This is a genomic window from Pseudomonas sp. 58(2021), assembly GCF_017491585.1.
GTDB lineage: Bacteria > Pseudomonadota > Gammaproteobacteria > Pseudomonadales > Pseudomonadaceae > Aquipseudomonas > Aquipseudomonas fluorescens_BT.
Genome location: NZ_JAFGYZ010000013.1, coordinates 165735 through 212789 on the forward strand (window position 1 = coordinate 165735; position 47055 = coordinate 212789).

At 61.7% G+C, this 47055-nt stretch carries 44 protein-coding genes (1 of these 44 cut by a window edge); 17 read left to right on the forward strand and 27 right to left on the reverse strand.

The window, feature by feature from the left end:
- Positions 1–541 carry the 5' end (the start) of a bifunctional 3,4-dihydroxy-2-butanone-4-phosphate synthase/GTP cyclohydrolase II gene (gene ribBA, locus J5M72_RS17170; protein ID WP_207866576.1) on the reverse strand. It extends 569 nt beyond the left edge of the window, so 541 of the gene's 1110 nt are visible here — the first part of the coding sequence; it begins with the start codon at positions 539–541; the stop codon falls past the left edge of the window.
- A 64-nt stretch (positions 542–605) separates the two neighbouring features.
- Here ribBA and J5M72_RS17175 point away from each other — a divergent pair, with 64 nt between their 5' ends.
- Positions 606–902 carry a DUF1330 domain-containing protein gene (locus tag J5M72_RS17175; protein ID WP_207866578.1) on the forward strand — a complete coding sequence of 99 codons (297 nt, stop codon included), beginning with the start codon at positions 606–608 and terminating at the stop codon, positions 900–902.
- Positions 903–1028: 126 nt separating this feature from the next.
- Here the strand turns inward: J5M72_RS17175 and J5M72_RS17180 are convergent, their stop codons facing one another.
- The 7 genes from J5M72_RS17180 to J5M72_RS17210 form a co-directional block, all read right to left on the reverse strand.
- The gene (locus J5M72_RS17180) at positions 1029–1592 is read right to left on the reverse strand and encodes an NUDIX hydrolase (protein ID WP_169430698.1); all 564 of its coding nucleotides are present in this window, start codon (positions 1590–1592) and stop codon (positions 1029–1031) included.
- A 1-nt stretch (position 1593) separates the two neighbouring features.
- The gene (locus tag J5M72_RS17185; protein WP_169430697.1) at positions 1594–2346 is read right to left on the reverse strand and encodes a GntR family transcriptional regulator; all 753 of its coding nucleotides are present in this window, start codon (positions 2344–2346) and stop codon (positions 1594–1596) included.
- A 58-nt stretch (positions 2347–2404) separates the two neighbouring features.
- Complete coding sequence (locus J5M72_RS17190) at positions 2405–2794, reverse strand: carboxymuconolactone decarboxylase family protein (protein ID WP_207866580.1); 390 nt, start codon at positions 2792–2794, stop codon at positions 2405–2407.
- 136 nt (positions 2795–2930) lie between these two features.
- On the reverse strand, positions 2931–3416 hold the full coding sequence (locus J5M72_RS17195; RefSeq protein WP_207866582.1) for a flavin reductase family protein: 486 nt from the start codon (positions 3414–3416) through the stop codon (positions 2931–2933).
- A gap of 12 nt (positions 3417–3428) precedes the next feature.
- The gene (locus J5M72_RS17200) at positions 3429–4910 is read right to left on the reverse strand and encodes an aldehyde dehydrogenase (protein ID WP_085603065.1); all 1482 of its coding nucleotides are present in this window, start codon (positions 4908–4910) and stop codon (positions 3429–3431) included.
- Complete coding sequence (locus J5M72_RS17205) at positions 4907–5740, reverse strand: alpha/beta fold hydrolase (protein WP_169430695.1); 834 nt, start codon at positions 5738–5740, stop codon at positions 4907–4909. The genes J5M72_RS17200 and J5M72_RS17205 overlap by 4 nt, the downstream gene beginning before the upstream one ends.
- Positions 5741–5773: 33 nt before the next feature.
- Entirely contained in the window at positions 5774–6364 is a 591-nt protein-coding gene (locus J5M72_RS17210) for an amino acid synthesis family protein (RefSeq protein ID WP_007957412.1), read from the reverse strand.
- A gap of 326 nt (positions 6365–6690) precedes the next feature.
- Between J5M72_RS17210 and J5M72_RS17215 the strand changes: the two genes are divergently transcribed.
- Together J5M72_RS17215 and J5M72_RS17220 are read left to right on the forward strand one after the other, a co-directional pair.
- Positions 6691–7719 carry a YCF48-related protein gene (locus J5M72_RS17215; RefSeq protein WP_207866584.1) on the forward strand — a complete coding sequence of 343 codons (1029 nt, stop codon included), beginning with the start codon at positions 6691–6693 and terminating at the stop codon, positions 7717–7719.
- Between the two features lie 28 nt (positions 7720–7747).
- Positions 7748–10132 carry an RND family transporter gene (locus J5M72_RS17220; protein WP_207866586.1) on the forward strand — a complete coding sequence of 795 codons (2385 nt, stop codon included), beginning with the start codon at positions 7748–7750 and terminating at the stop codon, positions 10130–10132.
- A 282-nt stretch (positions 10133–10414) separates the two neighbouring features.
- Here the strand turns inward: J5M72_RS17220 and J5M72_RS17225 are convergent, their stop codons facing one another.
- Positions 10415–11134, reverse strand: coding sequence for a FadR/GntR family transcriptional regulator (locus tag J5M72_RS17225; protein ID WP_169430692.1), 720 nt, complete (start codon positions 11132–11134; stop codon positions 10415–10417).
- A 185-nt stretch (positions 11135–11319) separates the two neighbouring features.
- Positions 11320–13056 carry an IlvD/Edd family dehydratase gene (locus J5M72_RS17230; protein ID WP_207866588.1) on the reverse strand — a complete coding sequence of 579 codons (1737 nt, stop codon included), beginning with the start codon at positions 13054–13056 and terminating at the stop codon, positions 11320–11322.
- A gap of 193 nt (positions 13057–13249) precedes the next feature.
- Between J5M72_RS17230 and J5M72_RS17235 the strand changes: the two genes are divergently transcribed.
- The 8 genes from J5M72_RS17235 to J5M72_RS17270 all read left to right on the forward strand — a co-directional run bounded on the left by J5M72_RS17235 (position 13250) and on the right by J5M72_RS17270 (position 19826).
- Positions 13250–14572 (forward strand): MFS transporter, encoded by a 1323-nt coding sequence (locus J5M72_RS17235; protein ID WP_169430690.1) that lies wholly within the window; start codon positions 13250–13252, stop codon positions 14570–14572.
- A gap of 35 nt (positions 14573–14607) precedes the next feature.
- Positions 14608–15600, forward strand: coding sequence for an AraD1 family protein (gene araD1 / locus J5M72_RS17240; protein ID WP_207866590.1), 993 nt, complete (start codon positions 14608–14610; stop codon positions 15598–15600).
- A 9-nt stretch (positions 15601–15609) separates the two neighbouring features.
- Complete coding sequence (locus tag J5M72_RS17245; RefSeq protein WP_207866591.1) at positions 15610–17190, forward strand: aldehyde dehydrogenase (NADP(+)); 1581 nt, start codon at positions 15610–15612, stop codon at positions 17188–17190.
- 98 nt (positions 17191–17288) lie between these two features.
- Positions 17289–17597 carry a DUF5629 family protein gene (locus J5M72_RS17250; protein WP_207866593.1) on the forward strand — a complete coding sequence of 103 codons (309 nt, stop codon included), beginning with the start codon at positions 17289–17291 and terminating at the stop codon, positions 17595–17597.
- Complete coding sequence (locus tag J5M72_RS17255; RefSeq protein WP_207866595.1) at positions 17594–18769, forward strand: lactonase family protein; 1176 nt, start codon at positions 17594–17596, stop codon at positions 18767–18769. The genes J5M72_RS17250 and J5M72_RS17255 overlap by 4 nt, the downstream gene beginning before the upstream one ends.
- Positions 18770–18925: 156 nt before the next feature.
- Positions 18926–19105, forward strand: a complete 180-nt coding sequence (locus J5M72_RS17260) for a hypothetical protein (protein ID WP_011334602.1) — start codon at positions 18926–18928, stop codon at positions 19103–19105.
- A 254-nt stretch (positions 19106–19359) separates the two neighbouring features.
- Entirely contained in the window at positions 19360–19572 is a 213-nt protein-coding gene (locus J5M72_RS17265; protein WP_207866597.1) for a hypothetical protein, read from the forward strand.
- The gene (locus J5M72_RS17270) at positions 19569–19826 is read left to right on the forward strand and encodes a hypothetical protein (protein WP_169430684.1); all 258 of its coding nucleotides are present in this window, start codon (positions 19569–19571) and stop codon (positions 19824–19826) included. The genes J5M72_RS17265 and J5M72_RS17270 overlap by 4 nt, the downstream gene beginning before the upstream one ends.
- A gap of 5 nt (positions 19827–19831) precedes the next feature.
- On the opposite strand, the gene J5M72_RS17275 is transcribed toward J5M72_RS17270, so the two are convergent.
- The 10 genes from J5M72_RS17275 to J5M72_RS17320 form a co-directional block, all read right to left on the reverse strand.
- The gene (locus J5M72_RS17275) at positions 19832–20416 is read right to left on the reverse strand and encodes a glutathione S-transferase (RefSeq protein ID WP_207866599.1); all 585 of its coding nucleotides are present in this window, start codon (positions 20414–20416) and stop codon (positions 19832–19834) included.
- Complete coding sequence (locus J5M72_RS17280) at positions 20413–24054, reverse strand: AAA family ATPase (RefSeq protein ID WP_207866601.1); 3642 nt, start codon at positions 24052–24054, stop codon at positions 20413–20415. Before J5M72_RS17280 ends, J5M72_RS17275 begins: the two co-directional genes overlap by 4 nt.
- Positions 24051–25295, reverse strand: a complete 1245-nt coding sequence (locus J5M72_RS17285) for an exonuclease SbcCD subunit D C-terminal domain-containing protein (RefSeq protein ID WP_169430681.1) — start codon at positions 25293–25295, stop codon at positions 24051–24053. The genes J5M72_RS17280 and J5M72_RS17285 overlap by 4 nt, the downstream gene beginning before the upstream one ends.
- Positions 25296–25390: 95 nt before the next feature.
- The gene (locus tag J5M72_RS17290; protein ID WP_207866603.1) at positions 25391–27031 is read right to left on the reverse strand and encodes a BatD family protein; all 1641 of its coding nucleotides are present in this window, start codon (positions 27029–27031) and stop codon (positions 25391–25393) included.
- A complete protein-coding gene (locus J5M72_RS17295) occupies positions 27028–28764 on the reverse strand; it encodes a tetratricopeptide repeat protein (protein ID WP_207866605.1) in 1737 nt (578 codons plus the stop codon). The genes J5M72_RS17290 and J5M72_RS17295 overlap by 4 nt, the downstream gene beginning before the upstream one ends.
- The gene (locus tag J5M72_RS17300) at positions 28761–29840 is read right to left on the reverse strand and encodes a VWA domain-containing protein (protein WP_207866607.1); all 1080 of its coding nucleotides are present in this window, start codon (positions 29838–29840) and stop codon (positions 28761–28763) included. Before J5M72_RS17300 ends, J5M72_RS17295 begins: the two co-directional genes overlap by 4 nt.
- Positions 29833–30330: a DUF4381 domain-containing protein gene (locus J5M72_RS17305; RefSeq protein WP_169430677.1), complete on the reverse strand. Its 498-nt coding sequence runs from the start codon at positions 30328–30330 to the stop codon at positions 29833–29835. Before J5M72_RS17305 ends, J5M72_RS17300 begins: the two co-directional genes overlap by 8 nt.
- Complete coding sequence (locus J5M72_RS17310) at positions 30327–31271, reverse strand: DUF58 domain-containing protein (protein ID WP_134826462.1); 945 nt, start codon at positions 31269–31271, stop codon at positions 30327–30329. The genes J5M72_RS17305 and J5M72_RS17310 overlap by 4 nt, the downstream gene beginning before the upstream one ends.
- A gap of 5 nt (positions 31272–31276) precedes the next feature.
- Positions 31277–32236, reverse strand: a complete 960-nt coding sequence (locus J5M72_RS17315) for a MoxR family ATPase (RefSeq protein WP_007913915.1) — start codon at positions 32234–32236, stop codon at positions 31277–31279.
- 280 nt (positions 32237–32516) lie between these two features.
- On the reverse strand, positions 32517–32870 hold the full coding sequence (locus tag J5M72_RS17320; RefSeq protein ID WP_169430676.1) for a hypothetical protein: 354 nt from the start codon (positions 32868–32870) through the stop codon (positions 32517–32519).
- A gap of 516 nt (positions 32871–33386) precedes the next feature.
- Here J5M72_RS17320 and J5M72_RS17325 point away from each other — a divergent pair.
- Entirely contained in the window at positions 33387–38279 is a 4893-nt protein-coding gene (locus J5M72_RS17325) for an NAD-glutamate dehydrogenase (RefSeq protein ID WP_207866609.1), read from the forward strand.
- A 285-nt stretch (positions 38280–38564) separates the two neighbouring features.
- Here J5M72_RS17325 and J5M72_RS17330 read toward each other — a convergent pair whose 3' ends face one another.
- From J5M72_RS17330 to J5M72_RS17345, 4 genes are all read right to left on the reverse strand, one after another.
- A complete protein-coding gene (locus J5M72_RS17330) occupies positions 38565–39278 on the reverse strand; it encodes an ATPase (protein WP_207866611.1) in 714 nt (237 codons plus the stop codon).
- A gap of 241 nt (positions 39279–39519) precedes the next feature.
- The gene (locus J5M72_RS17335) at positions 39520–39921 is read right to left on the reverse strand and encodes a cupin domain-containing protein (RefSeq protein WP_207866613.1); all 402 of its coding nucleotides are present in this window, start codon (positions 39919–39921) and stop codon (positions 39520–39522) included.
- A gap of 185 nt (positions 39922–40106) precedes the next feature.
- Positions 40107–40400 (reverse strand): putative quinol monooxygenase, encoded by a 294-nt coding sequence (locus J5M72_RS17340; RefSeq protein WP_169430672.1) that lies wholly within the window; start codon positions 40398–40400, stop codon positions 40107–40109.
- Positions 40401–40520: 120 nt separating this feature from the next.
- Positions 40521–41957 carry a PLP-dependent aminotransferase family protein gene (locus tag J5M72_RS17345; RefSeq protein ID WP_207866615.1) on the reverse strand — a complete coding sequence of 479 codons (1437 nt, stop codon included), beginning with the start codon at positions 41955–41957 and terminating at the stop codon, positions 40521–40523.
- Positions 41958–42267: 310 nt separating this feature from the next.
- On the opposite strand from J5M72_RS17345, the gene J5M72_RS17350 reads away from it, so the two are divergent.
- Positions 42268–42708, forward strand: a complete 441-nt coding sequence (locus tag J5M72_RS17350; protein WP_169430670.1) for a carboxymuconolactone decarboxylase family protein — start codon at positions 42268–42270, stop codon at positions 42706–42708.
- 9 nt (positions 42709–42717) lie between these two features.
- On the opposite strand, the gene J5M72_RS17355 is transcribed toward J5M72_RS17350, so the two are convergent.
- Entirely contained in the window at positions 42718–43032 is a 315-nt protein-coding gene (locus J5M72_RS17355; RefSeq protein WP_207866617.1) for a hypothetical protein, read from the reverse strand.
- Between the two features lie 195 nt (positions 43033–43227).
- Between J5M72_RS17355 and J5M72_RS17360 the strand changes: the two genes are divergently transcribed.
- The 3 genes from J5M72_RS17360 to J5M72_RS17370 are packed head-to-tail and all read left to right on the forward strand — an operon-like array spanning position 43228 to position 45434.
- Positions 43228–43902, forward strand: coding sequence for an STN domain-containing protein (locus J5M72_RS17360; protein ID WP_207866619.1), 675 nt, complete (start codon positions 43228–43230; stop codon positions 43900–43902).
- Positions 43899–44450 (forward strand): RNA polymerase sigma factor, encoded by a 552-nt coding sequence (locus J5M72_RS17365; RefSeq protein ID WP_169430667.1) that lies wholly within the window; start codon positions 43899–43901, stop codon positions 44448–44450. Before J5M72_RS17360 ends, J5M72_RS17365 begins: the two co-directional genes overlap by 4 nt.
- A gap of 45 nt (positions 44451–44495) precedes the next feature.
- Positions 44496–45434 carry a DUF4880 domain-containing protein gene (locus J5M72_RS17370; RefSeq protein ID WP_207866628.1) on the forward strand — a complete coding sequence of 313 codons (939 nt, stop codon included), beginning with the start codon at positions 44496–44498 and terminating at the stop codon, positions 45432–45434.
- 141 nt (positions 45435–45575) lie between these two features.
- On the opposite strand, the gene J5M72_RS17375 is transcribed toward J5M72_RS17370, so the two are convergent.
- Together J5M72_RS17375 and gspH are read right to left on the reverse strand one after the other, a co-directional pair.
- Positions 45576–46184: a prepilin-type N-terminal cleavage/methylation domain-containing protein gene (locus J5M72_RS17375; RefSeq protein WP_207866621.1), complete on the reverse strand. Its 609-nt coding sequence runs from the start codon at positions 46182–46184 to the stop codon at positions 45576–45578.
- Positions 46181–46633 carry a type II secretion system minor pseudopilin GspH gene (gene gspH / locus J5M72_RS17380; protein WP_108562333.1) on the reverse strand — a complete coding sequence of 151 codons (453 nt, stop codon included), beginning with the start codon at positions 46631–46633 and terminating at the stop codon, positions 46181–46183. Before gspH ends, J5M72_RS17375 begins: the two co-directional genes overlap by 4 nt.
- Positions 46634–46766: 133 nt before the next feature.
- On the opposite strand from gspH, the gene J5M72_RS17385 reads away from it, so the two are divergent.
- A partial coding sequence (locus tag J5M72_RS17385; protein WP_207866623.1) for a general secretion pathway protein GspC occupies positions 46767–47055 on the forward strand: 289 nt, incomplete at its 3' end.

Sequence of the window (47055 nt, forward strand, 5' to 3'; positions counted from 1 at the left end):
AGAGTTCCAGATCCGGGCGGCGGGCCATGGTGCCGTCGTCGTTCATTATTTCGACGATCACCGAAGCGGGCGTGAAACCCGCCAGCCGAGCCAGGTCGCAACCAGCCTCGGTGTGACCGGCGCGGGTCAGCACCCCACCTTCCTTGGCGCGCAGCGGGAAGATGTGACCGGGCTGCACCAGATCTTCTGCGCGAGCATTTGGCGCCACCGCAGCGGCCACCGTACAAGCGCGGTCGGCAGCAGAAATGCCGGTAGTCACACCGACCGCCGCTTCGATGGAAACCGTGAATGCGGTGCTGAACACGCTGCCATTGCTCGGCACCATCTGCTCAAGCCCCAGGCGCTGGCAATGATCGTCAGTCAACGTCAGACAAATCAGCCCCCGAGCCTCACGGGCCATGAAACTGATCGCCTCGGGCGTGCAACGGTCGGCGGCCAGCAGCAGGTCACCTTCGTTTTCCCGGTCTTCGTCATCGACCAGCAACACCATTTTGCCGAGGCGATAATCTTCGATGATTTCTTCGATGCTGTTGAAGGCCATGCTGGACTCTCGATAGGGATGAATTCGTGGTATACCATAATACAAAATCAACCGAGAGGTCACTATGAAGGCGTACTGGATTGCTCACGTGGACATCACCGATCCCGATCACTACAGCCAATACACCCAACGCGCACCGAAAGCGTTCGCCGAGTTCGGCGCGAAGTTCTTGGCCAGAGGAGGGCGCAGCGAAGCGATGGAAGGACGGGCGACGCCACAGCGCAGCGTGGTGATTGAATTCGACAGCTACGAGCAGGCGGTGGCGTGCTACCGCTCGGCGGCGTATCAGGAAGCGAAGAGCTATCGCGAGGAGTGGGCGAGGGCGGAGATCATTATTGTTGAGGGCGTGCCGCCACTTTAAGAGGGACACCACCACACCCCTGTGGGAGCGAGCCTGCTCGCGAAGGCGTCGTATCAGTCGATGCAAATGTTGAATGAACGACCGCTTTCGCGAGCAGGCTCGCTCCCACAAGTGGGCATGGGGTCTTCAGCGCATGAAATGAATCTTGCCGCTGTCGTCATTGCCCATGTACATGCCATACACCCCGGCCTGGCGTTCCTCGATGTAGCGTTCGAGGATCTGCCGGATCGCCGGGTAGTAGATCTGCTCCCACGGAATGTCTTCGGGGGCGAAGAATTTGCAGGCGAGGGTTTCCGGGCCGTACTGGCCGGTGATCTCCAGCGCGAGGGCGCGGAAGATGATGTAGACCTCGCTGATCTTCGGCACGCTGAAGATCGAATAAGGCGAGATGATTTCCGCGCGTACGCCGCTTTCTTCCCAGACTTCGCGCAGGGCCGCCTGTTCGGTGGTTTCGCCGCTTTCCATAAAACCGGCGGGCAGGGTCCAGGTGCCGGGGCGCGGGGGAATCGCCCGTTGGCACAAGAGGTATTTGCCGTCCTGCTCGATGATGCAGCCGGCGATGATTTTAGGGTTTACGTAGTGGATGTAGCCGCAGCCGCGGCACATCAGGCGCTCGTGCGTATCGCCCGGCGGCACTTGCTGACCGAGGTCGGCGCCACCGCATTTCGGGCAAAAGCTCGGGCTGAACATGTCAGTGACCTATGCGCGGTTCTTTCAGCGCGATGGGCAGGGTGATTGGCGGTGTGTCGCCGGTCTCTTCCTGTTTGCGCTTGAGGTAATCGAGAGCGACGGCAGCCGCAGCGCGCACGTGATCGACACATGCCTGATGCGCCGCCAGCGGATCGCCGCTCTTGATCGCCTCGACCATTTTTTCCATTTCCTGGTTGCTCGCGCCGCGACGGTTTTCCTGGGACACCGATGTCGCCCGCAGGTAGCTGATACGCGCCTGCAACTGACGCAGTTGAGTGGCCGCGACATGGTTGCCCGAGCCTTCCAGCAGCACGTCGTAGAAGCCCTGCACCGAGTCGATCACCTGTTGCAGCTCGCCGTCCTTGAGCGCCTTGCGGTTCTCGTCGAGGGCTTTTTCCAGAGCCTTGATGTCCTTGGCCTTGGCGCGCAGGGTGAACAGCTGGACGATCAGGCCTTCGAGTACGCAGCGCAGTTCATAGATGTCGACCGCATCGGCGAGGGTGATGATGGCGACACGGGGGCCCTTGGCATCGGCGAATTCCACCAGGCCTTCGGATTCCAGGTGACGCAAGGCTTCACGCACCGACGTACGGCTCACGCCCAGGCGATCGCACAGATCGCGCTCCACCAGGCGATCGCCCGGCAGCAGCTGGAAGTTCATGATGGCGCTTCGCAGTTTATCCAGCACGATTTCGCGCAGGGTGACGGGGTTGCGATTGACCTTGAAGCTGTCGTCGAGTGGCAGGCGTTTCATGGGGTCCGCTCTTTAAGTTGGCTGTCCATGCCAGACGGGCATTCAAACAGCCGAGGGGTTAACTGGAGGCCTCGGCGTCGGCTTCGGCGAAGGCTTCACGGGCGAGCCGGAAACTGTCCACGGCTGCCGGGACGCCGCAATAAATACCGACCTGAAGCAGAATTTCGCGTATTTGCTCACGACTCAGGCCGTTACGCAAGGCACCGCGCACATGCAGCTTGAGTTCGTGCGGGCGGTTCAGCGCGGAGATCATCGCCAGGTTGATCACGCTGCGTTCCTTGAGCGACAGGCCGTCACGTCCCCAGACGTGGCCCCAGCAGTATTCGGTGACCATTTCCTGCAACGGGCGGGTGAAGTCGTCGGCGTTCTCGATCGAGCGCTGCACATAGGCTTCGCCCAGCACCTGGGTGCGGATCTTTAAACCCTTTTCATACTTCTCGTTATTCATCATTTCCCCTCACACCACAAATCCCCTTGTGGGAGCTAGCCTGCTAGCGATAGCACCAGTTCAGTCAACACTGATGTTGAATCAACAACCGCAATCGCCAGCAGGCTGGCTCCCACAGAGGCGTTGTGTGAATTCGTCAGGCCAGTGTCGGCAACGCGCCGAGCTTGCCCTTGTGATAAATCATCGGCGTCACCGGTTGCGCCGGCAGGATCAGGTTCTTCACCGCGCCGACGATGATCGCGTGATCGCCGCCGTCGTATTCGCGCCATAGCTCGCACTCGATGATCGCCGTGGCCTTGGCGAGGATCGGGTTACCCAGTTCGCTCAAATGCCACTCGATGCCGTTGGCCTTGTCCTTGCCCTTGCCGGCAAAGGCGTAGGCCTCGGCGGTCTGGTCGGCGGACAGCAAATGGATCGCGAAACGCTTGCTGTCGCGCAGCACCGGGTAGGTGTCGGAGGCGTAGTTGGGGCAGAACAGCACAAGCGCCGGATCAATCGACAGCGCACTGAAGGCGCTGGCGGTGATCCCGACAATGCCGCCATCCGGGTCGAGGGTGGTGACCACCGTGACCCCGGACGGAAACGAGCTCATGACGTCTTTGTAAATGCCGGGTTCGATCATGTCACGGGACTCCTAACGCATCACAAACGGATCAGGCATCGGTGCCTGAGAGAGGTTGATCCACACCGTTTTCAGTTCGGTGTAGGCCAGCACCGAATCGATGCCGCTTTCGCGTCCATAGCCACTGTTCTTGAAGCCGCCGATCGGTGCCATCGCCGACACTGCGCGGTAGGTGTTGACCCAGATGATCCCCGAACGCACGTCCCGGGCCAGACGATGGGCGCGGCCCAGGTCGCGGGTCCAGATGCCAGCGGCGAGGCCGAACTGCGAGTCGTTGGCAATCGCCAGCGCTTCGGCTTCGTCCTTGAAGCGGATCACCGAGGCGACCGGACCAAAGACTTCTTCCTGCATGATCTTCATCGAGTTGCGGTCGCATTCGAACAACGTCGGCTCGTAGAACCAGCCGTCACCCACGCCGCTCGGCCGCTTGCCACCCAGGCGCAGGCGCGCACCTTCAGCGATGGCATCAGCCACCAGACCTTCAACCACTGCCAGCTGCTGCGCGGTGGCCATCGGGCCCATTTCGCTGCTGTCGTCCTGCGGGTTGCCGATGCGGATGCGCTGGGCGCGCTCCACCAGTCGGCTGACGAATTCGTCGTAGATTTCATCCTGCACCAGCAGTCGCGAACCGGATACGCAGCTCTGGCCGGACGCCGCGTAGATCCCGGCGATGGCGCCGTTGATCGCACTGTCGAGATCGGCGTCGGCGAAGATGATGTTCGGAGACTTGCCGCCCAGCTCCAGCGACAACTTGGCGAAGTTCTCGGCGCTGCTGCGCACCACATGCCGGGCCGTGGCTGCGCCGCCGGTGAAGGCGATCTTGCGGATCAGCGGATGGCGGGTGAGGGCGGCACCGGTGCTCGGGCCGTAGCCGGTGACCACGTTGACCACCCCCGGTGGAATGCCGGCTTCGAGGGCCAGCCGCGCCAGCTCCAGAATGGTCGCCGAGGCGTGTTCGGACGGTTTGATCACGATGGTGTTGCCCGCTGCAAGCGCCGGCGCCAGTTTGATCGCAGTCAGGTACAGCGGGCTGTTCCACGGAATGATCGCGGCGACCACGCCCATGGCTTCGTGCACGGTGTAGGCGAACAGATCGGGTTTATCCAGCGGCAGGGTGCCGCCTTCGAGCTTGTCGGCAAGGCCGGCGGTGTAGTGGAAAAACTCCGGCAGATAACCGACCTGACCCCGGGTTTCGCGGATCAGTTTGCCGTTGTCGCGGCTTTCCAGTTGCGCCAGTTGTTCCTTGTTTTCGGCGATCAGGTCACCGAGACGACGCAGCAGTTTGCCGCGTGCGGTGGCGGTCAAACCACGCCAGGCCGGGCTGTCGAAGGCGGTCTGCGCGGCTTGCACGGCGCGTTCGACGTCGGCCTCGTCAGCGTCGGGCAGTTCGGCCCAGGGTTCGGCCAGCGCCGGGTTGAGGCTTTCGAAAGTCTTGCCGGAGAGGGCGTCGACCCATTCTCCGCCGATGCACATCTGGAAGCGTGCGAGCGTCATGCAACGATCCCCTTTATATGGTTTTGTCGGGCGTGTGCGGTGTCGAGAAACTCCAGCAGCGTCTGGTTGACCAGCCGTGGCGACTCTACCGGCATCATATGCCGTTGCTCGGGCAGCACGGCAACCATCGCACCGGGAATGCGCGCGGCCAGTTGCTCGGCCATTTGCGGGGTCGATCCGGGGTCCAGCTCGCCGGTGGCGATCAGCGTCGGCGCCTGGATGCTGCCCAGGTCGTCGGCGCGGTACATGTCCTGGGTGGCGAACAGTTCGTAAGTGGTCAGGTAGCCCTGCGGATCATTGCCGGCCAGGGTCTGGCGGATCGCGGCGATCTGCGCGGGGTTGGCCGCCTGATATTCACGGCTGAACCAACGCGACAGCGCCGCTTCGGCATTCGCGTCCGGTCCGTGTTCGGCGGCCTGCGCGGTGCGGGCGATGACGCCGGCGCGCTGCTCTTCGCTGCGGTTGAACACGCTGTTGAGCACCACCAGGCTTTTCAGGCGCTCCGGGTAATGCAGGGCAAACGCCCGCGCCACCAGACCGCCCATGGAAAAACCGATCACCGATGCCTGGGGCAATTGCAGGTGGTCGAGCAGCTCCAGCAACTGATCGGCATAGCCGAGCAGGGCGGTGCCGCTGGCCGGGCGCGGGCTGGCGCCGTGGCCGAGCATGTCGTAGGCGATCACCCGGTATTGCGTGGCCAGGCCAACGATCTGGCCGCCCCACATTTCTTTGTTCAGGCCCACGCCGTGGATCAACACCACGGGTTGGCCAACGCCTGTCGCCAGATAACTGGTGCCGGCCGGGGTGAGTTCAGCGGTGAGCCGAATCATGGAGCGCTCCTGCAATGCCTTTTTTTATTGTGATTACTGGGCTTTTTCGGCGGCCAGTTCTTCCAGATCGATGTAGCGGTTGCCGATGCGCGGGTGCAGGCGACCACCGTCGGCGCAACCTAGTACCACAACGATTTCATCGGCGCGGGGGGCATCTTCGATCTGCATTTCCAGGGTGATGTAGTGCGAGCGCAGGCCTTCGTCGTCCTTGTGCATCATCGGGATCTGAATCGAAGTCCCCGGACCGCCACGCTTGTTGGTGAAGCTCAGGTAGCTCTTGGCCTTGACCGCTTCGCGATAGTGGTTGCCGAAGCGCAAGGTGTGGATCACCGCCGACGCGTGTTCGATCTCGCCATCGGCGCCGACAACCGCAGCCTTGCCATAAGCCTCGATCTTCTCGGCGCCGCCGATGATGCCCACCAGACGCTCGACCATCATCGCGCCGAGGTCGGAGCAATTGGCGCGGATCTGCGGCTTGAGGTCTTCGACAAAGCCATTGCCGACCCAAGGGTTCTTCATCACGACGGCCAGGCCGACCATGGTCACCGGGGTGTCGGAAGCCTTGCCGCCTTCAATGAAGGTCTCTTCGACATAGCTGACGATCTTGCGAATTTCGAAACTCATGAGCTGCTCCGTAGGGGGATAAAGAGTGTCTGTGCGTCTGATGGTATACCATAATACCGATCGTGCAAGTCCCCTTCGCAAGAATCCCTGCCATCAGTCGGACGAATGCCCGTGCATTCAGCCGCTGCTGTAATCCCTTTCGGTTAACAAAAGATAACGTTGCGCCGATTGTCAGACGTTTCGAATGCCCGATAGGATGAGCCAGCTTCCGAAGTGGCTCTGGATTGCGGGTTTCAGGACTATGCTTCTGACCAACCGTCGCTGGAGCACACTTGCGGCGCCCTTGAAGGCCGAATGGCCTAACAATAATAAATAGGGGAAGGTCTATGAGTCGTTGCCGCCCGCCGGCGTTTCGCAACACCGCGTTGCTGGCCACAGCACTCTCTCTGCTGGGCTTTGCCACCTTGTCGGCGCCCGTACTGGCCGCCGAAGCGCCCGCCGACGTGGTCTACGCCATCGAATCGGCCAAGGCCCCGAAAAGCCTGATGCTTGATGTCGTCCACGCCGGCGCCCGATTGGTGGCGGTCGGGGATCGCGGGCACATTCTCTACTCTGATGACCAGGGCAAGACCTGGACCCAGGCCAAGGTGCCGAGTCGTCAGTTGCTGACGGCCGTGTATTTCGTCGATGACAAGCACGGCTGGGCCGTCGGCCATGACGCGCAGATCCTCGCCAGTGAAGACGGCGGCCAGACCTGGACCAAACAGTTCGAAGACCTCAAGCGCGAATCGCCGCTGCTCGACCTCTGGTTCAAGGACGTCAACAACGGCCTGGCCGTGGGGGCCTACGGTGCCTTGCTGGAAACCACCGACGGTGGGAAGCACTGGCAAGACGTCAGCGATCGCCTCGACAACCAGGATCAGTTCCACCTCAATGCCATCGCCGCCGTCAAGGACGCCGGGCTGTTCATCGTGGGCGAGCAGGGCGCGATGTTCCGCTCCGCCGATTGGGGCCAGACCTGGGAAAAAATCGAAGGCCCGTATCAAGGCTCGCTGTTCGGTGTGATCGGCACGGCCCAGCCTTCCACGCTGCTGGCCTACGGGTTGCGTGGCAACCTCTACCGCTCCACTGATTTCGGCAGCACCTGGCAGCAGGTCGAACTCAAGGCTGCGCGTGGTGCGCTGGAGTTCGGCCTGTCCGGCGCCACGCGGCTCGACGACGGCTCCATCGTCATCGTCGGCAACGGCGGCACGGTGATCAGCAGCAGCGACAACGGTGAAACCTTCAGCGTGTTCAACCGCCCGGATCGTATCTCGCTGTCGTCGGTCACCGCCGCCGGCAACGGCAATCTGATCCTGAGCGGGCAGGGTGGCGTTCGGGTCACTTCGCCGAACGGCGCCGAGCTGGGCAAATGAGCCGAATCAATAATAAGAAGGCGGGGCTATGACTTCCTTGAGCACTCATCATCAGGACAAGGCGACGTTCCTCGAACGCCTGATCTTCAATAACCGCCCGGCAGTGATCGTGATCTGCCTGCTGGTCAGCATTTTCCTGTTCTGGCAGGCCACGCTGATCCGGCCGTCTACCAGCTTCGAAAAAATGATCCCGCTCAAGCATCCGTTCATCGAGAAGATGATGGAGCACCGCAACGATCTGACGAACCTGGGCAACACCGTGCGCATATCGGTGGAGGCCAGGGACGGTGACATCTTCTCCAGGGAGTACATGGAGACCCTGCGCCAGATCAACGACGAGGTGTTCTACATCTCCGGCGTCGACCGTTCCGGCCTGAAGTCGCTGTGGAGCCCGAGCGTGCGCTGGACCGAAGTGACCGAGGAAGGCTTTGCCGGCGGTGAAGTGATCCCGCAGAGCTACGACGGCTCCCAGGACAGCCTCGACATGCTGCGCAACAACGTGCTCAAGTCGGGTCAGGTCGGGCGTCTGGTGGCCAACGACTTCAAATCGAGCATCGTCGACATCCCGCTGCTGGAGTCCTACCCGGACCCGCAGGACCAGGGCAAGCTGCTGGCGCTGGACTACCGCCAGTTCTCCCATGAACTGGAAGACAAGATCCGCAACAAGTTCGAAGCGCAGAACCCCAACGTCAAGATCCACATCGTTGGTTTCGCCAAGAAGGTCGGTGACCTGATCGACGGCCTGGTGATGGTGGTGATGTTCTTCGGCATCGCCTTCGTCATCACCCTGATCCTGCTGTTGTGGTTCACCAACTGCCTGCGCAGCACCGTGGCGGTGTTGAGCACCACGCTGGTGGCGGTGGTCTGGCAACTGGGGTTGATGCACTTCTTCGGGTTCGGCCTCGATCCGTATTCGATGCTGGTGCCGTTCCTGATTTTCGCCATCGGCATTTCCCATGGCGTACAGAAGATCAACGGTATCGCCCTGCAATCGAGCGAGGCAGACAACGCTCTGACCGCGGCGCGGCGCACGTTCCGGCAACTGTTCCTGCCGGGGATGATCGCGATTCTCGCCGATGCCGTGGGCTTCATCACGCTGCTGATCATCGACATTGGCGTAATCCGTGAACTGGCCATCGGCGCGTCCATCGGCGTGGCGGTGATCGTGTTCACCAACCTGATCCTGCTGCCGGTGGCGATTTCCTATGTCGGCATCAGCAAGCGCGCCATCGCCAAGAGCAAAAAGGATGCAAACCGCGAGCACCCGTTCTGGCGCCTGCTGTCGAATTTCGCCAGCCCGAAAGTCGCACCGGTGTCCATCGCGTTGGCCCTGATCGCCTTCGGTGGCGGCCTCTGGTACAGCCAGAACCTGAAGATCGGCGACCTCGACCAGGGCGCGCCGGAACTGCGTCCGGATTCGCGCTACAACAAGGACAACAACTTCATCATCAACAACTACTCGACCAGTTCCGATGTATTGGTGGTGATGGTCAAGACCAAGTCCGAAGGCTGCTCGCGCTACGAAGCCATGGCGCCGATCGACGAGCTGATGTGGAAGATGCAGAACACCGAGGGCGTGCAATCGGCGATCTCGCTGGTGACCGTGTCCAAGCAGATGATCAAGGGCATGAACGAGGGCAACCTCAAATGGGAAACCCTGTCGCGCAACCCGGACGTGCTGAACAACTCCATCGCCCGTGCCGATGGTCTGTACAACAACAGCTGCTCGCTGGCGCCGGTGCTGGTGTTCCTCAACGATCACAAGGCTGAAACCCTGGATCGTGCGGTGAAAGCCGTGCAGGAGTTTGCCAAGGACAACAACAAGGACGGTCTGGAGTTCATCCTCGCGGCCGGTAACGCCGGGATCGAAGCGGCCACCAACGAAGTCATCAAACAGGCTGAGCTGACCATCCTGATTCTGGTGTACATCTGCGTGGCGGTGATGTGCATGATCACCTTCCGTTCCTGGGCGGCGACCCTGTGCATCGTGCTGCCGCTGGTACTGACGTCGGTGCTGGGCAACGCGCTGATGGCGTTCATGGGCATCGGCGTCAAGGTGGCGACCCTGCCGGTGGTGGCGCTGGGCGTGGGGATCGGCGTCGACTACGGCATTTACATCTACAGCCGTCTGGAAAGTTTCCTGCGTGCCGGCCTGCCGTTGCAGGAAGCCTATTACCAGACCCTGAAGTCCACCGGTAAAGCGGTGCTGTTCACCGGTCTGTGCCTGGCCATCGGCGTGTGCACCTGGATCTTCTCGGCGATCAAGTTCCAGGCCGACATGGGCCTGATGCTGACCTTCATGCTGCTGTGGAACATGTTCGGTGCGCTGTGGCTGCTGCCGGCACTGGCCAAGTTCCTGATCAAGCCGGAGAAACTGGCGGGGCAGAAGGGCAATTCCTTGTTTGCTCACTGATCCATTTGGCTGAAACGAAAAAGCCGCAACCTTGAAGGGTTGCGGCTTTTTTTATGGGGCAAGATCGAAAGCTTGCCCTCACCCTAGCCCTCCCGAAACGTCGGACCGCCCGTAGGGAGAGGGAACCGAATGGGGGATATTGGATAGATACACCGACGTGAAAGATTAGCTTTGAATCCATAATCGACTCGGTTTTTCAGGTCGATGTATTACGCAAGACATCGCGGTCAGTTCCCTCTCCCTCCGGGAGAGGGCTAGGGTGAGGGCCAGCGGTCTCAAGGCTTAGGAAAGTTCAGTGCCTAGCACGACGCTAAGCGCACTGCGCGCATCATCCAGCTGCACCAGCGTCGCATGCCGAGCCCCCAACGCATCACGATTCTCGATCGCCGTCAGAATCGCCTTGTGCCGAGGCAACGCCAGTTCATGCAGATTCGGCCGCTGATTCGAATGTTTCAGCGCCTCGGCAATCGCCACCGACAGCATGTTGCACAGGTTGGCCAGCAAATCGTTATGGGTCGCGTCGGCAATCCGGCTGTGGAAGTCCAGATCCGGTTGCAGCAGGGCCTCCGGCGTCGGTGCGGCTTCCATGCGTTGGTAGGCTTCGCCGATGGCTGCAATGTCGGCATCCGTGGCGTGTTGGGCGGCGAGGGCGGCGGCGGCCGGTTCGATGATGCTGCGCACGCTGGTCAGCACATTGAAGAATTCATTCTGCGGGCTGCTTTGCATCAACCAGTGCAGCACGTCCGGATCGAGCATGTGCCATTCGCGGCGCGGTTTGACCACGGTGCCGACCCGGGGCTTGGAGTACACCAGCCCCTTGGCCACCAACACCCGTGTGGCTTCGCGCAACACCGGCCGACTGACCGCGTACTCCTCGCAGAGCAAGGCTTCGGCGGGCAGTTTGTCACAGGGCAAAAAGCGTCCGGAAACAATCTGCATGCCCAGTTCCTGAACGATGCGCGAGTGCATGCTTTTGCGGTCTGAAGGTTTGCGGTAATCCATGGGGCGCGGCGCGATCCTGAGCGATGGAGATGCCGCGCATCATAGCAGGCACCACACAATCTTGAGGCAGATACAGAGCAAATGTGGGAGCGGGCTTGCTCGCGAAAGCAGCGTGTCAGACAAACACAGGTTGCTGACACTCCACTTTCGCGAGCAAGCCCGCTCCCACAGGAGGCATGGTGGTGTCAGTGCGAGTGGCGAGGGACCTCAGCACCTCGACAGCCGACAAGGAAATCAAAGTCGCAACCTTGATCCGCCTGCAGCACATGGTCGACATACAACTGACGATACCCACCCGCCAACAACTGCTGCGGCGGTTGCAGATCCGCCATGCGTGCCGCCAGTTCGGCGTCCGGAATATCCAGGTGCAGACGCCCGCTGGCGCAGTCCAGTTCGATCCAGTCGCCTTCCTTGACCACCGCCAAAGGCCCGCCGGCCGCCGCTTCCGGGGCGACGTGCAACACAACGGTGCCGTACGCCGTGCCGCTCATGCGCGCATCGGAAATGCGCACCATGTCGGTCACGCCCTGGGCCAGCAGTTTGGCCGGCAAACCCATGTTGCCGACTTCGGCCATGCCCGGATAACCCTTCGGCCCGCAGTTCTTCATCACCAGAATCGAGTTGGCATCGACGTCCAGTTCCGGGTCGTTGATGCGCGCCTTGTACAGGTCGAAGTTCTCGAACACCACGGCTCGGCCACGGTGCTGCATCAGTTCCGGCGTGGCGGCTGAGGGTTTGAGCACCGCGCCCAGCGGCGCCAGGTTGCCGCGCAATACACAGATGCCACCGTCAGCGCGGATCGGGTTGTCGAGGGTGCGGATCACTTCGTCTTCACCGTAGATCGGTGCGTCCTTGGTGTTCTCGCCGATGGATTTGCCATTGACGGTCAATGCGTTCGGATTGGGGATCAGATTGGCTTCGCCGAGTCGACGCAGCACCGCAGGCAAGCCGCCCGCGTAATAGAACTCTTCCATCAGGAAACGCCCGGACGGTTGCAGGTCGACGATGGTCGGCATGCCGCGACCGATACGGGTCCAGTCGTCCAGATCCAGTTCGACACCGATGCGCCCGGCGATGGCTTTGAGATGGATCACCGCGTTGGTCGAACCGCCAATCGCCGCGTTGACCCGGATCGCATTCTCGAAGGCTTCCTTGGTCAGGATCTTCGACAGTTTAAGGTCTTCACGTACCATCTCGACCGCACGCATGCCGGACATGTGCGCCAGCACATATCGCCGCGCATCCACTGCCGGAATCGCCGCGTTGTGGGGCAGGGATGTGCCCAGCGCTTCGGCCATGCAGGCCATGGTCGACGCGGTGCCCATGGTGTTGCAGGTGCCGGCCGAGCGGGACATGCCGCCCTCGGCCGCCAGGAAGTCGTCGATGGTGATAGTGCCGGCCTTGACCTGCTCGCTGAGCTGCCAGACCACGGTGCCGGAGCCGATGTCCTTGCCCTTGTGCTTGCCATTGAGCATCGGCCCGCCGGTGACGACGATGGCCGGCACGTCGCAACTGGCCGCGCCCATCAGCAGGGCCGGGGTGGTCTTGTCGCAACCGGTCAACAGCACCACGCCGTCAATCGGGTTGCCGCGAATCGCTTCCTCGACGTCCATGCTCGCCAGATTGCGGGTGAGCATGGCGGTCGGGCGCAGGTTCGATTCGCCGTTGGAGAACACCGGGAATTCCACCGGAAAACCACCAGCCTCGATCACACCGCGTTTGACGTGCTCCGCGATCTGGCGGAAATGCGCGTTGCACGGCGTCAGTTCCGACCAGGTGTTGCAGATGCCGATGATCGGCTTGCCATGGAACTGATGGTCGGCGATGCCCTGATTCTTCATCCAGCTGCGGTACATGAAGCCGTTCTTGTCGGCCGTGCCAAACCATTGGGCGGAGCGCAGGGTGGGTTTCTTATCAGACATGATCGATTCTCTTATTGTAAGACTATTGTTTGCGAGCCTCGGCTAAACATAAGCGCAAAATCGACGTTTTGGAAGTGTTGTTGGTTAATTAGTATTACTATATAGTTCTTTTCGACGGAGGGATGGCCCTGGCGGTTTTCCGCGAGAGGCGTCCCCCGAGGTTCCATAAAAACAACAATCGGAGACCGATCCCATGAGCCAGGAACTGCGGCTTGTCCGGCGCATCACGCTGAAACTGATTCCCTTTCTGATCCTGCTGTACCTGATCGCCTATGTGGATCGCTCCGCCGTCGGCTTCGCCAAGCTGCACATGGGCGCCGACATTGGCATCGGCGATGCTGCTTACGGCCTCGGTGCCGGGCTGTTTTTCATTGGCTATTTTCTGCTGGAGATCCCCAGCAACCTGATGCTCGAACGCTTCGGTGCGCGGCGCTGGTTCGCGCGGATCATGATCACCTGGGGCGCGATCACCATCGGCATGGCCTTCGTCCAGGGCCCGCACAGTTTTTACGTGATGCGCTTTCTGCTCGGCGCGGCGGAGGCGGGATTCTTTCCCGGCGTTCTGTACTACATCACCCAATGGTTTCCGGTGCGCCATCGCGGCAAGATCCTCGGGCTGTTCATTCTTTCCCAACCCATCGCAATGATGATCACCGGCCCCGTGTCCGGTGGCCTGCTAGGCATGGACGGCATTCTTGGTCTGCACGGCTGGCAGTGGCTGTTCATCGTCATCGGTACTCCTGCGATTCTGCTGACCTGGCCGGTATTGCGCTGGCTGCCGGACGGCCCGCAGCAAGTGACATGGATGGATCAGGCCGAGAAAGACTGGCTGACCGGCGAACTGAAAAAGGATCTGCAGGAATACGGCCAGACCCGCCACGGCAATCCGTTGCATGCGCTGAAAGACAAACGGGTGTTGCTGCTGGCGCTGTTCTATCTGCCGGTGACCCTGAGCATCTATGGACTTGGCCTGTGGCTGCCGACCCTGATCAAACAGTTCGGCGGCAGCGATCTGGTGACCGGTTTCGTGTCATCGGTGCCCTACATCTTCGGGATCATCGGGTTGCTGATCGTGCCGCGCAGTTCCGACCGCATGAATGATCGCTACGGTCATCTGGCGGTGCTCTATGTGCTGGGCGCCATCGGCCTGTTTCTCAGTGCCTGGCTGTCGTTGCCGGTGGCGCAACTGGCGGCATTGTGTCTGGTGGCGTTTGCGCTGTTTTCCTGCACGGCGGTGTTCTGGACCTTGCCGGGACGTTTCTTTGCCGGCGCCAGCGCGGCGGCGGGCATTGCCTTGATCAACTCGGTGGGCAACCTCGGCGGCTACATCGGGCCGTTCGTGATCGGCGCCTTGAAGGAATACACCGGCAACCTCGCTTCGGGCCTGTACTTCCTGTCCGGGGTGATGGTGTTCGGGCTGGTTCTGACGGGCGTCGTCTATCGCTTGCTGGAGCGCAAGCATGTGCTGCCAGTCGAGCAATTTGCAGCGAGCGCACGCGGTGCGACACGCACCTGATTTCGATCCGGGATTTGTTTCAACAGGAGAACATCATGCATCTGGTTCAATTCGAATTAAGTAGCGGCGAGCGCCGTGTCGGGGTGGTCGAGGGCGGTCTGGTGCGTGAAGTGCAGGATGCTCACACCGTACGTGATCTGGCACTGGCGGCAATCGAGGCCGGCAGTACGTTGGCGCAACAAGTGCAATCCCTCGGCCTCGGTATCAGTCACGATTACGCGCAGTTGCTCAAAGACCTGCGCATCCTGCCGCCGCTGGACCATCCGGACCCGGCGCACCTGCTGGTCAGCGGCACCGGCCTCACGCACCTGGGCAGCGCATCGGCCCGGGACAAGATGCACCAGCAGGCCGGCGACGAAGCAGCGATGACCGACACCATGCGCATCTTCAAGTGGGGCGTGGAGGGTGGAAAACCGGCGGCGGGACAGGCCGGGGTGCAACCGGAATGGTTCTACAAGGGCGATGGCAGCATTGTCGTGCGTCCCGGTCAGCCGTTCCCGCTGCCGCCGTTTGCCGAAGACGCCGGCGAGGAGCCGGAGATGGCCGGCCTCTACATCATCGGCCACGACGGCAAGCCGTATCGCCTCGGTTTCGCGGTGGGCAACGAGTTCTCCGATCACGTCATGGAACGCAAGAATTACCTGTACCTGGCCCACTCCAAACTGCGCAGTTGCAGCTACGGCCCGGAACTGCGCGTAGGCGAGTTGCCGCAACACCTGGCCGGTACCAGCCGCATCCTGCGCGACGACGAAGTGCTGTGGCAAAACGAGTTCCTCAGCGGCGAGGCCAACATGTGCCACAGCCTGGCGAACCTCGAATACCACCACTTCAAGTACAGCCAGTTCCTGCGTCCCGGTGACGTACACATTCACTTCTTCGGCACCGCGACCCTGTCGTTCGCCGATGGCATTCGCACTCGACCCGGCGACGTGTTCGAGATCAGCCAGGCCGAATTTGGCGCGCCGCTGGTCAACGGCATCGCCCCGGTCGCAGCGGCATTCGAACCGGACAGCATCGGCACCCTTTAAGGAGATCCCATGACTCAGATTCTCGGTCACAACTACATCGGCGGGCGTCGCAGCGCCGCCGGTAGCGTCAAACTGCACAGCATCGACGCCACGACGGGCGAGGCATTGCCCCACGATTTCATTCAGGCGACGCAGGAGGAGGTGGACGCCGCCGCCAAAGCTGCCGCCTCTGCCTACCCGACGTATCGCAGTTTGAGCGCCGAACGACGCGCACAATTTCTTGATGCCATCGCCGATGAGCTGGATGCGCTCGGTGATGATTTCGTCGCGGTGGTCTGCCGTGAAACCGCGCTGCCTGCCGGACGGATTCAGGGGGAGCGCGGTCGCACCAGCGGCCAGATGCGGCTGTTCGCCAAAGTCCTTCGGCGCGGTGACTTCTATGGTGCGCGCATCGACCTGCCGCTGCCGGATCGTCAACCGTTGCCGCGTCCTGATCTGCGCCAATACCGCATTGGTCTCGGCCCGGTGGCGGTGTTCGGCGCGAGCAACTTTCCATTGGCATTTTCCACCGCCGGTGGCGACACAGCCTCGGCGCTGGCTGCCGGTTGTCCGGTGGTGTTCAAAGCTCACAGCGGCCATATGGCCACAGCCGAACTCGTGGCCGATGCGGTAATTCGTGCAGCAGAGAAAACCGCGATGCCGGGCGGTGTGTTCAACATGATTTATGGTGGCGGAGTGGGCGAATGGCTGGTCAAGCATCCTGCCATTCAAGGCGTCGGTTTTACGGGTTCGCTGAAGGGCGGACGGGCGCTGTGTGACATGGCCGCCGCGCGTGCGCAGCCGATTCCTGTGTTCGCCGAGATGTCGAGCATCAATCCAGTGATCGTGTTGCCCCAGGCCCTGGCCGTGCGTTCGGAAACCGTCGCCCGCGATCTGACCGCCTCGGTGGTGCAGGGCTGCGGTCAGTTCTGTACCAACCCGGGTCTGGTGATCGGGATTCGCTCGCCACAGTTCACCGCGTTTGTTGAGCAAGTCGCGGCGCTGATCGGTGATCAACCGGCGCAAACCATGCTCAATGCCGGGACTCTCGGCAGCTACGGCAAGGGTCTGGAAAAGTTGTTGGCACGCCCAGGCATCAAGCATCTGGCCGGCAATCCACAGCAGGGCAATCAGGCGCAGCCGCAGTTGTTCAAGGCCGATGTCAGCCTGTTGATCGATGGCGATGAAGTGCTTCAGGAAGAAGTGTTCGGCCCGACCACGGTGATCGTCGAAGTGGCCGATCAGGCGCAGTTGAGCGCTGCGCTGCATGGCCTGCACGGGCAGCTCACGGCGACGATCATCGGCGAGCCGACAGACTTCGCGCTGTTCCCGGAACTGACGCTGTTGCTGGAACAGAAGGTCGGGCGGATCCTGCTCAATGGCTACCCGACCGGGGTTGAAGTGTGCGATTCGATGGTTCACGGCGGGCCGTATCCGGCGACGTCCGATGCTCGCGGCACATCGGTCGGAACCCTGGCCATCGATCGTTTCCTGCGCCCCGTGTGCTTCCAGAACTACCCCGACAGTCTGCTGCCGGAACCGCTGAAAAACGGCAATCCGCTGCGCATTCAGCGGCTGGTGGACGGCAAGCCATCGCGCGAAGCCCTCTGACTTACGCCACATGATCGTTCCCGCGCGGGGCGTGGGAGCGATCAAACGCGGGGCTTTGAGCTATCATTGCCCCTTTCCCCCTGAAAGACATGATTGCCATGACTGCCGTAACCGACACCCTTCTCAACGCCCTCGAACACTGCGGTATGGTCGAAATCGACGGCCTGCACGCTTTCGAATTCGCCCTCGATGAAGAAGACAACCTGCACATTGAATGCATCGATGGCCGGGAAGCCAAGCATTGGGAGTTCACCCCGGCTCAGGTGGCAGCGGCGACGTTTGATCAGGACCTGCAGAGCTGGTTGATCATCGGTTTTGCCAGCGACACCAAAACCGTTGGCGAACACCGTCTGGTCTGCCTCGGCGATGTACTCAGCAGCGCCGACGACGAGGATGAAACCGAATGAACATGCGTAAATTCTGGCCATTGCTGATGGCCGGCAGCGTCGGCGCGATGGGCCTTTCCAGCGCCTCGGCCGAGAGCTTCCAGTTGCTGGTCGGTTCCTACACTGCCGGCACCAGCCAGGGCATCTACCGGATGAACTTCGACAGCGCCACCGGCCAGATCGACGCCAAACCGCTGCAAGTGATCAAGAGCGAAAACCCGTCGTGGCTGACCCTGTCCAAGGATCAGCACCGGCTGTTCGTGGTCAACGAAAACGGTCCAGGCCAGAAAGACCCGGTCGGTCGCGTCAGCAGTTATTCGATCGATCCCAAGACCCACGCCCTGACCCTGATCAATCAGGTGCAGAGCCTGGGCAACGAGCCAACCCATTCGAGCCTCAGCGGCGACGCCAGTCATCTGTTCGTCAGCAACTACTCGGTGGTCGAGGACCCGGGCGGCACCCTCGCGGTGTTGCCGGTCGGCAGCGACGGCAAACTCAAACCGGTGGTGCAAATGAGCGCGCACCCGGCGAGTCGGGTCAACCCTGAGCGTCAGGCCTCGAACCACGTGCACTCGACGATTTCCTCGCCGGACGGTCGTTATGTGTTCTCCGCCGACTTGGGCGCGGACAAGCTCTTCATCTACCAGTTCGACCCGAAAGCCAATGCGGACCTGCCGCTGACTCCGGCGAAAACCGCCTCGGTGCAATTGCCAGCAGGCAGCGGGCCGCGTCATTTGCTGTTCAGCGCTGATGGCAAGCATGCCTGGCTGACCATGGAAATGAGCGCCCAGGTTGCCGTGTTCGATTACAAGGACGGCGTGCTGACCCAGACACAAATGGTCGATCTGGCTGCCGGCCAGCCGACTTCGGACAAGGCCGCTGCTGCGTTGCATGCGTCTGCCGATGGCAAGTTTCTCTACGTCAGCAACCGTGGCACCGCCAATCAGTTGCTGGTGTTCGCCATCGACCCGGCCAGCGGCCAGCTCAAGGAATTGCAGCGACGCTCGGTGGAAGGTGATCACCCGCGTGAGTTCAGCCTCGATCCAAGCGGCAAATTCCTGCTGATTGCCAACCAGAAGAGCAACCAGATTGTCGTGGTCGAGCGCGACGGCAAGACCGGTCTGCTGGGCAAAACCGTGCAAAAACTGCCGATGGATGCGCCGAGCGACCTCAAGTTTCTGCTGCGTCAATAAGCCGCAGGCCCCGGTCTACGGGGCCTGAAGCGTTGTATTAATCCTGCTGATAACAGGTAATGTTGCAAAGCATTTCAAGCGAGCGACCCTCGAGCGTTAAGTTTGCTTCACGGCCCAACCGGGCAAGCAAGCCAACTGAACACGAGGGTTACCGCCATGAACTTCAATCTCTTCTCGATCATCGCCGCTTCCGCCATCTCCGCCACCGTGGCTCTGCCAGCCAGCGCTAACGTTGAAATCAGCGATAAAAAATCCCACACCCAGAGCTACACCCAGAAATACCTGCAACAAAGCGCGAACTTCTACGCCGCGCTGGATCACAAAGCTCAACACTGAAATTTCCGTCACGCCCTGGAACTGCCCAAGGCTGCGATCCTTTGATCTTGTTTCCCAAAAGCAAAATCAAAAGATCGCAGCCTTGGGCAGTTTTTTGCCTGCGCAGCGACCGACGATAGCTATTTTCGAACGACGAGATAGACCGGCTAAATAATCAACGAAGCTGATGGTTACTATGCCAAAGCCTGAGTGGTTACCTCGGCTTTTTTGATTGATTCTGTGGGCGTCGAAACATTGTCCACGGAGCACACATCATGGCCACTTCAATCATCACTTCCGCCAAACGCGGCGCCTACGTGGCCATCGGTCTGTACCTGGTCATGGTGCTGTTCGTCAGCCTCGCGTCCCAATCGCAACACAGCCTGGAAGCCCCGATCCAGGTCGCGCATCCCGGCATCCAGTTCGAACTGCGCTCGCAAAGCGCAGCGGCGGATTCAGTTGAACTCGCAGGAGCCGTCGGAGCATGAAAGGCTACAGATTCTGGATCATCGCCGGTCTGGCGATCATGACCAATGGCGCGTCCCTGTTGGGGTTCGGTCAGGGTTCGGTCGGCGGGTTGGCCCGGGCCATAGAGGCCAACCACACCATCGCGCACAATATCGAACGGGCCAATGCGCTGGGGCTGCTGGCCGGCAATCCACCGGTGAAAACCGAAGCCAGTTTTCTCGGACCGTTCCAAGTGGATTGCTCGGCCATTGGCATGTGCCAAGTGCTGGCGTAAGGCACTTACTTTTTCATGATGGCGGTGAACAGATCCGACTCAAGAAAGCGTTGTAACCACGCCTGCAATCGCTCATAAGGCGTTGTCGCAAACCAGTCACGATCAACATGGGCGAACTGGCGAACGAACGGCAACAGCGCGATGTCGGCCAGGCTCGGATGCCCGGCCAGCAAGTAATCGCGACCCTCGAGCAACTCATCCAGTTTCTGCAAGAACAGAGCACCTTCCGCCCGATAAACCTCCATCGACTGTTCCGGATAACGCTCGGCGTACTTGTAGCGATTCAGGTGCACCTTGAACACTTGATCGTTGGCTTCGATCAACTCGGCAATCCTTGAATCGCCACCCAGCAACCAGTCATCCGGATCATTCTGCGCCAGCGCCCAGCGCATGATCTCCAGGCTTTCATCGATCACCTGACCACTGGCATCCAGCACTGGCACCGTGCCCTTGGGCGAGATCGCCAGCATCTGGGCCGGTTTGGCTTTCAGGCTGACTTCAACGATCTCAACCGGCACGCCCGAATACCGCAGGGCCATCCGCGCCCGCATCGCGTACGGGCAGCGGCGGAAGGAATACAGCGTGTTCATTTCACCTCCAGTGTGCTCAAACCATTGCCCTGGCGCTGTACCTGAATCTGCACCGGAATCCGCTCATGCATTTCCTGCACGTGGGAAATCACCGCGACCTTGCGGCCCTGAGCCTGCAAGCCGTCGAGGGCATCCATGGCCAGTTGCAGGGATTCCGGATCGAGGCTGCCGAAACCTTCGTCGATGAACAGCGATTCGATCTTCAGCGTGCTCGACGCCATCGAGGCCAGACCCAGTGCGAGGGCCAGCGACACCAGGAAGGTTTCGCCGCCGGAAAGCGAATGCACCGAGCGCAGTTCGTCGCCCATCTCCGTGTCCATCACCAGCAGACCCAGCATGCTGCCGCCGCGCTTGAGGCGATAGCGCTTGACCAGTTGCCGCAGCTGCACGTTGGCGTGATGCACCAGCAGGTCGAGGTTGTAGGCCTGGGCGATCTTGCGGAAGGTGTCGCCGGTGGCCGAGCCGATCAGTGCATTGAGTCGTGCCCAGCGTTGATACTCGGCATTGGCGTCGGCGATCTGTTGCGCCAGCGCGGAGTTGGCGTTCTGCCGGCGCTGATCTTCGACTTGCTCGGCACGCAGTTCGGCGCAGCGCTGTTCGCTCGCGCTGCACTGGTTCTGCAAGTCGGCGAGGGCAGCGGCGAGTTGTTCGGCGTCGAGGTTGCCGTTGTGCTGCGCCTGATGTTCGAGCAACTGGCGATCACGTTCCTGCAACAGCACTTTGGCATGTTCCAGGGCCTTTTCGTTGCGCTGCAAACGCTCGCGCAGCTCGCCGACCTGCGCGTCATCGATCCGCAACAGATCTTCCAGGCCGCCGTCATCCAGTTCCGGGTGGCGAGCGCGCCAGTCGGCAATCTTGCCGGCCAGATCACGCTCTTCGGTTTCCAGCGCTAGCACGCGTTCCTGCTGCGCTTTGAGCTCGGCGGCCATTTGCACAAGCTGCGTGCGTACACTTTGCAGTGCCTGAGTCGTGGTGGATTCGGCGTTGCGTGCCTGTTCCACAGCCTGTTCCAGTTGCTGCTGCCAGTGTTCGGCGCGGGTGTGATCGCCCAGCAACTGCGTGAGTTTCTCTTGGCTGGCCTGTTGCTGAGCGATCAGTGCGTTGAGCTGTTGTTCAGCGGTTTGCAGTTGCTGCACGCGGCTTTGCTGGCGATCCTGTTCCTTTTCAAGCGTCTGCTGGCGTTGTTGCTGTTCGGCCAGCTCTTCCTTTTGCTGATCGACTTGCGCCAGACGCTCAGCGATCTGCCGGTCAAGCTGCATGAAGGTCGCGGCCGGTTCGGCGCGCAGGGCTTCGTGAGTCTCGGCGGGCAGCAGCGTGGCGAAGGCTGCCAGTTCTTCGTCCAGACGCTGCCGGTCAGCGCTCAACTCGCGCTGCTGATTGTTCAGGTGCTGGGTTGCTTGCTGATGCGCGGTTTCGGCGTGACGCAATTGCTGGGTCAGGCGCGCCGCGTCCTGTTGCAGTGTGAGCAAGGCGGTCTGGCGCTGTTCGTCCTGGGTGATGCTCTGGTTCAACTGATCGTTCTGGCGAGTCAGCCAGGCAGCGCGTTTGTCGCTGTCCTGATTGAGCAACTGCGCTGCCAGCGGATGAGCCTCGATGCTCGGCGTCAGCGCCAGCTGTTGTGCCGCCAGTTGTTCCTGCTGTTGCAGCAACTCTTTTTGTTGAGCAATGACACCACCGACACTGGTACGCAGTTCGGTGAGTTTTTCCTTCAGTTGATCGACCGCTTGCTGCGCGTTGGCCTGCTCGCTTTCATCATGACGGCCGAGGCTCTGCAGCAGGGCTTGCGGCTGGTGATACGGATGTTCGTTGCTGCCGCACACCGGGCACGGCTGGTCGTCCTGCAATTGCGCGCGCAGCTCTTCGACACTGGCGCTGCGGGCCAGACGCTGGCGTTCGAGCAGCTCACGAGTGACGCTGAGGGTGTGCTCGGCGACCGTCAGTTCGGACTTGGTTTTCACCCCGTCCTGAGTCAGGCGCTCGCGCTCCTGTTGCGCATCGAGCTGACGCTGTTGCAACTCGGCACTGCGTTTGTCCAGTTCCTGCTGACTGGCCCAAAGGCGCGTCAGCTCTTCGACGGCGCGCAGCTGTTTGCGGTTGTCCTGCAACAGAGTGCCGAGGATGCCGATCTGCTCGGCGACGGCATCCGGCTCGGCGCCGGCCTCCTTGAACAGCACTTCGAGTTGCTGCTTTTGTGTGGCCAGTTCTTCGGTGGCACGGGCGGCGTTCTGTTCGAGATTCGCCAGTTCGCTTTCGCCCTTGTTCAGCCGGTTGCCAATCAGCATCAATTGCTGCAAGCGGTCGCGGTAGGCATTCCAGGCTTCGCTCAACGGTGCCAGATGAGTGCTTTGCTCCAGATCGGCGGCGATTCGTTGCAGGCGCTCGGCGACCTGCGTTTGCTGATCGAGCAGGGCCTGGATTGTGCTCTGGCCCTGGGCGCAGGCCTGTTCGGCGGCCTGCTTGGCTTCAGTGCCGGAGGCGACATCCCTGGCCAGACGGGCGAGGGTGCTTTGCTCATCGAAAGCCTGACGCAGCAACGGTGCACTTTCGCTCTGTTGCTTCTGCGCTTCGGTCAGGGCGATTTGTGCAGCACCGAGGTCTTGTTCAAGTTGCGTCTGGCGCTCAGTCAGCTCGCCTTGTTGCAGCGTATGTGAGCTGATCTGCGCCGTCAGCGGCATCAGCAAGGCATCGATTTCAGCCTTGCGCGCAAACTGATGCCGTTGCGGGGCGAGCTGTTCAAGGTGCGTCAGTCGCAGGCGTTCGCCGGCCAGCGCTTGGCGTTCGTGTTCAGCGCTCTGCAACTGCTCGGCCGCCGCTTGTCGGGCGTCCTGCAACAGGTGCAGATCCTTGAGCCAGGTGTGTTGTTGCTCAAGCTGTTTGAGCTGGGCCTGCTGCAACTTCAATTGCTGTTGGGCAGCGTTGAAGCGCTGGTCGAGTTCGGCGCGGGCTTCGGGCGGCAGCGGGGTCACACCGGTGGCCTGATCCTGTAACTGCTTGTGGGCCTCGCGAGCCTCTTTGGTCTTGTCGAACGCGCGACGGCCGAGGCGGGTGTAGAGCGCGGTGTCGGTGAGTTTTTCCAGCAGTTCGCTGCGGTCGTTGTCGTCGGCCTTGAGAAAGGCGCTGAACTCGCTCTGGGCCAGCAGCACGGCGCGGGTGAACTGTTCGAAGTTCAGGCCCAGCGCGGCTTCGAGCTGAACCTTGTACTCGCCTTTCTGGCTGGCCAGCAGTTGATCCTGATCGATGTCGCGCAGGCTTTGACGGCTGGCCTGCAACTTGCCGCCGGCCTTTTCCCGGGCGCGGTTGGCCTCCCAGCGGGCGCGATAGCGGCGGCCATCGACGCCGACGAAATCCACCTCGGCAAAACCTTCGCCCGTACCACGACGCAGCAGGGTGCGCGGGTCGCCGGTGGCGATTTCACCGTCGGCGTCCGGCACCTTGGCGTCACGCCCGGTGTTGTTCAGGCGCGGCACCGCGCCGAACAGCGCCAGGCACAGGGCATCGAGCAAGGTGCTTTTGCCGGCGCCGGTGGGGCCGGTGATGGCGAACAGTCCGGCGCTGGCCAGCGGTTCAGCGGTGAAGTCGATTTCGAACGGGCCCGCCAGCGAAGCGAGGTTCTTCAAACGAATGGCGAGAATCTTCATGGCTGCTCGCCCTCCATTTGTACGTCTTGCAGCAGTTCGGCGAAGTCCTTGAGGGTTTGCTCGTCGACTTCGCTGCCGTAATTGTCGAGCCAGGCACGGCTGAATAATTGCTGCGGTGTGAGCTGGTCCAGTTCGATCAACACACTGCCGTCCTCGGCGCCGTCAGCGCCACGGTTGCCGGCGTATTCGGCGGCGATTCGTACCAGTCGCACAGCCTTGCCTTGCAGAGCGCTTTCGACCTGATGACGCAGATCCGGTTGCGGCTCGTCGAGGGTCACGCGCACTTCCAGCCATGGCTGGCGCTGGGTTTCGGCCAGCAGATCGATGTTCGGCAGATCGGCCAGTTGCAGCAGGATTTGCGCCAGCGGCGCAGGGCCGAGGCGTTGCAGATTGACGGAACGGGGGATCAGTATCGGCTCGACGCTGACCAGGGTTTCGCCGTCCAGGACGACGTCGAGAATCTGGTGCTGATAACTGATTTCCGAAAACGATAACGGGATCGGCGAGCCGCTGTAGCGAATTCGTTCTTCACCGTTGACCTTCTGCGGCTTGTGCAAATGCCCGAGCGCGACATAACTGATGCTCGACCCGAACAGGCTGGCGGGCAGGGCTTCGGCGTTGCCGATGATCAGGCTGCGTTCGGAGTCTTCCGACACCGAACCGCCGGCCATGTGCGCATGACTGATGGCAACCAGCGCCTGGCCCGGCTGGCGCTTGGCGTTGGCCGCTTCGATCAACCATTCATGCACCTGACCAATGCCGCGCAGATAGTTGTCACCCAAATGCGCGCCGGTCACCTCGGCAGGTCGCAGGAACGGCAGCGCCAGGCACCACGCGGCGATCTCGCCGGACGCATTCGGCAGCGGCAACAACAGACGTTCTGCATCGAGCTGGCCATCGTCCAGCCACATCACTCGGCCCAACGCATGGGTGCGCAAACGCCGCATCAACGGCGCGGGCAGTTCGATCCGCGAGCCGGAGTCGTGGTTGCCGGCGATCATCACGATGGTCAGCAACGGCTGCTGTTCGTGGGCGCTGACGATGAAATCGTAGAGGCGTTCCTGGGCTTTGACCGGTGGATTGACCGTGTCGAAGATGTCGCCGGCAATCAGCAGCACGTCCGGCTGCGCCAGCTTCAATTGACGCAGCAGCCACTCGAGAAAACAGGCGTGCTCGAAATCGCGCTCCTGGCCGTGCAGGTTCTGCCCAAGGTGCCAGTCGGAGGTGTGAAACAGACGCAAGGCTGACTCCGCAATATAAAGAAGTGATGGCCGCAGGAAATAACGCGGCGAAAAAAGAAGAGAGTTTACGGGCAAAAGCTTCTATTGAACTGCAACTACTTCGGATAAAGCGGCGGCAATCCACTGTCCCCAACTGGATCCTGCACCCGCTCCGCCGTCGGAATCGTGCGGATCGCCCGCCACAGATCCTCTCCTTGCCAATGCTGCCCGGTCTCGCTGTACAGCGCGCCGTTAAGCCCATCGAGCGCATCCGACAGCGGCACAAAACGCGCAGCCATATCCGCCAGAGTCTCCGGCTGCTGACGGGCCCAGGCGTCGAGGGCCTGGCGGGTGGCGTGGGGGTCGTTGGCCTGGCTTGCGCGTTTGATGTCGTCGAGCAGGGTGCGCGGGCTCGGGCCGGTTTGCGCGGCGCGAAGGATTGCCGGTTGCCAGCGGGCGCGCCACCACAGACCGAAGCCGAGCAGGGTGGTGCACGCCAGAACCAGCGTGCTGAGTTTCCACCACCAGAGCGCTTCGCTGTCGGTGGTGTTGAAGGATTGCGCGCTGCCGGCCGGGGTGTCGACCTGCAGGCTCGGATTGTTCACCACTTGCAGGGTGCGCGCTGGCAGGCTCGTGTGTTCCAGATGATCTTCAAAGGTGTTCCACCACACCACATCCACGGTCGGCAGTTCGATCGAACCGCTGCGGCTCGGCACCAGTGCCTCGCGTTCTTCACGGCTGCCGATCAGGCCACGCTCGCTGCTTTGATTGTTCAGCACCGGTTGGTCCGGGTAGCGACGCAGGCCGTTGGCCTCGGTGGCGGGCAGGGCGGGCAGTTGCGAGCCGGCCAGGCCTTCGACCTTGAGGGTCAGGCTGCGGGTCAGGGAGTCGCCGACCTGGGTGTGATCCGGTTCCGGGTTCCAGCTCTCGCTCAGGCTCAGGCTGCGGGCCGGCAGCCACGGCGCATCGGCCGGATAAGTGAGCGGTTTGGGTTTGACCGTCAGCGGGATTTCCGTAGACGTCACTCGCAACACTTTGCCTGGTTTCGGCCCCTGTGCGCTGGCGTCTTTGGCAGGCTGAGTGTCCACCCGTGTGGCGCTGAACGTCTGCGGGGTGATGGTCAGCAAGCCGCTGTGTTGCGGGAAGATCGCATAGCGCATTTCGATCACGCCATGCCGCACGCCGTTGATGTCTTTTTCGTAGGTGCGCGTATCGCCCAGCTGTTCGACTCGTGCATCGGTGATCTGCAACGGGGTGACGCTGCTGTCGTCGTACAGCGACACCGAATGGTAGATGCGCAGGGTCAGGACGGCCTGGGCCTGCACATAGACGCTGCTCTGGTCGAGGCTGGACTCGATGAACACCGGATCAAGCACATTCTTTTCTTCGTGGACGTCGCTTTCGACCACCTGCACGGTGATTGGCTGGCTCTGGGTTTCGCCCAGTTTCAATGACGGAATTTCAACGCTGCCATTCTGTTTCGGCAACAGGGTGATGATCCAGCGGGTGGTGGCGCGGTTCTCGTTGTTGAGCGTGTTCAACTGGTTGACCTGACGCGTGCCGCGAACTTCGAACAGCGGTTCGAGCGGGGTCAGGTCCGGTTTGCCGAACTGCGTGACATCGTTGGATTCGAGGGTGAGTTCGACCGTCTCGCCGGAATTCAGGCGACTGCGATCCACACTGGCCGTCAGCTCGGCCGCCTGAGCGGTGGCCGTGCAGATCAGCAGGGGCAGCAAGAGGGCGGCGAAACGGGTCATCGAGTGTTTTCCTGATCCTGATGTTGTTGCTGTTCGTACCAGAACTTGCGTCGCAGCAGTTCGCCCGGATCGTCCGGAATCTTGCCGAGCCATTGCTCCAGCGCCTGGCGCTGCTCGCCTTCGAGGTTGTCCTCGCCGGGGCTCAGCGTCGGGCTGGTGTGCGGCTCCGTGTCCGGGGCGCTGTCCGGCAGTTCGTTGGGCCCCGGTTGCGGTGGGCTGGTCGGCGGTGGTTCGTTGGCCGATTCCGCAGGCTGGGCCTCGCTGGGCGTGTCATTCTTGATTGCCGGTGGCGGCGCGGTCGCGGGCGGTGGTTCGTCGCCCGGCACGTTCTGTTGTGCCGGTTGCTTTTCGGGCTCGGCGGGCGGCGGGGCGCTTTTCTGCTTGAGCAGGTTTTCCACCAGTGCCTTGTTGGTCAGTGCCGGACGCAAGTCCGGTTGCAATTCCAGAGCCTGTTCATAGGCGTCGATCGCCGCTTCCAGCTCACCGCTTTTCGCCAGTGCGTTGCCTCGATTGTAGTGCGCGCGGGCATCGCTGCCTTCGGCGAAACGCTCGGCGGCGCCACTGTAATCGCCGGCCTCGTACAACGCCAGCCCTTGCCACTGGTGATCTTCGAAGTGTTGCGCGGCCTCGGCCGGGCGCTTCTGTTTCAACAGATGCAAACCCTGTTGGTCGGGGCGCAGCCACAGGTCTTCGAAATTGAAAGCGTAGCTCGGTTGCGGCAGACAAAAGAGCAGCGGCAGACAGAACAACCAGCCACGGCGCCCAGCGCACGCGGCAAGCAGCAAGAGCGGCAACAGCAGCCAGTAACCCTGATCGGCCCAGGTGTCGAGACGCAGGGTCTGGCCGTCGTTGCGCAGGCTGCGCGGGCCATCGAGCAGGCCGAGGCTGCGCAGGTCCGATTCATCCAGCCTGGCACTGTGATACTCGCCACCCACCGCGTTGAGGAAGGCGCCAAGACCCGGGCTGTCGAGTTGCGGCACGCGGATCGCACCCTGTGCGTCCTTGAGGAAACTGCCGTCCTCCTGAGCAATGGGCGCGCCCTCGGCGGTGCCGATGCCGAGCATCAGCAATTGCGCCGATTGCCCGCTCAATGCGCGGCGAATGCCTTGGCGTTCTTCTTCCGAGAGCGATGAACCGATCAGCAGAATGCGCCCCTGACCCAACGCCCCTTGCTTGAGCAATGCCAGCGCCTTGCTCACTGCAAGATCGGCGCGGTGGCCGCTTTCCGGCATCAGCGACGGCTTGAGCGCATCGAGCAGATTGCGACTGGTGGCCAGGTCGTCCGACAGCGGCACCAGCGTGTGGGCGCTGCCGGCGTAAACCACGATGGCGGTCTGCGCGTCGCTGCGTGCTTTGAGCAGGTCGAACAACTTGCGCCGGGCCTGTTCCAGACGGGTCGGCGGCGAGTCGGTGGCGAGCATTTCCGGGGTCAGCTCCAGCACGACCACCAGCGGGTCGGCCGGTTTCTGGCTGGTTTGTTCGACCCGTTCCCAGCTCGGCCCGAGCAGCGCCAGGATCGTCAACAACCACGCAACACCCAACGCCACCCACGGCAACTTGCTGTCGCGGCCGCTGCCGCCACTGAGCAACGCGGCATGGAACGCCGGCGGCAGAATCATCTGCCAGCGTCCGGCGCGCTTCTGCCGATGCCAGAGCTGCCAGATCAACCAGCCGAGCAGCGGCAACAGCAGCAGCCACCAGGGACGAAACCAGTGCGGCCAGAGCGCGATCATCGACGCCTCCGCAAACGCAGGCGCTTGAGGCGTTCGCGCCAGTCAGGCAGGGGGCTTTGCAGATACAGCTCCTTGGTGAACAGTCGTTGCAGCGGGTTGTCCGGCCACAATTCGCGGGCAACCAGCAACATGCTCAACAGCAACGCGAGCGCCAACGGCCATTGATACAACGCCTGGGCCGGGCGCGCCTGGGTCGGTTGCTGGGCCACCGGTTCCAGTCGGTCGAGGGTGTCCTTGATCGCTTGCAGCTCCTTGCCGTCGCGGGCGCGGAAGTAGCGGCCGCCGGTGGCATCGGCGATGGCCTTGAGTGCCGGCTCGTCGAGGTCGAGGGTCGGATTGCCGCCAAGCAGGGCGGTGGCGCCACTTTCTTCAGGGTCGGCACCGATGCCGATCGGATAGATTTTCACGCCTTCGTTGGCGGCCAGTCTGGCGGCGGTCAGCGGATCAATTTCCCCGCCGTTGTTGGCGCCGTCGGTGACCAGAATCAACACCCGGCTCTGCGCCGGGCGCATGCGCAGGCGTTTCAGGGCCAGGCCGATCGCGTCGCCAATCGCGGTGTTCTTGCCGGCGATGCCGATCCGCGCTTCGTCGAGCCACACGCGCACGGTGCGCCGGTCAAACGTCAGCGGCGCCTGCAGGTAGGCCTGGCTGCCGAACAGGATCAGCCCGACCCGGTCGCCATCGCGGCTTTCCAGAAAGTCACCGAGCAGATGCTGCACGAGCGAAAGGCGACTGACGTCTTCGTCGTTCCACTGCATGTCGGGAAAGTCCATCGAGCCGGACACGTCCACCGCCACCAGCAGATCGCGACCACTGGCGGCAATCGGCAACGGTTCGCCCAGCCATTGCGGGCGGGCGGCGGCGATCAACAGAAACAACCACAGCAGCATGAATGGCGCCTGCTGGCGCCATGTCGGTAGATTGGCCCGGGCGCGGCGACGGGCGAGGCCTTCCAGGTCCTCGAGGAAACTCACCTTCAATGCCGGCTCGCCACTGTCGGCGACAGGCAGCACGAGGCGCATCAGCCACGGCAGCGGCAACAGCACAAAGATCCACGGCCAGGCGAACTCAAACATGCTTGCGGATCCAGGTGTCGACGGCCTGCGTCAGGCCGGCGATGGCCTTGTCGTCGAGTTTGCACTCGGGCTTGTAGGCGCCTTCCACCAGCACCATCCAGCGAGTCAGGCCGGCGGCAGGGCAACGGTTGTCGAGGAACGCCAGCCACTTGCGCCCGTTGAGGGTATGACTCTGGCTGTAGGGGTAATGGTTGCGGCACAGGCGCTTGAGCAGGCCGTTGAGCTGCTGCAGCCAGGCTCCGGCCGGTGCGCCGTCGTAGGGTTTGACCATTTGCGCCAGCTCTGCGAGCGCGGCAATGCGCACCGGATCGAGCTGGATTTCGGCGCGTACGACGGGTTTTTTCTTGATCGGAATGAAACGGCGCAGGCGCCACAGCACGAAGGCAATCAACGGCAGTAACAGAAGCAGCAGCCACCAGCCCGGAGCCGGCGGCCAGAAAGCGATCGGTGGCGGGGAAATCAGCGGTTGCAGTTGTTCGAGGCCGTTCATCGAGCGTTCCCCGGACGCTGCGGGTTAAGGAACTCGCGCATCTGCTCGACCATTTCGCTCTGGGTGCTCAGGGGCATCAGCAAGACCCGCAGTTTCTGCGCGAGCAACTCCCAACGGGCAATGCGCGCTTCAGCCTGGGCCCGGTAGGTCTGGCGCAGATCGAAATTCAGAGTGTCGAGTTCCAGTTGTGCGCCGCGCTCGGCGAACCTCAACAGTCCGGCGGCGGGCAGGGCGTGGTCCAGGGGATCGGACAGCGGCAGCATCAGCAGATCGCAATGGCGCGACAACAGACTCAACTGCTGCTCGGCGCTGTCGCTCAGTGCGCGCTCGTCACAAATCACGATCACCAGACTGCCCGGTCGCAGCACCTCGCGGGCCCGGCGTAGCGCCACGCCAAACGCATCGCGATCCGGCTCCCGCTCGCTGTGCAGCGACTGATTGACTTTCACCAAACGGTTGAGCAGTTGCAGCAGACTCTGCTTGCTGCGGCGCGGCTTGATCTCGTAATGCTCGTTGTCCCCGAACACCAGTCCGCCCACCCGGTCGTTGTGACCCAGCGCGGCCCAGCCGATCAACGCTGCAGCCTGCGCCGCGAGCACCGACTTGAACATCAGCCCGGAGCCGAAAAACAGCCGCGTACTTTGCTCGACCATGATGAAAATCGGCCGTTCGCGTTCTTCATGGAACAGCTTGGTGTGCGGTTCCTGGGTCCGTGCGGTGACGCGCCAGTCGATGGTGCGCACGTCGTCCCCGGCCTGGTAGACCCGCACCTGATCGAAGTCCACACCACGACCACGGAACTTCGAGTGGTGAAGGCCGATCAGCGGGCTGCGCTGGCTCGGCGTGGAAAACAGCTGCACTTCGCGCACGCGGTGACGCATCTCGATCAGCTCGGCGAGGCTGATGCGGATGCCCGGTTCGGACGGCAGAGAGGCGTTCATCGGGGTCAAGCGACGGCTACCACGTCGAGAATCCGTTGCACCACCCGATCCTGGTCGATGCCGGCGGCTTCGGCCTCGAACGACAGAATGATGCGGTGGCGCAACACGTCGAACAACACAGCCTGGATGTCTTCCGGGCTGACGAAGTCGCGACCGGCCAGCCACGCGTGGGCGCGGGCACAGCGGTCGAGGGCGATCGAGCCACGCGGGCTGGCGCCGTAGGCGATCCACTCGGCCATTTCCGGGTCGAACTTGGCCGGGTTACGCGTGGCCATGACCAGTTGCACGAGGTATTCCTCCACGGCGTCCGCCATGTACAGACCGAGGATTTCCTTGCGGGCGGCGAAGATCGCCTGCTGGCTGACCCTACGCTCAGGCTTGGTTTCGCCGTTCAGGGCTTCGCCCCGGGCCTGTTGCAGGATCCGCCGTTCGACGGCAGCGTCGGGAAAACCGATTTTCACGTGCATCAGGAAGCGGTCGAGCTGGGCTTCGGGCAGCGGGTACGTGCCTTCCTGCTCGATCGGGTTCTGGGTGGCCATCACCAGAAACAGCGGCGACAGCTCGTAAGTGCTGCGCCCGACACTGACCTGACGTTCGGCCATGGCTTCGAGCAGCGCCGATTGCACCTTGGCCGGGGCCCGGTTGATTTCGTCCGCCAGCACCAGGTTGTGGAAGATCGGGCCTTGCTGGAACACGAAGCTGCCGGTTTCCGGGCGATAGATCTCGGTGCCGGTGATGTCGGCCGGCAACAGGTCGGGCGTGAACTGGATGCGATGGAACTGGGCTTCGATGCCCTCGGCGAGCTCTTTGATCGCTTTGGTCTTGGCCAGACCCGGAGCGCCCTCGACCAGCATGTGGCCATCGGCGAGCAGGGCGATGAGCAAGCGCTCGATGAGTTTTTCCTGGCCGAGAATCTGCGTTGAAAGAAAGGTTCGCAGCGCCAGCAGCGCTTCACGATGTTCCATCGATGACTGTTCCTGGAAAGGGTGGCCACAGGCGTTCGGATAACGCCGGGGCTGGGGGCGTTACTTTAATCCATCGCAGGGGGTGGCGACTAACGGCATTTTGCGCAAAGTGCGGGAAATGACCGGGGCAATTGTTGGAAATTTGTAGGGCGGGGGAGGTGCGGTGTTCTTTCGGGCCCTATCGCTGGCAAGCCAGCTCCCACAGTGACCGCGTTCTGACTGTAGTACGCGTACCCCTGTGGGAGCTGGCTTGCCAGCGATAGGGCCAGTGCAGACGCCATCAAATCTGGCTGATATAGGTGCCAGTACCATCAAGGATGTTCTTCAGGGTCTCCTCGACCTCGGCCAGATCCACCATGTCCGGGTTGTAGGTGATTTCCAGCACATCATCCCCGTTCAACGCATCGGCATCCGCTGCGGCGATTTCGATCTTCAGCAGGGTCTTGGTCAAGGTGACTTTCACGCCGTCGAGGGTCGAAGGCTCGCCATCCAGGGTGATCTCCAGTTCATCCTCGTCCGGATAGCGGCTCATCAGAAACATTTCGCCCTTGTCGCTGTGGCAGCAGAGCATGGCCATGTTGTCTTCTTCGTCGTCGCACGGGTTGACGATCAAAAGGGCGGTGGTCATTTGCATGGGGAATTCCTGACTTGGCGGGCGTGTTGGTCGCATTTGGGCGCGATTCTGCCAGCCCCCGGGAATTTATGCATGTGAGAGTGTCAGAGCATGTGTCGTGAACGCGACACAGGTCAATGGTCATTCCTGGCACGTCTGTACCGTAAAAACGGGCATTCAGACCGGCGTTTTGCCCCATGAATGCTAGTGTTTAGCGATGCCCCGGCCTTGGTTTACGTGCCAATGACCGAATATGTCGCAGCACCGCAAGCAGACACATTGTCGCACCCATTAAGCTGCGCAACGGATGTGCACCCGTAAAGGCATTGCCATGGCCCCGCGAGCGGCGCCGGACAGTCGTTTTTGCAGATGCCCATTCATGGAAGGTGAATGTGACCTGAGAGTCTCGTCCAGCTTCACCCACCTGTCACCCTGTTTCCTCTGCCCGAGATTCAGGAACAGGGCGACGGAACGCCCCGAAAGGGGTTTTGCACGCGACGCTTTCCATCAATAACAAGCCCAAGCGGAGTACCACAGATGGCGTTCTTCACCGCAGCCAGCAAAGCCGACTTCCAGCACCAACTGCAAGCGGCACTGGCGCAGCACATCAGTGAACAGGCACTGCCACAAGTGGCGCTGTTCGCTGAACAATTCTTCGGCATCATTTCCCTGGACGAGCTGACCCAACGTCGCCTCTCCGACCTCGCTGGCTGTACTCTTTCTGCGTGGCGCCTGCTTGAGCGCTTCGATCACGCGCAGCCGCAGGTGCGCGTCTACAACCCCGATTACGAACGTCACGGCTGGCAGTCGACCCACACCGCTGTCGAAGTGCTGCACCACGACCTGCCATTTCTGGTGGACTCGGTGCGTACCGAGCTGAACCGTCGCGGCTACAGCATCCACACCCTGCAGACCACCGTGCTCAGCGTGCGTCGTGGCAGCAAGGGCGAGCTGCTGGAAATCCTGCCAAAGGGCACCACCGGCGAAGGCATTCAGCACGAGTCGCTGATGTACCTGGAAATCGACCGTTGCGCCAACGCGGCCGAACTGAATGTGCTGAGCAAGGAACTGGAACAGGTTCTGGGTGAAGTCCGCGTCGCGGTCGCCGATTTCGAGCCGATGAAGGCCAAGGTGCAGGAAATCCTCACCAAGCTCGATAACAGCGCATTCGCCGTCGATGCCGACGAGAAGACCGAAATCAAGAGCTTCCTGGAATGGCTGGTGGGCAACCACTTCACCTTCCTCGGCTACGAAGAGTTCACCGTGGTCGATCAGGCCGATGGTGGTCATATCGAATACGACCAGAACTCTTTCCTCGGCCTGACCAAGATGCTGCGCACCGGTCTGACCAACGAAGACCGCCACATCGAAGATTACGCCGTGAACTACCTGCGCGAACCGACGCTGCTGTCGTTCGCCAAGGCTGCACACCCGAGCCGCGTACACCGTCCGGCCTACCCGGACTACGTGTCGATCCGTGAAATCGACGCTGACGGTAAAGTCATCAAGGAACACCGCTTCATGGGCCTGTACACCTCGTCGGTGTATGGCGAAAGCGTACGTGTCATCCCGTTCATCCGCCGCAAGGTCGAGGAAATCGAGCGTCGCTCCGGCTTCCAGGCCAAGGCTCACCTGGGCAAGGAACTGGCCCAGGTCCTGGAAGTGCTGCCGCGTGACGACCTGTTCCAGACCCCGGTCGACGAACTGTTCAACACCGTGATGTCGATCGTGCAGATCCAGGAACGCAACAAGATCCGCGTGTTTCTGCGCAAAGACCCGTACGGTCGTTTCTGCTACTGCCTGGCCTACGTGCCGCGCGACATCTACTCCACCGAAGTTCGTCAGAAAATCCAGCAAGTACTGATGGAGCGCCTGAAGGCGACCGACTGCGAATTCTGGACCTTCTTCTCCGAGTCCGTGCTGGCCCGCGTGCAACTGATTCTGCGCGTCGACCCGAAAAACCGCATCGACATCGACCCGCTGCAACTGGAAAACGAAGTCATCCAGGCTTGCCGCAGTTGGCAGGACGACTACGCAGCCCTGACCGTTGAAACCTTCGGCGAAGCCCACGGCACCAACGTGCTGGCAGACTTCCCGAAAGGCTTCCCGGCCGGCTACCGCGAGCGTTTCGCGGCGCATTCGGCCGTGGTCGACATGCAGCACCTGCTGAGCCTGAACGAAAAAAATCCACTGGTGATGAGCTTCTATCAGCCGCTGGGCCAGGTCTCCGGCCAGCGCGAGCTGCATTGCAAGCTGTACCACGCCGACACCCCGCTGGCACTGTCCGACGTCTTGCCGATCCTGGAAAACCTCGGCCTGCGCGTCTTGGGTGAATTCCCGTACCGTCTGCGTCACACCAACGGTCGCGAGTTCTGGATTCATGACTTCGCGTTCACCGCTGCCGAAGGCCTGGACCTCGACATCCAGCAGCTCAACGACACCCTGCAGGACGCGTTCGTCCACATCGTCCGTGGCGATGCCGAGAACGATGCGTTCAACCGTCTGGTGCTGACCGCCGGTCTGCCATGGCGCGACGTGGCGCTGCTGCGCGCTTACGCCCGTTACCTGAAGCAGATCCGTCTGGGCTTCGACCTGGGTTACATCGCCAGTACCCTGAACAACCACACAGATATCGCTCGCGAACTGACCCGGTTGTTCAAGACCCGCTTCTACCTGGCGCGCAAGCTGGGCAGCGAAGATCTGGAAGACAAGCAACAGCGCCTGGAACAAGCGATCCTGACCGCGCTGGACGACGTTCAAGTCCTTAACGAAGACCGCATCCTGCGTCGTTACCTGGACCTGATCAAAGCGACCCTGCGTACCAACTTCTACCAGACCGACGCCAACGGCCAGAACAAGTCGTACTTCAGCTTCAAGTTCAACCCGCACTTGATCCCTGAATTGCCGAAGCCTGTTCCGAAGTTCGAAATCTTCGTTTACTCGCCTCGCGTCGAAGGCGTGCACCTGCGCTTCGGCAACGTCGCTCGTGGCGGCCTGCGCTGGTCCGACCGTGAAGAAGACTTCCGTACCGAAGTCCTGGGCCTGGTAAAAGCCCAGCAAGTGAAGAACTCGGTCATCGTGCCGGTGGGTGCGAAGGGCGGCTTCCTGCCGCGTCGCCTGCCACTGGGCGGCAGCCGTGACGAGATCGCGGCCGAGGGCATCGCCTGCTACCGCATCTTCATCTCGGGCCTGTTGGACATCACCGACAACCTGAAGGACGGCAAACTGGTACCACCGGCCAACGTCGTGCGTCATGACGACGATGACCCGTACCTGGTGGTCGCGGCGGACAAGGGCACTGCAACCTTCTCCGACATCGCCAACGGCATCGCCATCGACTACGGCTTCTGGCTGGGTGACGCGTTCGCGTCCGGTGGTTCGGCCGGTTACGACCACAAGAAAATGGGCATCACCGCCAAAGGCGCGTGGGTCGGCGTACAGCGCCACTTCCGCGAGCGCGGCATCAATGTCCAGGAAGACAGCGTGACCGTGGTCGGCATCGGCGACATGGCCGGCGACGTATTCGGTAACGGTCTGTTGATGTCCGACAAGCTGCAACTGGTTGCCGCGTTCAACCACCTGCACATCTTCATCGACCCGAACCCGAACCCGGCCACCAGCTTCGTCGAGCGTCAGCGCATGTTCGACCTGCCGCGTTCGGCCTGGTCCGACTACGACACCAGCATCATGTCTGAAGGCGGCGGTATCTTCTCGCGCAGCGCGAAGAGCATTGCCATCTCGCCACAGATGAAAGAGCGCTTCGACATCCAGGCCGACAAGCTGACCCCGACCGAACTGCTGAACGCCTTGCTCAAGGCGCCGGTGGATCTGCTGTGGAACGGCGGTATCGGTACTTACGTCAAGGCCAGTACCGAAAGCCACGCCGATGTCGGCGACAAGGCCAACGATGCACTGCGCGTGAACGGCAACGAACTGCGCTGCAAAGTGGTGGGCGAGGGCGGTAACCTCGGCATGACCCAACTGGGTCGTGTGGAATTCGGTCTCAATGGCGGCGGTTCCAACACCGACTTCATCGACAACGCCGGTGGCGTGGACTGCTCCGACCACGAAGTGAACATCAAGATCCTGCTGAACGAAGTTGTTCAGGCCGGCGACATGACGGGCAAGCAACGCGATCAGTTGCTGGCGAGCATGACCGACGAAGTCGGTGGTCTGGTGCTGGGCAACAACTACAAGCAGACCCAGGCCCTGTCCCTGGCTGCCCGCCGTGCCTACGAGCGTGCTGCCGAGTACAAACGCCTGATGAGCGATCTGGAAGGCCGTGGCAAGCTGGACCGCGCCATCGAGTACCTGCCGACCGAGGAGCAGCTCACCGAGCGCGCCGCGGCTGGCAAGGGCCTGACGCGTCCGGAACTGTCGGTATTGATCTCGTACAGCAAGATCGACCTCAAGCAGCAGTTGCTGGACTCGCTGGTGCCGGACGACGACTACCTGACCCGCGACATGGAAACCGCGTTCCCGCCGAGCCTGGTCAGCAAGTTTGCCGATGCCATGCGCCGTCACCGTCTGAAGCGCGAAATCGTCAGCACCCAGATCGCCAACGATCTGGTCAACCACATGGGCATCACCTTCGTTCAAAGGCTCAAAGAGTCCACCGGCATGACCCCGGCGAACGTGGCAGGCGCTTACGTGATCGTGCGTGACATCTTCCACCTCCCGCACTGGTTCCGTCAGATCGAAGCCCTGGACTATCAGGTCTCCGCTGACGTGCAACTGGAGCTGATGGACGAGTTGATGCGTCTGGGCCGTCGCGCTACACGCTGGTTCCTGCGTGCCCGCCGCAACGAGCAGAACGCTGCCCGTGACGTCGCGCATTTCGGTCCGCACCTGAAAGAGCTGGGCCTGAAGCTGGATGAGCTGCTGAGCGGCGAAATCCGTGAAAACTGGCAAGAGCGTTATCAGGCTTACGTCGCCGCCGGTGTACCGGAGCTGCTGGCGCGGATGGTGGCGGGCACAACCCACCTCTACACGCTGCTGCCGATCATCGAGGCGGCCGACGTGACTGGTCAGGATCCAGCCGAAGTGGCCAAGGCGTACTTCGCCGTGGGCAGCGCGCTGGACATCACCTGGTACATCTCGCAGATCAGCGCCTTGCCGGTTGAAAACAACTGGCAGGCCCTGGCCCGTGAAGCGTTCCGCGACGACGTCGACTGGCAGCAACGCGCGATCACCATCGCCGTTCTGCAAGCGGGCGGCGGTGATTCGGACGTGGAAACCCGTCTGGCACTGTGGATGAAGCAGAACGACGCCATGATCGAACGCTGGCGCGCCATGCTGGTGGAAATCCGTGCCGCCAGCGGCACCGACTACGCCATGTATGCGGTGGCCAACCGTGAGCTGAACGACGTGGCGCTGAGTGGCCAGGCGGTAGTGCCTGCTGCAGCGACTGCGGAGCTTGAGCTTGCTTGAGTAGCTGCTGAATGAAAAAGCCCCGCTCTCGAGAGAGGCGGGGTTTTTTTATGCCTGTTGTTTGGCGGTATTTGTGTGTTGCTGCACAAATCCAGCCCCTCACCCCAGCCCTCTCCCCAATGGGGCGAGGGGGAAAGGGAGCCGATTTGTGTGTTTTTCGAAACTTGAGTTCGACTCGGTATTTCACGTCGGCGTAACTCTAACAAACACCTCGGTCAGTCCCCTCTCCCTCCGGGCGGTCCGACGTTTCGGGAGAGGGCTAGGGTGAGGGCAGCGGCCTGACAGTCACTGCAACTTATGTAGTTGTTTACTATCAAGCATCGACACATTACCTGCCGACCTGGTCAGCAAATTACTGAGCGACTGATCAAACTTCTGCAACGCCCGAACCTGAACTTCCTGCTGCTGATGAATATCCGCAACAATCTCCTCCGAGCGCTTGAAGTCCGCCCAGATCGGGGTCAATTCTTTCGCCTCAGACCCTTTGGCCGTCCCGATATAGTTCAACTTCCCGTCATAAAAATCCGCACTCACATCCGCCTTGATGTCCGAACTGCGCGAAGTCATCAACTGGCTGTGAGTGTCGACAATCGCCACCACATCCGGGTTGGCTGCACGCAGGCTTTGCATGTCCGGGTACACCGTCACCGAGCCGAACTGGCGTTGAAGCGAGGCTTTCACCCAGTCCACGGCCATGTCCGGTTTCGAGGTGGCGACGTAGGCGTCGTGGATCGGCTGCACCAATAAACTCTGGCCGAAACCGGTGCCGGCGTTGGCCTGATAGTCGCGCAGGTATTCGCGGTTGGACTGGGTGCTTGGGCTGTAGACGACGCCCAGCGAAACGCCGGGACCGCTTTTGACCTGGGCCGCGCTGCTGCGGCCGACCGGTTGGGTGAACAGGGTGTCGAGGGAAGAAACCGCTTTCGGAGCGGTAGGAACAGAACAGGCGGACAACGCTAAAACTGATATCGCCAAGGTACTGGCAAAGGCAAGTTTCATGGTGAGTCTCCCGTGAAGCAACTTCAGTCGGACAGTCAGAGGTGTCGGGGTTGATTAAATGGAACCGGCGACAGTTGCCTCAGACTACGCCCGCCCAACTGAAAACTTCCTGACAATTTGCTGAATGGCTGTCATCCAATGGTTTTATTGGTTGTAAGCGTTCGGGACTAATTACCGCGAGAAATAAAAAAGGCGCCAATCAACAATTTGCGCCTTTTAGTTATGGCTGGTGGAACAACCATCAGTTTTTCAATGGGATCAACACTTGCTCGTCCGGCGAGAGCACCATGAACACCAGCAACTTGGCCGGCCTGGTTTTGCTGGCGTTTTTCGACACCAGATGTTCGGAGCCGGCGGGTTCGTGCCAGAATTGGCCTTTCTTGTAGGTGACCGCTTGTTCACCCTTGACCTGGGACGTCACTTCGCCTTCGAGCACATACGCCATGGCCGTGCCGTCGTGCTTGTGGGCGATGGAGGACTGGCCGGGTTTGTAATCGACTTCGATCATCATGGCTTTTTTGCCGGGGACATTTTTCAGCATCTGATCCTGCAGGACCGAGACCTTCTCGGAGGCGTCGTGAGCCAGGACTGGAACAGAAATGCTCAGGGCAAGAGCGGCGGCGAAGCAGTGCAGGAGTTTCATGGCGGGTCACCTGTGAAGTGGGGAAGTCGGTCTTCACAGTAGTCCGCGAAGTGATGCATTCAAACGGCCAATATTCGGGAAGATCGGGTGACCAATCCGGATTCCCCGCAAACCGGAAAAACCACAGCCTTCGGCAGCCTCGCGGGTTTCCCCTAGGCTGCCGAAAGCTGTGGTTTTCTTGAGTTTTAAACGATAGGAAACGAGTTGAAATCGACGCTGTTGGCCAGCCGACTGTCGATCAGATCGATAAACCCCTGCGCCTCAGGCCGGTTGAAGTGCGCCTGCATCGCCGCTTCCGACTGCCAGCGGGCACTCACCGTCCAGCGGTGGCTGTCCTCGGGGCAGCGGTCAACCAGATAGGAATCGCAGCCCGGTGTTTCGCGAAGGGTGTCGACGATCTTCTGCAACTGCTTGCCCAGCTCCTCGGAGCGGCCGGCAGCAGCCTGCACCTGTACGGTGTTGATCACTTCGTTGGACATTGCTCACACTCCTGAATCAGGCCGGACGAATCCTGCTCATTGAGGGATAACGCCTGTGCAGAATAGGCCTGCACCCCCGGATCACCAATAACCAATCGGCGGGTAATCCGTTAGACCAATCTACCCGGCGACCTGTTGCAGAATGTCGCGCAGGCGATCCAGCGCGATATCGATGTCCAGCGTCTCGATGGCACCGAAGCCGAAATACAGCCCGCTTCTGGCAGGCTGCTGGTAATAGAAGCCGTCGATGGCGTACAGCCCGACTTCGACTTTTTTCGCCAGTTCGATCACCAGCGGCAAATTGATCGCCACCCGGCAGAACACCGCCATATGGAAGCCTGCACTCGCCGGCACGGCTTCCAGCCACGGCGAAAGGTCGGTGGCCATGCGGGCCAGGATCCGCTCGCGGCGCAGGGCATAAATGGTGTGGCAGCGGCGGATGTGCTTGAGCAGGCAACCCTCGGCGATGAACTTGGCCAGCGCCCATTGCGGCAGGGTGGAGGCGTGCAGGTCGGTGAGCTGCTTGGCGCGGATCACCGCTTCGAGGATCGCCGGCGGCAGGATCGCGTAACCGAGCCGCAGCTCTGGCAGCAGGGTCTTGGAGAAGGTGCCGACGTAGGCGACGATGCCGCGCTGATCGAGCTTGTGCAGCGAATCGGTCGGGCGACCCTCGTAGCGGAATTCGCTGTCATAGTCGTCCTCGATGATGATCGCGCCAAGTTCGTAGGCCCGGGCCAGCAACGCCTCGCGCCGCGCCTGGCTCATCGGCATGCCCAGCGGAAACTGGTGCGACGGCGTCACGTAGATCAGCCGGGTGCCGTCGGGAATCTGCGCGACCTGAATCCCTTGCGCATCCACCGGCACACCGACCACCGTGGCGCCGTGAGTGCCGAACAACAACCGCGCCGGCGGATAACCCGGATCTTCCATCGCCACCAGACTGCCGGGCCGCAGCAGCACGCGGGCGATCAGGTCCAGCGCCTGCTGCGCGCCGTTGCACACCACGATGTCTTCGTCCTGGCAGGTCACGCCACGGGAAAACGCGATGTGCCGGGCAATCGCATTGCGCAGCGCCGGCAAGCCTTCCGCCACGCTGTAGAAACCTTTGGAACCGGCCATTTGCCGCATGGCGTGGGAGACACAGCGGCGCCAGTCATCGTGGGGGAATTGCCCCTTGCTGGTGGCGCCGCCGATAAAGTCGTAGCGCAGCGAGCCGTCCAGTGTCGGATGGCGCAGGAACACCGGCAAATTGCACCAGCTCGCGATCACCTCGGAACTGGCCAGTTCGCAATGGCTTTGCTTGCGCTGCACTGGCGTCGAGCGGGCGTTGACGTAAGTGCCTTTGCCGATGACGCCGGTGAGGAAATTTTCGTAAGTGAGTTGCGCGTAGGTGTCGGAAATGGTCTTGCGCGAAATCCCCAGTTGCTCAGCGAGCAAGCGGCTGGGCGGCAGTTGCGTGCCGGCGGCCAGACGCCCGGATTCAATGGCGCCGCGCAGTTGTTGATACAACTGACCCGCCAGATCCTTGCGGCCGTTGATCACGACGTGAAGTTCCATACCGACGGGGCTCTCCGGGCAATTGAGTGTGCCGGCCAGATTACTCCCGTTTACTGACGGGGCAGTAGTTGCGTAGAGCAAAAACCTCGAATTGGTCACTTACCCTTGTGGGAGCGGGCTTGCTCGCGAAGGCGTCGTGTCAGGCAACTAAAAATCGACTGGCACACCGCCTTCGCGAGCAAGCCCGCTCCCACAGGTATCGTGTTTGGCTCGGGGGAATGGTCTGCCATTTTTTCGTGCAATTGGGGCTGTAACCCTGGCGCGCCAGCGCTTACCGTGAAATCACTCTTCTGCTGCCCGAGGCCCGCCCATGTCCCCGCGTCTGGATTACTACAGCGCTTCACCCAAAGCCATGAAAGCGATGATCGCCCTGGAAGCGCTGACCAGCAGCCTGAGCATCGAGGCGCCATTGCTGCACCTGATCAAGATCCGCGCTTCGCAACTCAACGGGTGCGCGTTCTGCACCGACATGCATTCGGTGGAAGCGCGGCGGGCAGGGGAGACGGACCGGCGGCTGTATGCCATCGCAGTCTGGCGCGACAGCGGCTTCTTCAACCTGCGCGAGCGGGCGGCGCTGGCCTGGACCGACGCGGTGACGCTGCTGGCGGAAAGTCATGTACCGGACGACGTCTATGAGCAGGCACGAGCACAGTTCAACGAAGGCGAACTGGTGGACCTGACAATGGCCGTCAGCACCATCAGCAACTGGAATCGCCTGGCGGTGAGTTTTCGCCAGATTCCCAGCGACTGATCGACGAAACTAGTTCGGTGGTCGCTGCGGTTTGACCGACGTGCCAAACGTGTTGCCCATCCGCGTGCTGGTGGCCGCCGGGGTCGCCAGTCCCACCTGATTCGGCGGGCGCTTGTTGACCGGCACATTCATCGCTTCCTGATTCTTCTGCGCAGCCGCCGCGCCATTGGGGTTGTTGCCCATCTGCTGGCTCAGGCAGTCGTAATTCGGCGCCTTGTAGCCACCCACCGTCACCTCGACACAGCCCAGCGGCTCCTCCGCGTGTGCAGCGCCCAACACCGTCAGCACCAAGCCGCCGAAGACGACTTTCCAGACTGATTTCATGCCTGCCTCCTGGCCGGCCCGAAGGGGCCGTTCTGGTTCAAGAGTCTAGTGCAACGGCGGTGCCGATCCCGTGATGGTTTTTTTGCAGTGGCCGTCACACCAGATTCATAAACAGCCCTCAGGATGACGGTTTTCAGGGGTGCATCAGCCGTGCAGCGAGGCCGTGCCAGGGACGAATTTGCGCGCTCAGCGCTCATGCGCCAGCTCTGTCTGGGGCTGCTGCTTGGCTTGTTTCTGAGCCGTGCCAGCGCCGATCCGGTACCGGCGTCGATGCGCATGACGCTGCACATCCCGGCCCAGGAACTGGCCCGCGCCCTCGATCAGTTCAGCCGCGCCACCGGCATGGCGGTGCTGGTCGACAGCCAGTTGAGTCGCGGTCGACGTTCACTGGCAGTGGATGGTGAATTCACCGCCGCCGAAGCGTTGCGGCGGATGCTCGGTGGCAGCGGCTTGATGGCCAAGTACAGCCGCGACGACGCGTTCACCTTGCAGGTTGCGCAGGTCGAGGACGTGCCGTTGTCGGCGGAGAGACCGTCCCCCGCCAGCGCAGCGGTCAACCGCAGTTACGCCACGGCGGTGCAGGCCGCGATTGAACGCAACCTGTGCCGCTCGCCGCTGACCCGGCCCGGCAGTTTTCGCGCGGTGTTGCAGCTGTGGATCGGTCGCGACGGTGTGGTGCAGCACAACCGGTTGGTCACCACCACCGGCGATGTTCGGCGCGATGCAGCGTTGGTAGACAGTTTTCACACGCTCAAAATCGACCGGCCCACACCCGGCGCATTGCGCCAGCCAGTCACTTTGCTGTTGTTACCCGAATCGTCAGGAAAGCGCATGGAATGCACACAATGGGAAGGAGTTTCCGGGGGATGAAAGACGCCGGGCAAAGTTCGATGGTCCAGCTGTTCCTGACGTCCTACGAGGACTTTCGGGTGCGCCTGCGACGCCGTCTCGGCTCGGAAGACCTGGCCAACGACGTGCTGCAGGAAACCTGGCTGCGGCTCGACCGCATGGAAGCGCCGCCGAACCTGCTGCGGCCCAACGCCTACCTCTATCGCATGGCCCTGAACATCGCCGCCGACCGCCGCCAAGCCGATGCGCGGCTGCTCACCGGCAGCGAAGTCGAAGAACTGCTGCAAGTCAGCGACGAAGCGCTGGACCCGATGCGCGTGGTCGGCGGCCAAAAGGAAATCCAGTCCCTGGTCAGCGCCCTCTACGAGTTGCCGGCCCGGCGCCGCCGGATCTTTATCGCCGCACGGCTGGAAGAAGCGCCGCACCTGGAAATCTCCCAGCGTTTCGGCATTTCCACGCGCATGGTCGAGAAGGAGATCAAGGCTGCACTGGGGTACTGCGCGGCCAAACTGGAAAGAAAAGTGTTTCAGCGGTTCGGTCGCGGGGCCGGAAAACCGTCTAGTGAATGAAGCTCCGATTGAGTGTCCCGATCAACCCGTCGAGTACCTGTGCGTTTGAACATCTTCCGTCTGACACCTGCCGAGCCCACGCCTGCCGAGCGTCTGCAAAGCGAAGCCCGCGACTGGCTGATCCTGCTGACCTCCGGCCGCGCTACGGTCGCCGATGCCCGAGCGCTGCGCCAGTGGTGCGCCCAAAGCCCCGAACACGCCCGCGCCTTCGAAGAGTGCAAAGCGTTGTGGCACCTGCTGCAACCGGCGGCCGAAGCGACGCAAGCGCCACGCCGGTTCGGGCGGCGAGCCTTTCTCGGCGGCGCGATGGCTGCTTCGGCGGCGTTCCTGTTGGTGCGCGGCACGATCCCGGGTGGTTTCTCCGGACTTGGCGCCGATTACATCACCGAAGTCGGCCAGCAACGTCGGGTCGAACCGGCCGATGGTTTGAGCCTGGAACTGAACACCCAGACCCGCATCAACCAGCGTTCGGTGGATGAGGGCGTACAAGGCTTTGAACTGGTCAGCGGCGAAGTCGAAGTGCAGACCGCACGGCTGCCCATGGCGATGCAGGCCGGTGGCGGATGGCTGCGGGCGAGCAGGGCGCGGTTCAACCTGCGCAACCTCGATCAACAGGTGTGCGTGACGTGCCTCGATGGCGCGGTAGAGGTGGAAGTTGAAGGTCGCAGCCTGCGCCTGGAGCCTGGCCAGCAATTAACCTATGACGCGCAACAAGTCGGCACCGTGCAAAGTGTCGACACGACGGCAGTCACCAACTGGCGCCAACAGGTCCTGGTGTTCAACGGCGCAACCCTGAGCCAGATGATCGACGAGATCAACCGCTACCGTCCTGGCATGTTGTTGCTGCTGAACCGTGAACTCGGCCAGCGCCGCGTTCAGGCGCGTTTCTCTCTTGATCAACTCGCCGGCGTAGGCGCACTGATCCGTGATGCCTACGGCGTCAAATGCACCGAGTTGCCGGGCGGCGTCGTAGTTCTCAGCTAACCCAACGCAACACCCAAAAACACCACGGAACCCTGTGGGAGCGGGCTTGCTCGCGAAAGCGGTGGATCAGCCAATGATATGTTGAATGTGCTGCCCCCTTCGCGAGCAAGCCCGCTCCCACACAAACCTCAGTGCTTCGGCTTACTCCAACGGCCCCATCACCTGCCGATACTTCTCCACCCCCTGCGCCGTCTCCCGAGTCAACCGCACCTCCAGCCCCAACGGATCCTCCCGCCGATTCCCGCTCAACTGCCGCCACCCTTTGTCCGCCTCCCAAACCCGCACCTGCAAATCACTCACCTCACCCAATACCGCCACCCCCGCAGTCGGCGTCGGCAACGGATAGCGACTGCGCGCCGGCCCCACAGCGCGATACAACGTGTCCCCCTTGAGCCACCAGCGCACCCGCTGCAAAGACCCCGGCTGATCCGCCGCGCTACGAATAATGTCCAGCCGAAACCCCTTGCTGTCACTGCTGCGCACCGTAAGGGCAGGCGGGGCCGTCGCCGGTTCATCTTCAGTGCCGACCTTCTTCGGCTCCGTCAGCTCGATCCCGGCGCGCATCTCCACATCCCGCTGCATCTGATTCAACGCCCGCAACAGGCTGTCACTCAGCTCGCCACTGGCCTGCAAATGGCTGTCGGCGCGGGTGACACTGTCCAGCCCCTTCCAGGCGATCAGACTGACCACCGCCATCAACAGAATCGCGACCATCACCTCGATCAGCGTAAAACCTTGTTGTCTGTTCATTGCACGCTAATCCGGCCCGAAGCATCGCGCAGCACACTCAACCGATTGAGCCCGTCAGACAGCGTCAACTGCAGCGGCGGATTGATCCACTCCGCGTTCAGCACCACTTTCTGCTTCGGCTCAACCCGCACCGCAAGCTTCGGACTCTGCCAGGGACGTGGCCGCAACTGCGGGTCCCGATCGAAATGATCAAACCCCTTGCCACTGTCACTGCGCCGACTGAACCGAAACCCCTTGCCATCGCTCAACCACGCAATCGGCCGGCCATCGGCGCGGGCCTCGGCCTGAGCAATCTGCAGCAACTGCGCCACGCGCTCGGCGTCCTTGCGCAGCAACTGCAACGGATCGGGCTTGATACTCAGACTGATCGCCGCACTGGCGATGCCGATGATCACCAGCACCACCATCAACTCGATCAGCGTAAAACCCTGCTGCCTGCACCGGTTCATCGAATGCGCACTCCCTTGCGTCCAGCCCCGTCCCAAAAAACCATCCTGCACGGCCAACATGTAAGGCGTGTGAAATAAAACCGTGAGAATTGCCGCGTAGTCTGGTCACCGGGACTAAAAGGAGATTCAGCCCATGAGATTCACCGCACGCTTTTCACCCCCCCAAATCATCCAGGCCACCGCACTGCTGGCCGCCCTGGTCGGCATCGCCACCTGGTCATCCCTGCTCCTGACCACCGCCGAATCCCACACCCCGGCGGCCACCCCGCAACTGCTCGCTGCGCGCAGCGACAACCCGGCGTTGCAGTGGTTTTCCAACCGCACGGCGCCGGTGGAGATCAAGGTCAGTGGGGTGATGGCGGGGAGTCGCGGGGCGGTGGCGATTTTGAGTTTGAACGATGGGCCGCCGAGGAGCTTTTTGC

Excerpts from the sequence above, each read along its gene's own strand:
- J5M72_RS17175 (WP_207866578.1), top strand. The coding sequence starts at position 606 with ATGAAGGCGTACTGGATTGCTCACGTGGACATCACCGATCCCGATCAC.
- J5M72_RS17180 (WP_169430698.1), bottom strand. The coding sequence starts at position 1,592 with ATGTTCAGCCCGAGCTTTTGCCCGAAATGCGGTGGCGCCGACCTCGGT.
- J5M72_RS17185 (WP_169430697.1), bottom strand. The coding sequence starts at position 2,346 with ATGAAACGCCTGCCACTCGACGACAGCTTCAAGGTCAATCGCAACCCC.
- J5M72_RS17190 (WP_207866580.1), bottom strand. The coding sequence starts at position 2,794 with ATGAATAACGAGAAGTATGAAAAGGGTTTAAAGATCCGCACCCAGGTG.
- J5M72_RS17195 (WP_207866582.1), bottom strand. The coding sequence starts at position 3,416 with ATGATCGAACCCGGCATTTACAAAGACGTCATGAGCTCGTTTCCGTCC.
- J5M72_RS17200 (WP_085603065.1), bottom strand. The coding sequence starts at position 4,910 with ATGACGCTCGCACGCTTCCAGATGTGCATCGGCGGAGAATGGGTCGAC.
- J5M72_RS17205 (WP_169430695.1), bottom strand. The coding sequence starts at position 5,740 with ATGATTCGGCTCACCGCTGAACTCACCCCGGCCGGCACCAGTTATCTG.
- J5M72_RS17210 (WP_007957412.1), bottom strand. The coding sequence starts at position 6,364 with ATGAGTTTCGAAATTCGCAAGATCGTCAGCTATGTCGAAGAGACCTTC.
- J5M72_RS17215 (WP_207866584.1), top strand. The coding sequence starts at position 6,691 with ATGAGTCGTTGCCGCCCGCCGGCGTTTCGCAACACCGCGTTGCTGGCC.
- J5M72_RS17220 (WP_207866586.1), top strand. The coding sequence starts at position 7,748 with ATGACTTCCTTGAGCACTCATCATCAGGACAAGGCGACGTTCCTCGAA.
- J5M72_RS17225 (WP_169430692.1), bottom strand. The coding sequence starts at position 11,134 with ATGGATTACCGCAAACCTTCAGACCGCAAAAGCATGCACTCGCGCATC.
- J5M72_RS17230 (WP_207866588.1), bottom strand. The coding sequence starts at position 13,056 with ATGTCTGATAAGAAACCCACCCTGCGCTCCGCCCAATGGTTTGGCACG.
- J5M72_RS17235 (WP_169430690.1), top strand. The coding sequence starts at position 13,250 with ATGAGCCAGGAACTGCGGCTTGTCCGGCGCATCACGCTGAAACTGATT.
- araD1 (WP_207866590.1), top strand. The coding sequence starts at position 14,608 with ATGCATCTGGTTCAATTCGAATTAAGTAGCGGCGAGCGCCGTGTCGGG.
- J5M72_RS17245 (WP_207866591.1), top strand. The coding sequence starts at position 15,610 with ATGACTCAGATTCTCGGTCACAACTACATCGGCGGGCGTCGCAGCGCC.
- J5M72_RS17250 (WP_207866593.1), top strand. The coding sequence starts at position 17,289 with ATGACTGCCGTAACCGACACCCTTCTCAACGCCCTCGAACACTGCGGT.
- J5M72_RS17255 (WP_207866595.1), top strand. The coding sequence starts at position 17,594 with ATGAACATGCGTAAATTCTGGCCATTGCTGATGGCCGGCAGCGTCGGC.
- J5M72_RS17260 (WP_011334602.1), top strand. The coding sequence starts at position 18,926 with ATGAACTTCAATCTCTTCTCGATCATCGCCGCTTCCGCCATCTCCGCC.
- J5M72_RS17265 (WP_207866597.1), top strand. The coding sequence starts at position 19,360 with ATGGCCACTTCAATCATCACTTCCGCCAAACGCGGCGCCTACGTGGCC.
- J5M72_RS17270 (WP_169430684.1), top strand. The coding sequence starts at position 19,569 with ATGAAAGGCTACAGATTCTGGATCATCGCCGGTCTGGCGATCATGACC.
- J5M72_RS17275 (WP_207866599.1), bottom strand. The coding sequence starts at position 20,416 with ATGAACACGCTGTATTCCTTCCGCCGCTGCCCGTACGCGATGCGGGCG.
- J5M72_RS17280 (WP_207866601.1), bottom strand. The coding sequence starts at position 24,054 with ATGAAGATTCTCGCCATTCGTTTGAAGAACCTCGCTTCGCTGGCGGGC.
- J5M72_RS17290 (WP_207866603.1), bottom strand. The coding sequence starts at position 27,031 with ATGACCCGTTTCGCCGCCCTCTTGCTGCCCCTGCTGATCTGCACGGCC.
- J5M72_RS17295 (WP_207866605.1), bottom strand. The coding sequence starts at position 28,764 with ATGATCGCGCTCTGGCCGCACTGGTTTCGTCCCTGGTGGCTGCTGCTG.
- J5M72_RS17300 (WP_207866607.1), bottom strand. The coding sequence starts at position 29,840 with ATGTTTGAGTTCGCCTGGCCGTGGATCTTTGTGCTGTTGCCGCTGCCG.
- J5M72_RS17305 (WP_169430677.1), bottom strand. The coding sequence starts at position 30,330 with ATGAACGGCCTCGAACAACTGCAACCGCTGATTTCCCCGCCACCGATC.
- J5M72_RS17310 (WP_134826462.1), bottom strand. The coding sequence starts at position 31,271 with ATGAACGCCTCTCTGCCGTCCGAACCGGGCATCCGCATCAGCCTCGCC.
- J5M72_RS17315 (WP_007913915.1), bottom strand. The coding sequence starts at position 32,236 with ATGGAACATCGTGAAGCGCTGCTGGCGCTGCGAACCTTTCTTTCAACG.
- J5M72_RS17320 (WP_169430676.1), bottom strand. The coding sequence starts at position 32,870 with ATGCAAATGACCACCGCCCTTTTGATCGTCAACCCGTGCGACGACGAA.
- J5M72_RS17325 (WP_207866609.1), top strand. The coding sequence starts at position 33,387 with ATGGCGTTCTTCACCGCAGCCAGCAAAGCCGACTTCCAGCACCAACTG.
- J5M72_RS17330 (WP_207866611.1), bottom strand. The coding sequence starts at position 39,278 with ATGAAACTTGCCTTTGCCAGTACCTTGGCGATATCAGTTTTAGCGTTG.
- J5M72_RS17335 (WP_207866613.1), bottom strand. The coding sequence starts at position 39,921 with ATGAAACTCCTGCACTGCTTCGCCGCCGCTCTTGCCCTGAGCATTTCT.
- J5M72_RS17340 (WP_169430672.1), bottom strand. The coding sequence starts at position 40,400 with ATGTCCAACGAAGTGATCAACACCGTACAGGTGCAGGCTGCTGCCGGC.
- J5M72_RS17345 (WP_207866615.1), bottom strand. The coding sequence starts at position 41,957 with ATGGAACTTCACGTCGTGATCAACGGCCGCAAGGATCTGGCGGGTCAG.
- J5M72_RS17350 (WP_169430670.1), top strand. The coding sequence starts at position 42,268 with ATGTCCCCGCGTCTGGATTACTACAGCGCTTCACCCAAAGCCATGAAA.
- J5M72_RS17355 (WP_207866617.1), bottom strand. The coding sequence starts at position 43,032 with ATGAAATCAGTCTGGAAAGTCGTCTTCGGCGGCTTGGTGCTGACGGTG.
- J5M72_RS17360 (WP_207866619.1), top strand. The coding sequence starts at position 43,228 with ATGCGCCAGCTCTGTCTGGGGCTGCTGCTTGGCTTGTTTCTGAGCCGT.
- J5M72_RS17365 (WP_169430667.1), top strand. The coding sequence starts at position 43,899 with ATGAAAGACGCCGGGCAAAGTTCGATGGTCCAGCTGTTCCTGACGTCC.
- J5M72_RS17375 (WP_207866621.1), bottom strand. The coding sequence starts at position 46,184 with ATGAACAGACAACAAGGTTTTACGCTGATCGAGGTGATGGTCGCGATT.
- gspH (WP_108562333.1), bottom strand. The coding sequence starts at position 46,633 with ATGAACCGGTGCAGGCAGCAGGGTTTTACGCTGATCGAGTTGATGGTG.